The 56,145-nt window shown below is 56.2% G+C and carries 56 protein-coding genes (1 of these 56 only partly in view); 20 read left to right on the top strand and 36 right to left on the bottom strand.

What is annotated here, in order from left to right; all coding sequences use genetic code 11:
* The 11 genes from bfr to fkpA form a co-directional block, all read right to left on the bottom strand.
* On the bottom strand, window positions 1–284 hold the 5' portion of the coding sequence (gene bfr / locus HCH49_RS18355; protein ID WP_008503492.1) for a bacterioferritin. It extends 193 nt beyond the left edge of the window; 284 of the gene's 477 nt are visible here — the first part of the coding sequence; its start codon is at window positions 282–284; its stop codon lies beyond the left edge, outside the window.
* 72 nt (window positions 285–356) lie between these two features.
* Complete coding sequence (gene bfd / locus HCH49_RS18350; RefSeq protein ID WP_008503493.1) at window positions 357–551, bottom strand: bacterioferritin-associated ferredoxin; 195 nt, start codon at window positions 549–551, stop codon at window positions 357–359.
* A 178-nt stretch (window positions 552–729) separates the two neighbouring features.
* A complete protein-coding gene (gene tuf, locus HCH49_RS18345; RefSeq protein WP_014068448.1) occupies window positions 730–1,914 on the bottom strand; it encodes an elongation factor Tu in 1,185 nt (394 codons plus the stop codon).
* A 69-nt stretch (window positions 1,915–1,983) separates the two neighbouring features.
* Window positions 1,984–4,098, bottom strand: coding sequence for an elongation factor G (fusA, locus tag HCH49_RS18340; protein ID WP_032662329.1), 2,115 nt, complete (start codon window positions 4,096–4,098; stop codon window positions 1,984–1,986).
* 96 nt (window positions 4,099–4,194) lie between these two features.
* Window positions 4,195–4,665, bottom strand: a complete 471-nt coding sequence (rpsG, locus tag HCH49_RS18335; protein WP_004106370.1) for a 30S ribosomal protein S7 — start codon at window positions 4,663–4,665, stop codon at window positions 4,195–4,197.
* Window positions 4,666–4,761: 96 nt separating this feature from the next.
* A complete protein-coding gene (gene rpsL, locus HCH49_RS18330; protein WP_000246815.1) occupies window positions 4,762–5,136 on the bottom strand; it encodes a 30S ribosomal protein S12 in 375 nt (124 codons plus the stop codon).
* A 124-nt stretch (window positions 5,137–5,260) separates the two neighbouring features.
* The gene (gene tusB, locus HCH49_RS18325) at window positions 5,261–5,548 is read right to left on the bottom strand and encodes a sulfurtransferase complex subunit TusB (protein WP_033146790.1); all 288 of its coding nucleotides are present in this window, start codon (window positions 5,546–5,548) and stop codon (window positions 5,261–5,263) included.
* A 7-nt stretch (window positions 5,549–5,555) separates the two neighbouring features.
* Window positions 5,556–5,915 carry a sulfurtransferase complex subunit TusC gene (gene tusC, locus HCH49_RS18320; protein WP_033146791.1) on the bottom strand — a complete coding sequence of 120 codons (360 nt, stop codon included), beginning with the start codon at window positions 5,913–5,915 and terminating at the stop codon, window positions 5,556–5,558.
* On the bottom strand, window positions 5,915–6,301 hold the full coding sequence (gene tusD / locus HCH49_RS18315; RefSeq protein WP_069303360.1) for a sulfurtransferase complex subunit TusD: 387 nt from the start codon (window positions 6,299–6,301) through the stop codon (window positions 5,915–5,917). Before tusD ends, tusC begins: the two co-directional genes overlap by 1 nt.
* Window positions 6,301–7,023, bottom strand: a complete 723-nt coding sequence (locus HCH49_RS18310; RefSeq protein ID WP_014171909.1) for a transcriptional regulator — start codon at window positions 7,021–7,023, stop codon at window positions 6,301–6,303. Before HCH49_RS18310 ends, tusD begins: the two co-directional genes overlap by 1 nt.
* A 166-nt stretch (window positions 7,024–7,189) precedes the next feature.
* Window positions 7,190–8,008: an FKBP-type peptidyl-prolyl cis-trans isomerase gene (gene fkpA, locus HCH49_RS18305; protein WP_023309460.1), complete on the bottom strand. Its 819-nt coding sequence runs from the start codon at window positions 8,006–8,008 to the stop codon at window positions 7,190–7,192.
* 238 nt (window positions 8,009–8,246) lie between these two features.
* On the opposite strand from fkpA, the gene HCH49_RS18300 reads away from it, so the two are divergent.
* Window positions 8,247–8,465: a protein SlyX gene (locus tag HCH49_RS18300; protein WP_023309461.1), complete on the top strand. Its 219-nt coding sequence runs from the start codon at window positions 8,247–8,249 to the stop codon at window positions 8,463–8,465.
* 190 nt (window positions 8,466–8,655) lie between these two features.
* Here HCH49_RS18300 and slyD read toward each other — a convergent pair whose 3' ends face one another.
* The 4 genes from slyD to kefG form a co-directional block, all read right to left on the bottom strand.
* A complete protein-coding gene (gene slyD / locus HCH49_RS18295) occupies window positions 8,656–9,246 on the bottom strand; it encodes a peptidylprolyl isomerase (RefSeq protein ID WP_014833521.1) in 591 nt (196 codons plus the stop codon).
* Window positions 9,247–9,340: 94 nt separating this feature from the next.
* Window positions 9,341–9,541 carry a YheV family putative zinc ribbon protein gene (locus HCH49_RS18290; RefSeq protein WP_033146793.1) on the bottom strand — a complete coding sequence of 67 codons (201 nt, stop codon included), beginning with the start codon at window positions 9,539–9,541 and terminating at the stop codon, window positions 9,341–9,343.
* 13 nt (window positions 9,542–9,554) lie between these two features.
* Window positions 9,555–11,360 (bottom strand): glutathione-regulated potassium-efflux system protein KefB, encoded by a 1,806-nt coding sequence (gene kefB / locus HCH49_RS18285; RefSeq protein WP_211438722.1) that lies wholly within the window; start codon window positions 11,358–11,360, stop codon window positions 9,555–9,557.
* Window positions 11,360–11,914 (bottom strand): glutathione-regulated potassium-efflux system ancillary protein KefG, encoded by a 555-nt coding sequence (kefG, locus tag HCH49_RS18280; protein ID WP_021242220.1) that lies wholly within the window; start codon window positions 11,912–11,914, stop codon window positions 11,360–11,362. Before kefG ends, kefB begins: the two co-directional genes overlap by 1 nt.
* A 135-nt stretch (window positions 11,915–12,049) precedes the next feature.
* Between kefG and HCH49_RS18275 the strand changes: the two genes are divergently transcribed.
* The 4 genes from HCH49_RS18275 to HCH49_RS18260 all read left to right on the top strand — a co-directional run bounded on the left by HCH49_RS18275 (window position 12,050) and on the right by HCH49_RS18260 (window position 16,204).
* Complete coding sequence (locus tag HCH49_RS18275) at window positions 12,050–13,954, top strand: ABC transporter ATP-binding protein (protein ID WP_167818780.1); 1,905 nt, start codon at window positions 12,050–12,052, stop codon at window positions 13,952–13,954.
* A gap of 112 nt (window positions 13,955–14,066) precedes the next feature.
* Window positions 14,067–15,089 carry a hydrolase gene (locus HCH49_RS18270; protein ID WP_221703173.1) on the top strand — a complete coding sequence of 341 codons (1,023 nt, stop codon included), beginning with the start codon at window positions 14,067–14,069 and terminating at the stop codon, window positions 15,087–15,089.
* Window positions 15,086–15,304 (top strand): YheU family protein, encoded by a 219-nt coding sequence (locus HCH49_RS18265; RefSeq protein ID WP_008503016.1) that lies wholly within the window; start codon window positions 15,086–15,088, stop codon window positions 15,302–15,304. The genes HCH49_RS18270 and HCH49_RS18265 overlap by 4 nt, the downstream gene beginning before the upstream one ends.
* A gap of 30 nt (window positions 15,305–15,334) precedes the next feature.
* A complete protein-coding gene (locus tag HCH49_RS18260; protein WP_023309465.1) occupies window positions 15,335–16,204 on the top strand; it encodes a phosphoribulokinase in 870 nt (289 codons plus the stop codon).
* Between the two features lie 66 nt (window positions 16,205–16,270).
* On the opposite strand, the gene HCH49_RS18255 is transcribed toward HCH49_RS18260, so the two are convergent.
* Window positions 16,271–16,675, bottom strand: coding sequence for an OsmC family protein (locus tag HCH49_RS18255; RefSeq protein WP_045409157.1), 405 nt, complete (start codon window positions 16,673–16,675; stop codon window positions 16,271–16,273).
* 311 nt (window positions 16,676–16,986) lie between these two features.
* Between HCH49_RS18255 and crp the strand changes: the two genes are divergently transcribed.
* Both crp and HCH49_RS18245 read left to right on the top strand, forming a co-directional pair.
* Window positions 16,987–17,619: a cAMP-activated global transcriptional regulator CRP gene (gene crp, locus HCH49_RS18250; protein WP_000242758.1), complete on the top strand. Its 633-nt coding sequence runs from the start codon at window positions 16,987–16,989 to the stop codon at window positions 17,617–17,619.
* A 57-nt stretch (window positions 17,620–17,676) separates the two neighbouring features.
* A complete protein-coding gene (locus tag HCH49_RS18245; protein WP_221703183.1) occupies window positions 17,677–19,764 on the top strand; it encodes a YccS/YhfK family putative transporter in 2,088 nt (695 codons plus the stop codon).
* Here HCH49_RS18245 and HCH49_RS18240 read toward each other — a convergent pair.
* The 4 genes from HCH49_RS18240 to ppiA form a co-directional block, all read right to left on the bottom strand.
* Window positions 19,761–20,981 (bottom strand): aspartate aminotransferase family protein, encoded by a 1,221-nt coding sequence (locus HCH49_RS18240; RefSeq protein WP_221703172.1) that lies wholly within the window; start codon window positions 20,979–20,981, stop codon window positions 19,761–19,763. The two genes, HCH49_RS18245 and HCH49_RS18240, sit on opposite strands and share 4 nt — an antisense overlap.
* An 87-nt stretch (window positions 20,982–21,068) precedes the next feature.
* Complete coding sequence (pabA, locus tag HCH49_RS18235) at window positions 21,069–21,632, bottom strand: aminodeoxychorismate synthase component 2 (RefSeq protein ID WP_087823619.1); 564 nt, start codon at window positions 21,630–21,632, stop codon at window positions 21,069–21,071.
* A gap of 30 nt (window positions 21,633–21,662) precedes the next feature.
* On the bottom strand, window positions 21,663–22,247 hold the full coding sequence (locus HCH49_RS18230) for a putative adenosine monophosphate-protein transferase Fic (protein ID WP_069303363.1): 585 nt from the start codon (window positions 22,245–22,247) through the stop codon (window positions 21,663–21,665).
* 106 nt (window positions 22,248–22,353) lie between these two features.
* Window positions 22,354–22,926 (bottom strand): peptidylprolyl isomerase A, encoded by a 573-nt coding sequence (gene ppiA, locus HCH49_RS18225; protein ID WP_023309471.1) that lies wholly within the window; start codon window positions 22,924–22,926, stop codon window positions 22,354–22,356.
* Window positions 22,927–23,204: 278 nt separating this feature from the next.
* Between ppiA and tsgA the strand changes: the two genes are divergently transcribed.
* Complete coding sequence (tsgA, locus tag HCH49_RS18220) at window positions 23,205–24,389, top strand: MFS transporter TsgA (RefSeq protein WP_033146801.1); 1,185 nt, start codon at window positions 23,205–23,207, stop codon at window positions 24,387–24,389.
* A 3-nt stretch (window positions 24,390–24,392) separates the two neighbouring features.
* Here the strand turns inward: tsgA and HCH49_RS18215 are convergent, their stop codons facing one another.
* Window positions 24,393–25,709 carry a cytosine deaminase gene (locus HCH49_RS18215; RefSeq protein ID WP_221703170.1) on the bottom strand — a complete coding sequence of 439 codons (1,317 nt, stop codon included), beginning with the start codon at window positions 25,707–25,709 and terminating at the stop codon, window positions 24,393–24,395.
* Window positions 25,710–25,948: 239 nt separating this feature from the next.
* Here HCH49_RS18215 and nirB point away from each other — a divergent pair, with 239 nt between their 5' ends.
* From nirB to HCH49_RS18195, 4 genes are all read left to right on the top strand, one after another.
* On the top strand, window positions 25,949–28,492 hold the full coding sequence (nirB, locus tag HCH49_RS18210; protein ID WP_221703168.1) for a nitrite reductase large subunit NirB: 2,544 nt from the start codon (window positions 25,949–25,951) through the stop codon (window positions 28,490–28,492).
* Window positions 28,489–28,815 carry a nitrite reductase small subunit NirD gene (gene nirD / locus HCH49_RS18205; protein WP_023309475.1) on the top strand — a complete coding sequence of 109 codons (327 nt, stop codon included), beginning with the start codon at window positions 28,489–28,491 and terminating at the stop codon, window positions 28,813–28,815. The genes nirB and nirD overlap by 4 nt, the downstream gene beginning before the upstream one ends.
* A 135-nt stretch (window positions 28,816–28,950) precedes the next feature.
* A complete protein-coding gene (cysG, locus tag HCH49_RS18200) occupies window positions 28,951–30,324 on the top strand; it encodes a siroheme synthase CysG (RefSeq protein ID WP_039263087.1) in 1,374 nt (457 codons plus the stop codon).
* Between the two features lie 143 nt (window positions 30,325–30,467).
* Complete coding sequence (locus tag HCH49_RS18195) at window positions 30,468–30,638, top strand: YhfL family protein (RefSeq protein WP_033146806.1); 171 nt, start codon at window positions 30,468–30,470, stop codon at window positions 30,636–30,638.
* 142 nt (window positions 30,639–30,780) lie between these two features.
* On the opposite strand, the gene trpS is transcribed toward HCH49_RS18195, so the two are convergent.
* The 12 genes from trpS to pilM form a co-directional block, all read right to left on the bottom strand.
* Entirely contained in the window at window positions 30,781–31,785 is a 1,005-nt protein-coding gene (gene trpS, locus HCH49_RS18190; RefSeq protein ID WP_023309477.1) for a tryptophan--tRNA ligase, read from the bottom strand.
* On the bottom strand, window positions 31,778–32,539 hold the full coding sequence (gene gph, locus HCH49_RS18185) for a phosphoglycolate phosphatase (RefSeq protein WP_024907924.1): 762 nt from the start codon (window positions 32,537–32,539) through the stop codon (window positions 31,778–31,780). The genes trpS and gph overlap by 8 nt, the downstream gene beginning before the upstream one ends.
* Window positions 32,532–33,209, bottom strand: coding sequence for a ribulose-phosphate 3-epimerase (gene rpe, locus HCH49_RS18180; RefSeq protein WP_024907923.1), 678 nt, complete (start codon window positions 33,207–33,209; stop codon window positions 32,532–32,534). Before rpe ends, gph begins: the two co-directional genes overlap by 8 nt.
* 41 nt (window positions 33,210–33,250) lie before the next feature.
* Window positions 33,251–34,063: an adenine-specific DNA-methyltransferase gene (gene dam / locus HCH49_RS18175; RefSeq protein WP_221703167.1), complete on the bottom strand. Its 813-nt coding sequence runs from the start codon at window positions 34,061–34,063 to the stop codon at window positions 33,251–33,253.
* Between the two features lie 67 nt (window positions 34,064–34,130).
* Window positions 34,131–35,429 carry a cell division protein DamX gene (gene damX, locus HCH49_RS18170; RefSeq protein WP_221703165.1) on the bottom strand — a complete coding sequence of 433 codons (1,299 nt, stop codon included), beginning with the start codon at window positions 35,427–35,429 and terminating at the stop codon, window positions 34,131–34,133.
* A gap of 92 nt (window positions 35,430–35,521) precedes the next feature.
* The gene (aroB, locus tag HCH49_RS18165; RefSeq protein ID WP_033146810.1) at window positions 35,522–36,610 is read right to left on the bottom strand and encodes a 3-dehydroquinate synthase; all 1,089 of its coding nucleotides are present in this window, start codon (window positions 36,608–36,610) and stop codon (window positions 35,522–35,524) included.
* A 57-nt stretch (window positions 36,611–36,667) separates the two neighbouring features.
* Window positions 36,668–37,189: a shikimate kinase AroK gene (gene aroK / locus HCH49_RS18160; RefSeq protein WP_003861630.1), complete on the bottom strand. Its 522-nt coding sequence runs from the start codon at window positions 37,187–37,189 to the stop codon at window positions 36,668–36,670.
* A 286-nt stretch (window positions 37,190–37,475) separates the two neighbouring features.
* The gene (hofQ, locus tag HCH49_RS18155; protein ID WP_223862645.1) at window positions 37,476–38,699 is read right to left on the bottom strand and encodes a DNA uptake porin HofQ; all 1,224 of its coding nucleotides are present in this window, start codon (window positions 38,697–38,699) and stop codon (window positions 37,476–37,478) included.
* Window positions 38,626–39,030, bottom strand: coding sequence for a HofP DNA utilization family protein (locus HCH49_RS18150; protein ID WP_087823625.1), 405 nt, complete (start codon window positions 39,028–39,030; stop codon window positions 38,626–38,628). Before HCH49_RS18150 ends, hofQ begins: the two co-directional genes overlap by 74 nt.
* Window positions 39,020–39,475, bottom strand: a complete 456-nt coding sequence (locus HCH49_RS18145; protein ID WP_087823626.1) for a HofO — start codon at window positions 39,473–39,475, stop codon at window positions 39,020–39,022. The genes HCH49_RS18150 and HCH49_RS18145 overlap by 11 nt, the downstream gene beginning before the upstream one ends.
* Before the next feature lie 3 nt (window positions 39,476–39,478).
* Window positions 39,479–39,973, bottom strand: coding sequence for a PilN domain-containing protein (locus tag HCH49_RS18140; protein WP_221703164.1), 495 nt, complete (start codon window positions 39,971–39,973; stop codon window positions 39,479–39,481).
* Window positions 39,970–40,746, bottom strand: coding sequence for a pilus assembly protein PilM (gene pilM, locus HCH49_RS18135; RefSeq protein WP_221703162.1), 777 nt, complete (start codon window positions 40,744–40,746; stop codon window positions 39,970–39,972). Before pilM ends, HCH49_RS18140 begins: the two co-directional genes overlap by 4 nt.
* A gap of 120 nt (window positions 40,747–40,866) precedes the next feature.
* Between pilM and mrcA the strand changes: the two genes are divergently transcribed.
* Window positions 40,867–43,419 (top strand): peptidoglycan glycosyltransferase/peptidoglycan DD-transpeptidase MrcA, encoded by a 2,553-nt coding sequence (gene mrcA / locus HCH49_RS18130; RefSeq protein WP_221703158.1) that lies wholly within the window; start codon window positions 40,867–40,869, stop codon window positions 43,417–43,419.
* An 88-nt stretch (window positions 43,420–43,507) separates the two neighbouring features.
* On the opposite strand, the gene nudE is transcribed toward mrcA, so the two are convergent.
* A complete protein-coding gene (nudE, locus tag HCH49_RS18125; RefSeq protein WP_008503041.1) occupies window positions 43,508–44,068 on the bottom strand; it encodes an ADP compounds hydrolase NudE in 561 nt (186 codons plus the stop codon).
* Window positions 44,069–44,392: 324 nt separating this feature from the next.
* On the opposite strand from nudE, the gene HCH49_RS18120 reads away from it, so the two are divergent.
* The 5 genes from HCH49_RS18120 (at window position 44,393) to pckA (ending at window position 50,593) form a co-directional block, all read left to right on the top strand.
* Window positions 44,393–46,528 (top strand): intracellular growth attenuator family protein, encoded by a 2,136-nt coding sequence (locus HCH49_RS18120; protein ID WP_033146817.1) that lies wholly within the window; start codon window positions 44,393–44,395, stop codon window positions 46,526–46,528.
* 68 nt (window positions 46,529–46,596) lie between these two features.
* Entirely contained in the window at window positions 46,597–47,280 is a 684-nt protein-coding gene (gene yrfG, locus HCH49_RS18115) for a GMP/IMP nucleotidase (RefSeq protein ID WP_217071896.1), read from the top strand.
* The gene (gene hslR, locus HCH49_RS18110) at window positions 47,277–47,678 is read left to right on the top strand and encodes a ribosome-associated heat shock protein Hsp15 (RefSeq protein ID WP_029740483.1); all 402 of its coding nucleotides are present in this window, start codon (window positions 47,277–47,279) and stop codon (window positions 47,676–47,678) included. The genes yrfG and hslR overlap by 4 nt, the downstream gene beginning before the upstream one ends.
* 17 nt (window positions 47,679–47,695) lie before the next feature.
* Window positions 47,696–48,580: an Hsp33 family molecular chaperone HslO gene (gene hslO, locus HCH49_RS18105; RefSeq protein WP_161495995.1), complete on the top strand. Its 885-nt coding sequence runs from the start codon at window positions 47,696–47,698 to the stop codon at window positions 48,578–48,580.
* A gap of 393 nt (window positions 48,581–48,973) precedes the next feature.
* On the top strand, window positions 48,974–50,593 hold the full coding sequence (pckA, locus tag HCH49_RS18100) for a phosphoenolpyruvate carboxykinase (ATP) (protein WP_023309493.1): 1,620 nt from the start codon (window positions 48,974–48,976) through the stop codon (window positions 50,591–50,593).
* Between the two features lie 126 nt (window positions 50,594–50,719).
* Here the strand turns inward: pckA and envZ are convergent, their stop codons facing one another.
* Window positions 50,720–52,066, bottom strand: coding sequence for a two-component system sensor histidine kinase EnvZ (envZ, locus tag HCH49_RS18095; protein WP_010436407.1), 1,347 nt, complete (start codon window positions 52,064–52,066; stop codon window positions 50,720–50,722).
* Complete coding sequence (ompR, locus tag HCH49_RS18090) at window positions 52,063–52,782, bottom strand: two-component system response regulator OmpR (RefSeq protein ID WP_001157751.1); 720 nt, start codon at window positions 52,780–52,782, stop codon at window positions 52,063–52,065. The genes envZ and ompR overlap by 4 nt, the downstream gene beginning before the upstream one ends.
* 232 nt (window positions 52,783–53,014) lie before the next feature.
* Here ompR and greB point away from each other — a divergent pair, with 232 nt between their 5' ends.
* Complete coding sequence (gene greB / locus HCH49_RS18085) at window positions 53,015–53,488, top strand: transcription elongation factor GreB (RefSeq protein WP_033146820.1); 474 nt, start codon at window positions 53,015–53,017, stop codon at window positions 53,486–53,488.
* Between the two features lie 87 nt (window positions 53,489–53,575).
* A complete protein-coding gene (locus tag HCH49_RS18080; protein WP_045403361.1) occupies window positions 53,576–55,906 on the top strand; it encodes a Tex family protein in 2,331 nt (776 codons plus the stop codon).
* The last annotated feature ends 239 nt before the right edge of the window (window positions 55,907–56,145 follow it).

The following is a 56,145-nucleotide window of genomic DNA, read 5'->3' as shown; positions in this document are numbered from 1 at the left end:
AGTTCCAGCCTGAGGTCGGAACGCAGCATCTCTTCGACATCTTCTCCGATGCCCAGCTTTCCGAGATCCTGCAGGTTTGGAATACCTTCAAGGAATAAAATACGCTCGATATATTTATCAGCGTGCTTCATTTCATCGATCGATTCGTGGTACTCAACGTCGTTCAGACGTTTAAGCCCCCAGTTTTTGAACATTCTCGCGTGAAGAAAGTACTGGTTAATTGCGACAAGCTCATTTCCCAATAATTTATTGAGATAACTTATGATTTTAACATCACCTTTCATTATATAGTCCCTCCGCTTCCACTCATTGAAGCGTAGATCGGGCTACAGGGATGTCAAAAAAAAGATGGGCGCTTACGCGATCTCTTTGTATTCCGGGATCTGCATCAATTCGTCCTGCATGATCTCTCGCGCAGCACGTACACATTTACCGCATTGATTTCCCACCGGAACAAATTTGCGTAGCTGCTGAAATGACTGAGGCTGAAACTGGCGAACGGCCTGACGTATTTTTTTGTCGCTTACACCATTACATAAACAAACGTACATAGAGACTCCCGTTCAAATTATGCGCAAAGTGTAAGTGAGAATGGTTATGATTACAATAGCACAAGCGCCACAATACGGGGCGGGAGCAGGCAAAAAATGCGAAATTTTGTGACAGTGCCTGAACGGCAGAAAACAAAAAAGGACGCCGAAGCGTCCTTTTTTTTTCGGGGATAATTAATTAGCCCAGAACTTTAGCAACAACGCCCGCGCCAACGGTACGGCCGCCTTCACGGATTGCGAAACGCAGACCGTCGTCCATCGCGATTGGGTGGATCAGAGTCACAACCATCTTGATGTTGTCGCCTGGCATTACCATCTCAACGCCTTCTGGCAGTTCGATGGTACCGGTCACGTCAGTTGTACGGAAGTAGAACTGTGGACGGTAGCCTTTGAAGAACGGAGTATGACGGCCGCCTTCGTCTTTGGACAGAATGTACACTTCAGATTCGAACTTGGTGTGTGGCTTGATTGAGCCTGGCTTCGCCAGAACCTGACCACGTTCGATTTCTTCACGTTTGATACCACGCAGCAGAACACCAACGTTCTCACCAGCACGGCCTTCGTCCAGCAGTTTGCGGAACATTTCAACGCCAGTACAGGTAGACTTCGCAGTCTCTTTGATACCAACGATTTCAACTTCTTCACCAACTTTGATGATACCGCGCTCTACACGACCGGTAACAACGGTACCACGACCGGAGATGGAGAATACGTCTTCGATTGGCAGCAGGAATGGCTTGTCAATCGCACGCTCTGGTTCTGGGATGTAAGAATCCAGGAAGCCAGCCAGTTCGATGATTTTCGCTTCCCACTCAGCTTCGCCTTCCAGCGCTTTCAGAGCAGAACCACGAACGATTGGGGTATCGTCGCCTGGGAAATCGTACTGAGACAGCAGTTCACGAACTTCCATCTCTACCAGTTCCAGCAGCTCTTCGTCATCAACCATGTCGCATTTGTTCAGGAACACGATGATGAAAGGAACGCCTACCTGACGACCCAGCAGGATGTGCTCACGAGTCTGAGGCATTGGGCCGTCAGTCGCAGCAACAACCAGGATCGCGCCGTCCATCTGCGCAGCACCGGTGATCATGTTTTTAACATAGTCGGCGTGGCCTGGGCAGTCTACGTGTGCGTAGTGGCGAGTCGGGGTGTCATATTCAACGTGGGAAGTGTTGATGGTGATACCACGTGCTTTTTCTTCTGGTGCGTTATCGATCTGGTCGAATGCACGAGCAGAACCACCGTAGGTTTTAGCCAGAACGGTAGTGATTGCAGCAGTCAGGGTAGTTTTACCATGGTCAACGTGGCCGATAGTACCAACGTTGACGTGCGGTTTTGTACGTTCAAATTTTTCTTTAGACACGGCTATATTCCTTACTATAGTGCTCTCCCCTGTGGAGAGAGCACGGGACTTAGGTTTTAATCCTGTGGATTACTTACCACGGGCTTCAATAACGGCCTGAGCAACGTTGTTAGGCGCATCATCATACTTCAGGAATTCCATGGTGTATGATGCACGACCTTTGGTCAGAGAACGCAGCTGAGTTGCATATCCGAACATTTCAGACAGCGGAACTTCAGCGTGGATCTTAACGCCAGTTACTTCGGATTCCTGACCACGCAGCATACCGCGACGACGGCTCAAGTCACCGATAACGTCACCGGTGTTCTCTTCAGGAGTTTCTACTTCAACCTTCATGATTGGCTCAAGCAGAACTGGTTTTGCTTTCTTAAAGCCTTCTTTAAAGGCAATAGACGCAGCCAGTTTAAACGCCAGTTCAGAGGAGTCAACGTCGTGGTAAGAACCGAAGTGCAGACGAACACCCATGTCAACAACCGGATAGCCAGCCAGAGGGCCCGCTTTCAGCTGTTCCTGAATGCCTTTATCAACGGCTGGGATGTATTCGCCAGGAATTACACCACCTTTGATGTCGTTGATGAACTCGTAACCTTTCGGGTTAGAGCCCGGCTCCAGTGGGTACATGTCGATCACAACGTGACCGTACTGACCGCGACCACCAGACTGCTTAGCGTGTTTACCTTCAACATCGGTAACTTTCGCGCGAATCGCTTCGCGGTAAGCAACCTGAGGTTTGCCCACGTTCGCTTCAACGTTGAATTCACGCTTCATACGGTCAACGATGATGTCCAGGTGCAGTTCACCCATACCAGCGATGATGGTCTGGTTAGATTCTTCATCAGTCCATACGCGGAATGATGGGTCTTCTTTCGCCAGACGGCCCAGAGCCAGACCCATTTTTTCCTGGTCAGCTTTGGTTTTTGGTTCAACTGCGATGGAGATTACCGGCTCAGGGAATTCCATACGCTCCAGAATGATCGGGTGATCCGGGTCACACAGGGTGTCACCAGTGGTCACGTCTTTCAGACCGATAGCTGCAGCGATGTCGCCCGCACGAACTTCTTTGATCTCTTCACGTTTGTTAGCGTGCATCTGTACGATACGGCCAAAACGTTCACGCGCCGCTTTCACGGAGTTCAGGATGGTGTCACCGGAGTTAACCACACCAGAGTAAACGCGGAAGAAGGTCAGGTTACCCACGAATGGGTCGGTAGCAATTTTGAACGCCAGTGCAGAGAATGGCTCTTCGTCGCTTGCGTGACGCTCAGCCGGAGTATCTTTACCGTCGTCCAGGATGCCGTTGATCGCAGGAACGTCAACCGGGGATGGCAGGTAGTCAACTACCGCATCCAGCATCGCCTGAACACCTTTGTTCTTGAACGCAGAACCACAGGTTACCAGGATGATTTCGTTGTTCAGAACGCGCTGACGCAGAGCTTTTTTGATCTCTTCTTCAGTCAGTTCTTCACCACCCAGGTATTTCTCCATCAGCTCTTCAGAAGCTTCAGCAGCGGATTCGATCAGGTTCTGGTGCCATTCGTCAGCCAGGTCCTGCATTTCAGCCGGGATATCTTCGTATTCGAAGGTAACGCCCTGGTCTGCGTCGTTCCAGTTGATGGCTTTCATTTTCACCAGGTCGATAACGCCGGTGAAGCCTTCTTCAGCACCAATTGCCAGCTGCAGCGGAACAGGGTTCGCGCCCAGACGGGTTTTGATCTGGCCAACAACTTTCAGGAAGTTAGCACCCATACGGTCCATTTTGTTAACGAACGCGATGCGTGGAACTTTATATTTGTTCGCCTGACGCCATACGGTTTCAGACTGTGGCTGAACACCACCAACTGCGCAATAAACCATTACCGCGCCGTCAAGAACACGCATGGAACGTTCTACTTCGATGGTGAAGTCAACGTGGCCCGGGGTGTCGATGATGTTTACGCGATGCGGTTCGTACTGCTTAGCCATACCTGACCAGAATGCAGTAGTCGCTGCGGAGGTGATAGTGATACCACGCTCCTGCTCCTGTTCCATCCAGTCCATGGTGGCTGCGCCGTCATGAACTTCACCGATTTTGTGGTTTACACCGGTGTAGAACAGAATACGTTCGGTAGTAGTGGTTTTACCGGCGTCGATGTGCGCACTGATACCGATGTTACGGTAGCGTGCGATGGGTGTTGTACGAGCCATTTGATTCCTCGTTTATATCTTTAGGCGTTCAGTTAAGTTACCCAGAGCGGGCGGCTTCTCTGAAGCGCCCGCCTGGTGACTAATACTCCGAAGGGATTACCAACGGTAGTGTGCGAACGCCTTGTTGGCTTCTGCCATACGGTGAACGTCTTCACGTTTCTTAACTGCAGTACCTTTGTTGTCTGCAGCATCAGAAAGTTCGTTCGCCAGACGCAGAGCCATGGATTTATCACCGCGTTTACGAGCAGCTTCAACGATCCAACGCATTGCCAGAGCATTACGACGAACCGGACGAACTTCAACTGGAACCTGATAAGTAGAACCACCAACGCGGCGGGACTTAACTTCTACGGTTGGGCGAACGTTGTCGAGAGCGACTTCGAAAGCTTCCAGTTCATTTTTACCAGAACGCTGAGCCAGGGTCTCAAGCGCGCTGTATACGATTGCTTCTGCAGTAGATTTTTTACCATCTACCATCAGGATATTTACAAATTTTGCCAGCAGTTCTGATCCGAATTTCGGATCTGGAAGAATTTTACGCTGACCAATAACGCGACGACGTGGCATGGGAATACTCCGTTGTTAATTCAGGATTGTCCAAAACTCAAAGAGTTTAGTTTGACATTAAGATAAATCAGTTTGGCCTTACTTAACGGAGAACCATTAAGCCTTAGGACGCTTCACGCCGTACTTGGAGCGAGCCTGCTTACGGTCTTTAACACCTGAGCAGTCGAGCGCACCACGAACGGTGTGGTAACGAACACCCGGAAGGTCTTTAACACGACCGCCACGGATCAGGATCACGGAGTGCTCCTGCAGGTTGTGACCTTCACCACCGATGTAGGAAGTCACTTCGAAACCGTTAGTCAAACGCACACGGCATACTTTACGCAGTGCGGAGTTTGGTTTTTTAGGAGTGGTGGTATATACACGAGTACATACACCACGTTTCTGCGGGCAGGCTTCCAGCGCAGGCACGTTGCTCTTTGCAACTTTGCGTGCGCGTGGTTTGCGTACCAGCTGGTTAACTGTTGCCATTAAATAGCTCCTGGTTTTAGCTTTTGCTTCGTAAACACGTAATAAAACGACCTCATACAATATGAGGACGCGAAATTTTAGGGCTACGTCGAAAAGGTGTCAAGAAATATACAGCGATCTCAAATCACCAGTTCATTTGACTGGCGTGCGTCACAGTAAGATTGACGAAATCAGTATAGCCAACCACGTCAATTTTGGCTGAAATTTGACCAGAAAGACCCCGCGCATCCAGATCGTCCTTCAGCGCAGAGACTGTTATGGGGGCATTCGTGAGAATTTCAACGAAACGACTGCCGTCCAGTGCGGCAAGCACGCCATCCTGAATCAGCAGCAGATCATCACCTTCGCGCAGCATACTCAGTAACGCGTCGATATCACATTGCCACGGTGAATGGCTCAGAGTATGGAGCATGTCAGCCTCAGAAAGTCAGAACGGTGTCGTAGTGGGAAAGGTGTTCGCGCAATGCAGCAGAAGACAGGACTGTCACATCCAGCACGAAAGGCGTTGCCTCGTTTAGGCCGCGCGCAGCCAGGGAGTCGGCACAGACATAGAAGGTTTCGATATCGTAAAGCGGTAACACTTTGAACGTCGCGATGTAATCACGCGCCAGAATGGCCTGAGGCTGCTGCCCCGCCAGAAGCTGAAATACGCCGTCGCCCAAAAAGAAGACACCGATATCTTCGGTCAATGCTGAGGTCGCGAGCAGCGCATCCAGCCCTTCTCTGCCGGACGCATTGCCGTGCGGTGCGGAGGAAAAAACAAACGCGACACGCTTCATCAGAATTGCACCACTCTGTCGCAGGTTAATGCCGCCTGTGCCAGTGCACCCAGGCCACTCAACGAAAAGCCGGGCTGCAGGTTAGAACCCGATAAACCAAGACGTGCGGCTTCGGTTGCATCGGTTACCCCGCGGCGCAGTGCCGCCGCCACGCAGATGTGCAATTCTACGCCCTGCTTTTCGTTTAATGCCTGCCAGGCGCGCACCAGATCGAATTCGTCGCTCGCCGGTGACGTAAACTGATTCGCGTTATACACCCCTTCCCGATAGAAGAAGACGCTCGACAGCTCATGTCCGGCCGCCAGTAGCGCATGCGCAAACTGCAGCGCGCTGCTGGCCTGCTGAGTGCCGTACGCCGGGCCTGTCACCATTAACGCAAAACGCATTACTTGTCTTGTCCCTGGAAATCGCCGCTTTTGAACTGGCGAATATAGAGGTAGACCGTGTGCTTGGAGATGTTCAGACGATCGGCCACCTGGTTGATGGCGTCTTTAATATCAAAAATCCCTTTTTCGTAGAGATTGAGCACGATCTGGCGATTCTTGGCGTTGTTCGAGACGTTGCGATCGGCATTCACCTCTTCAATCGTAAACTCAAGCGTCTGGGTCACCAGATCTTCAACGGAGGAGGCAAAGTTAACAGAAGAGCCAACGTCCGGCGTTTCTGGTGGAATAAAGGTGCTCATGATTTGCGAGAATGGCACATCAAGGTTCATGTTGATGCACAGCAGCCCAATAACACGATGCTCGCGGTTTCGAATCGCGATGGTTTCTGATTTCATCAGCACGCCGCTTTTGGCGCGGGTGAAATAGCATTTTGAGACGCTGCTGTCCGCGCCGGTCATGTCATGCAGCATACGCAATGCAAGGTCGGTAATTGGCGAACCAATTTTACGGCCAGTATGCTCACCATTCGCAATGCGGATGGCGGAACACTTCAGATCTTGCAGGGAGTGCAATACGATTTCGCAGTGGGAGCCAATGAGCATCGCTAACCCGTCCACTACCGCTTCGTAGGATTTCAGAATATCGAAGTCGGTCTGATCGAAAGGACGTTGATCCAGCAAATCAAGTTCACTGGTTTCGTTGGTTAAAAGCGACCTGGACATGAAAAAAACACTCCTTTTCAGGAGCCTGTCGTTAGGTTTTCAGGGCAGGCTCATTATCTACACGGACAACTAAATTAATACAGCGTGCGTAGCGCTTTCCAGTGTTAATTATATCTGCCCCACAATAAAAAAACCGCCGCCTGAAAGGCGGCGGTTTTTTTCAACATTACTTCTTAGCAGCAGCGGCTTTATCGTCAGCCGGTGCGTCTGCTTTCGCATCCGCTTTCGGTGCCGGTTTGATATCCAGCAGCTCTACGTCAAAGACCAGCGTAGAGTTAGCAGGGATACCCGGAACGCCGGTTTTGCCATAGGCCAGATCCGGTGGGATAACCATCTTGATCTTGCCGCCTTTCTTGATGTTTTTCAGGCCTTCAGTCCAGCCAGGGATCACACCATCCAGACGGAAGGAGAGCGGCTCACCGCGGGTGTAAGAGTTATCGAACTCTTTACCGTCGATCAGCGTACCTTTGTAGTTCACAACCACGGTGTCGCTGTCTTTAGGCGCATCGCCGGTGCCTTCTTTCTCAACTTTGTACACCAGGCCAGTAGAAGAGGTTTTCACACCTTTCTCTTTAGCAAAGGTGTCGCGGTAGGCTTTGCCTTTCGCTTCGTTGTCTTTAGCGTCCGCGTCCATCTTGGTCTGCGCGGCACCCTTCACGCGCGCTTCGAACGCCTGCAGAGTCTGTTCAATTTCCTGGTCAGACAGCTTGCTCTTATCTGCAAATGCGTCCTGAACGCCCGCGATCAGCTGAGCTTTATCCAGTTTGATGCCCAGTTTCTCTTGTTCTTTCAGAGAGTTTTCCATGTAGCGACCCAGAGATGCGCCCAGTGCGTAGGCGGATTTCTGGTCGTCATTTTTGAACGCCGCTTTGCTGTCTGCAGTGGCAGCAGGCTTCGCAGCAGTATCAGCAGCGAATGACAGCGGCGCGTTCAGCGCAACAGCCATCGTCGTCGCCAGCAGCGTTACTTTAAACAGTGATTTCATCCATATCTCCAGGGCCTGGGGACTCTCACCCCAGCGTTAAACGTAAATGAGTTACGTACTATAAAACGTTGCGGAAGAAATCTACAGACAGACACTTCCAATTCTCGCCACTTTTCAGACTATTTTTGTTTAAATAAGTTTCCTGCCAAAGGGATGCAGACTGTACTTAAGGATAAACTCAGTTAAACTGCGCCGCCGCAGGGCCATTATGGCGAATCTGAAATAAACGAGGTGAATGATGAAGGATACAGCAATAGAAGCGAGAATGGCTGAGCTGGAAAGCCGCCTGGCTTTTCAGGACATCACCATCGAAGAGCTAAACCAGACCGTGACCGCACATGAGCTCGAAATGGCAAAACTGCGGGATCATATGCGCCTGCTGACGGAAAAGCTGAAGGCTACACAGCCGTCAAACATTGCCTCTCAGTCAGAAGAGACGCCACCTCCTCATTATTGAGGCGTAAAAAAAGCGGGATAATCCCGCTTTTTTTGTGCCCGGTGGCGCGAAGCTTACCGGGCCTACATACCCTATGGATTTCGAGTCGCAGGAAGGCGGCAAGCTTGAAAATCCCCGGGAGCATAGATAACTATGTGACCGGGGTTTGAAAGCGCAGCCAACGCACCTGCGGCTTGAAAGACGACGGGTATTAGTGGCAACCGCAGCCGCCGTTACCGCAACCACCTTTACCGTGGTCGTGACCATGGTCGTGATCGTGGCCGTGACCACCGCAGCAGCCGTCGTGGCCGTGATCGTGGTCATGGTCGTGACCATGCGCACCGTGAACGTGGCCATGAGCCAGTTCTTCTTCGGTCGCTTCACGGATCGCAACAACTTCTACGTTGAACTTCAGGTTCTGGCCAGCCAGCATGTGGTTACCGTCAACCACGACGTGGTCATCTTCCACTTCGGTGATTTCAACAGGAACCGGGCCCTGGTCAGTTTCAGCCAGGAAGCGCATGCCAACCTGCAGTTCGTCAACGCCCATGAACACGTCTTTAGGAACGCGCTGAACCAGGTTGTCGTCATACTGACCGTAAGCGTCGTTCGCGCCTACAGCAACGTCAAATTTGTCGCCAACTTCATGACCTTCCAGCGCGTTTTCCAGGCCGGAAATCAGGGAACCGTGACCATGCAGATAGTCAAGCGGCGCACTCACCGGAGACTCATCAACCAACACACCGTCTTCTGTACGTACCTGATAGGCCAGGCTGACCACCAGGTCTTTTGCTACTTTCATGATATCTCCTGAGCGTGGGAAAATTGCTGGCGCAGATTGTAGCGGAAATCTGCACCCGTGTACCCTTTAGCTTAAAAAAACTCAGGGCATATCGCTAGTCCGGATGAAAAATCCCGATAACTTGCTCTTCTTTGCGAACGTGATCGCGGGCCTCTTTATCGGCCTCACGCATCTGGTGACCGCACTTAACACACTCAACAACATCAACATTATTTTCCCGCCACATCGCCAGGGTATCTTGTGCCTGACAGGTCGGGCATTTTGCACCCGCGATAAAGCGTTTACGTACAGCCATCTTTCGTTACCCTTTATTCAAATTCATCCCAGCCATCAAGCTGGCGTCGTTCCTGTTGCATCTCTCGCTGGAAGATCTCCTCCAGCTCGCGACGCGCTTCCCGCACGCGGGAGATCTGCGCCGTATCGGTATGTACCGGCATAAGCTCGCGCAGCATCCGCATATCCAGCCGGCGGAAGTGCATCTGGGCGCGCTGCGCCTGATGCGGATGCATGCCGAGCGAGATCAGCGCCTTACGGCCCAGCTCCAGCGCACTGGAGAACGTCTCACGGGAGAAGTGTTTCACACCCGCCTGCAACAATTCGTGAGCTTCAACACGTCCCCGCGCACGCGCCAGAATATGCAGATGCGGGAAATGCTGCTGGCACAGATCCACCAGCTTCATTGTGTCTTCCGGATCGTTACAGGTAATCACGATGGACTCTGCCGCTTCCGCCCCCGCCGAGCGCAGCAGCTCGAGCTGGGTCGCATCGCCGTAGTAAACCTTGTAGCCATATTTACGCATCAGGTTGACCGCGCTGATATCCCGCTCCAGTACCGTAATGCGCATTTTGTTCGCCATCAGCAGGCGTCCAATCACCTGTCCAAAACGGCCAAAGCCCACCACAATCACCTGCGGCTTGTCGTCTTCCACCCACGGCGCTTCGTCTTCATCGTCATTTGGGTTCAGGCGGCGCGACAGCAGTTTATCCACCAGCTTCATCAGCAGCGGCGTGGTCATCATAGACAGCGTGACCGTCACCAGCAAAAGCGCCATCTGATCGTCTTTAAACAGCTTCTGGGAGGATGCGGTCGAGAACAGCACAAACGCGAACTCGCCTCCCTGGCTTAACACGCTGGCAAACTGCATGCGTTCCGAACTGCGCAGCCCGTAGATACGTGACATCACGTACAGCACCAGCATCTTCACCGCGACCAGAATGGCGACGCTCACTATCACCCACAGCAGATGGGTATAGAGGACGCCAAGGTTAAGCGCCATCCCCACCGAAATAAAGAACAGGCCTAGCAGCAGCCCTTTGAAGGGATCGATGGCAATTTCCAGTTCGTGCCGATACTCGCTCTCCGCCAGCAGCACCCCGGCGATAAAGGTCCCGAGCGCCATCGACAGCCCCAGCGCGTCCATAAACAACGCCGATCCCAGCACCAGCAGCAGCGTCGCGGCGGTAAACACCTCGCGAACGCCCGACGCGGCAATAAAGCGGAACACGGGACGTAACAGGAAACGACCACCAATCAGCATGCCCGCGAAGGCCAGCACCTTCATGGCGATTTTAGCCCAGTCGAAGTGATCGTCCCCGGACCCCGCCAGCAGCGGCACCAGCGCCAGCGCCGGGATCACCGCCAAATCCTGGAACAGCAGCACCGAAAAGCCCAGCTGACCGGCTTCGTTACGGTTCATCCCTTTGTCGCGCATCAGCTGTAGCGCCATCGCCGTCGACGACATCGCAAGGCCTATCCCGCCAATCACCGCCGCCTGCCATGAAAAGTGGGTCAGCATTAACAGTCCACCCAGGATCGCGGCGCTGAATAACACCTGCGCGGCGCCCACGCCAAAGATAGAGCGTCGGAGCTGCCACAATTTCGAAGGATTCAGCTCCAGGCCGATGATGAACATCAGGAACACCACGCCCAGCTCGGAGAAATGGAGGATCTCATCGACATCGCTGATGAATCCCAGCCCCCAGGGGCCAATCGCGATCCCCGCCAGCAGATACCCCAGCACCGCACCGATACCAATACGGGCTGCAAGCGGCACCGCGACGACGGCCGCAAATAAAAACAGCACCCCGGCAAGGAGTAAATTCGATCCTTCCATTAACGACCTCCTGCCGGGATAGGTGACGCCAGCCATTCACCGTAGGCTCTGGCGTGGCTTGCCAGCTCTTTCGGATCCTGACGCCGCGCCCAGTAGACAATAATCGGGCTCATCCAGTGCATACGGCACATGGCCGCCGTCAGCTCGAATGGCCTGAGGATATCGCTCATCGGATAGCGGTTCAGCCCGTCGTGGCGGTAAGCGCTTTCGGGTTCACCGGTCGTAATCACACTACGCCAGTACTTTCCCGCCAGCTGGTTGCCCCCCACCCCGCTGGAAAAACCCCGGCTCAGCACGCGGTCCAGCCACTCTTTGAGCAGCGCCGGACAGCTATAGGTATAAAGCGGATGCTGGAACACAATCACGTCATGCTGACGCAGCAGCTCCTGCTCGTAAGGGATATCAATAAAGAAATCAGGATAGTGCGCGTAGAGATCGTGCACCGTTACGTTACTAAGCTGTGTGGCCGGCTTAAGCAGCACCCGGTTTGCCACCGAGTCCTGAGATTCCGGATGGGCATACAGCAGCAGCACTTTTGCTGTCTGAGACATCATTCCCCTCCCGGTCTTGTTTCTGTTTTTGTGTATCGTCGCTGTTTTGGGCTACCATGGCGGCCCGGTGCGGAAAATGGCCCACACCTTACATTATCATAATGGCAAATTAACATAGTCGGAACATACGGCGCTTCTATGATTGTTTTCTCCTCGTTACAAATTCGTCGCGGCGTGCGCGTCCTGCTGGATAACGCCACTGCTACCATCAACCCGGGCCAAAAAGTGGGTCTGGTCGGCAAAAACGGCTGCGGCAAATCCACCCTGCTGGCGCTGCTGAAAAACGAGATTAGCGCGGATGGCGGTAACTTTACCTTCCCGGGGAACTGGCAGCTCGCCTGGGTAAACCAGGAGACGCCTGCGCTGAGCGAACCGGCACTCGACTATGTTATCGACGGCGACCGTGAATACCGCAAGCTCGAAGCGGAACTTCATTCTGCTAACGAGCGCAACGACGGTCACGCCATCGCCACCGTTCACGGCAAGCTGGACGCCATCGACGCGTGGACCATTCGCTCCCGCGCCTCCAGCCTGCTGCACGGCCTGGGCTTCAGCAACGAACAGCTGGAACGTCCGGTCAGCGACTTCTCCGGCGGCTGGCGTATGCGCCTCAACCTGGCGCAGGCGCTGATCTGCCGCTCTGACCTGCTGTTGCTCGACGAACCGACCAACCACCTCGATCTCGATGCGGTTATTTGGCTGGAGAAGTGGCTCAAGAGCTATCAGGGCACTCTGATTCTGATCTCCCACGACCGCGACTTCCTTGACCCGGTAGTGGATAAAATTATTCATATCGAACAGCAAACGATGTTCGAGTACACCGGCAACTACAGCTCCTTCGAGCGCCAGCGCGCGACGCGTCTCGCCCAGCAGCAGTCCATGTACGAAAGCCAGCAGCAGCGTGTGGCGCACCTGCAGAGCTTTGTGGATCGCTTTAAGGCCAAAGCCTCAAAAGCCAAGCAGGCCCAGAGCCGCATCAAGATGCTGGAACGCATGGAGATGATTGCCCCGGCGCACGTGGATAACCCGTTCCACTTCAGCTTCCGCGAGCCGGAAAGCCTGCCGAACCCGCTGCTTAAGATGGAGAAGGTCAGCGCGGGCTATGCCGACCGCATTATTCTCGATTCCATCAAGCTCAACCTGGTGCCGGGTTCGCGCATTGGCCTGCTGGGGCGTAACGGCGCCGGTAAATCGACGCTGATCAAACTGCTGGCGGGCGAGCTTAACCCGGTCAGCGGCGAAATCGGCCTGGCGAAGGGCATCAAACTGGGTTACTTCGCCCAGCATCAGCTGGAATTTTTACGCGCGGATGAATCGCCGATTCAGCACCTCGCGCGTCTTGCGCCGCAGGAGATGGAGCAGAAGCTGCGCGACTATCTCGGCGGCTTCGGCTTCCAGGGCGATAAGGTGACTGAAAACACCGAGCGCTTCTCCGGCGGCGAAAAGGCCCGTCTGGTGCTGGCGCTGATCGTCTGGCAGCGCCCGAACCTGCTGCTGCTCGATGAACCGACCAACCACCTGGATCTCGACATGCGTCAGGCGCTGACCGAAGCGCTGATTGAGTTCGAAGGCGCGCTGGTGGTGGTTTCGCACGACCGTCACCTGATCCGCTCCACCACGGACGATCTCTATTTAGTGCACGGCGGCAAAGTCGAACCGTTCGACGGCGATCTGGAAGACTATCAGCAGTGGCTGACGGACGTGCAGAAGCAGGAAAACCAGCCGGAAGAGTCAGCGAAAGACAACGCCAACAGCGCGCAGGCGCGTAAAGATCAGAAGCGCCGTGAGGCGGAGCTGCGCGCCCAGACGCAGCCCCTGCGTAAAGAGATTACCCGTCTCGAAAAAGAGATGGAAAAACTCAACGCCACGCTGGCTATCGTTGAAGAGAAGCTCGGCGATAGCGGCCTGTATGACCAGAGCCGCAAGGCTGAGCTGACCGACTGCCTGCAAACCCAGGCGAAGACCAAATCCAGTCTCGAAGAGTGCGAGATGGCGTGGCTCGACGCGCAGGAACAGCTGGAAGCGATGCTGCAGGCTGACTGACTTATTTACCCCGTTTGAAGAGCAGAATCCGTACCGGGTTCGGAAATCCAGCTTAAACGGGGTACAATTCGGAAAGTTTCGTAAATTTCCGACAAGAATCAGCATCGCGCTTATGACCCAAATCATTCCATCAGACTTCGACATTGCGGCCGAAGACAGCACTGAGTTCGTGCCTATGCGCGGCGTGGCCAATCCGCATTTGCAGACCATGCTGCCGCGACTGATCCGCCGCAAGGTTCAGTTCACCCCGCACTGGCAACGGCTTGACCTGCCAGACGGTGATTTTCTGGATCTCGCCTGGAGCGAAGCGCCTGAACAGGCTCGCCATAAGCCGCGTCTGGTGGTTTTCCACGGTCTGGAAGGCAGCCTGCACAGCCCGTATGCGCATGGGCTAATTGAGGCGGCAAAAGCGCGCGGCTGGCTCGGCGTGGTGATGCATTTTCGCGGCTGCAGCGGTGAACCGAATCGTCAGAAACGCATTTATCACTCGGGTGAAACCGAAGACGGGACGTGGTTTTTACACTGGCTGCGGGAAAATTATGGCACCGTGCCAACGGCCGCCGTGGGCTACTCGCTGGGCGGCAATATGCTGGCCTGTCTGCTGGCCAAAGAGGGCGAAAGCGTACCGCTGGATGCCGCCGTCATTGTCTCCGCGCCGTTTATGCTCGAGCAGTGCAGCTACCACATGGATAAAGGCTTTTCCCGCGTCTACCAGCGCTACCTGCTCAACCTGCTGAAGGCCAACGCGGCGCGTAAGCTGAAGGCCTACCCGGATACCCTGCCGGTAAGCCTGCGCCAGCTGAAAAAGGTGCGTCGTATCCGCGAGTTCGACGACCTGATCACCGCGAAAATCCACGGCTTCGCCGATGCGATTGACTATTATCGTCAGTGCAGCGCCATGCCGCTGCTCAGCAAGATCACGCAGCCAACGCTGATTATTCATGCCAAAGATGACCCATTTATGGATCATCACTCGATCCCCGCTCAGGAATTCCTGCCCGACAACGTTCACTATCAGTTGACCGAGCACGGCGGCCACGTCGGCTTTATCGGCGGCACGCTGCGCCGCCCGAAAATGTGGCTTGAGGCGCGTATTCCTGACTGGCTGACCACTTATCTGGACGGTGCAAAATGATTATTCCCTGGCAGGATCTGGCTCCCGAAACGCTCGATAATCTGATTGAAAGCTTTGTATTACGCGAAGGCACCGATTATGGTGAACAGGAACGCTCGCTTGAGCAAAAGGTCAACGATGTTAAGCGCCAGCTGAAAAGCGGCGACGTGGTGCTGGTGTGGTCAGAACTGCATGAGACGGTCAATATCATGCCCCGCAACGCGTTTCACGGCTGATCTTCCACCCTTTTCAGTCAGGGAGTTGCTATGTCTGCCAGACATCCGGTTATTGCCGTTACGGGGTCGAGTGGTGCGGGAACCACCACCACCAGCCTCGCATTTCGCAAGATTTTCGCCCAGCTGAATCTCCGTGCGGCGGAGGTCGAAGGCGACAGCTTTCACCGCTACACGCGTCCGGAGATGGACATGGCCATTCGTAAGGCGCGCGATTCGGGTAAACACATCAGCTACTTCGGCCCGGAGGCCAATGACTTCGGCCTGCTGGAACAAACCTTTATAGAGTACGGTAAGAGCGGCAAAGGGCAGTCCCGCAAGTATCTGCACACCTATGATGAAGCCGTACCCTGGAATCAGGTGCCGGGAACCTTTACCCCGTGGCAGCCGCTGCCGGAACCCACCGACGTCCTGTTTTACGAAGGATTGCACGGCGGCGTGGTCACCCCTCAACACGACGTGGCGCGCCACGTGGATCTGCTGGTCGGCGTGGTCCCTATCGTTAACCTGGAGTGGATCCAGAAGCTGACGCGCGACATGAGCGAGCGCGGCCATTCGCGAGAGGCGGTGATGGACTCCGTGGTGCGCTCCATGGAGGATTACATTAACTTCCTGACGCCGCAGTTCTCCCGCACCCATATCAACTTCCAGCGCGTGCCGACGGTGGACACCTCGAACCCGTTTGCCGCTAAAAGCATCCCGTCGCTGGACGAGAGCTTTGTGGTGATCCATTTCCGCAATCTCGAAGGCATTGATTACCCCTGGCTGCTGGCAATGCTGCAGGGCTCGTTTATTTCGCACATGAATACGTTAGTCGTGCCGGGCGGAAAAATGGGGCTGGCGATGGAGCTCATCATGACGCCGCTGGTGGAGCGACTGATGGAAGGGAAGCAGATCGCGTGAGCATGTTCCCTCTCCCTGTGGGGGAGGGTTAGGGTGAGGGCATCAACACGCACGATGCCCCATCAATCACGCCTCGATCACTTCATACGAATGCGTGATTTTTACCGCTTTCTCCAGCATTAACGCCACAGAGCAGTACTTCTCCGCAGACAGGTCCACCGCACGCGAGACCGCCGCGTCTTTCAGCTCTTTACCGGTGACCATAAAGTGCAGGTTAATATGGGTGAACAGGCGTGGCGCCTCTTCGCGACGCTCTGACGTGAGTTTAACCTCACAATCCGTCACGTCATGACGTCCTTTTTGCAGAATCGACACCACATCAATTGCGCTGCATCCGCCTGCCGCCATCAGCACCATTTCCATTGGGCTGGGTGCTTTATCGCCGGAGTTACCGTCCATCAAAATCTGGTGTCCTGACGCGGACTCGCCCAGGAACGTTAAACCTTCAACCCATTTCACGCGCGCTTGCATATTCATTAACTCCAACGTTGCATTTTTGGTGACAGATTACGTGTGCGTTACATTTATCGCAATGGAAGGCGACCTGCATCATGCTGAAGCGAGACACCAGGAGACACGCGGCGAAAGCTATGCTAAAACACTCAGGATGCTACAGTAATACATTGACGTTACACGTGTATGCAGAGGACATCAAACTTTACTGGCTGCGAAACGTTACGGTAGCCGACTTCCCAGGGTATGGGTAAGAATTCGATTGCAACCCCAGAGTCCGGATGCATCTGATGACTCTGGTGACAGCTTATAACAGAGGATAACAGCGCATGGTGCTTGGCAAACCGCAAACAGACCCGACTCTCGAATGGTTCTTGTCTCATTGCCACATTCATAAGTACCCATCGAAGAGCACGCTGATTCACCAGGGTGAAAAAGCGGAAACGTTGTATTACATCGTTAAAGGCTCGGTGGCAGTGCTGATCAAAGATGAAGAAGGGAAAGAGATGATCCTTTCTTATCTGAACCAGGGCGATTTCATCGGTGAACTGGGCCTGTTTGAAGAGGGCCAGGAACGTAGCGCCTGGGTTCGAGCAAAGACAGCATGTGAAGTGGCTGAAATTTCTTACAAGAAGTTCCGTCAGCTGATTCAGGTTAACCCTGACATCCTGATGCGTCTTTCTTCCCAGATGGCGCGCCGTCTGCAGGTCACGTCAGAGAAAGTGGGTAACCTCGCCTTCCTGGACGTTACCGGCCGTATCGCACAAACCCTGTTGAACCTGGCGAAACAGCCAGACGCCATGACCCACCCGGACGGCATGCAAATTAAAATTACCCGTCAGGAAATTGGTCAGATCGTCGGTTGCTCCCGTGAAACAGTAGGCCGTATCCTGAAAATGCTGGAAGATCAAAACCTGATCTCCGCCCACGGTAAAACCATCGTGGTCTACGGAACGCGTTAATTCCGCTTAAACGGCGTGCCATCGCAAGGTGTCACGCCGTTTTTGTCTCTACTCCCCATGTGGCGCAGGCTGATCTATCACCCGGAAGTTAACTACGCACTGCGGCAAACGCTGGTGTTGTGTCTTCCTGTGGCCATAGGCCTGATCCTCGGACATCTTCAGCAAGGCCTGCTGTTTTCCCTCGTGCCCGCCTGCTGCAACATTGCCGGTTTGGACACGCCGCATAAGCGCTTTTTCAAACGCCTGATCGTTGGTGGCTGCCTGTTTGCTGGCTGTAGCCTCGCCGTACAGCTCCTGCTTGCCCGGGATATCCCGCTGCCGCTGATCCTGACCGTACTGGCGATGACCCTTGGCGTCACGGCGGAAATCAGTTCGCTGCACGCCCGCCTGCTTCCCGCCTCGCTGATTGCGGCCATTTTCACGCTGAGCCTCGCCGGGAACATGCCGGTGTGGGAGCCGCTGCTGATCTACGCCCTGGGGACATTATGGTACGGGCTGTTTAACTGGTTTTGGTTCTGGCTGTGGCGGGAGCAGCCGCTGCGTGAATCCCTGAGCCTGCTCTATGTACAGCTTGCGGATTACTGCGAAGCCAAATACACCCTGCTCACCCAGCATACCGACCCGGAAAAATCCTTACCGCCGCTGCTGACGCGCCAGCAGAAGGTGGTGGATCTCATAAGCCAGTGCTATCAGCAGCTGCATATGCTCGCCGCCAACAAGAACCACGAGTACAAGCGGCTGCTGCGCACCTTCCAGGTCGGGCTGGATCTACAGGAGCATATCTCCGTAAGCCTTCACCACCCGCAGGAGGTGCAAAAGCTGGTCGAGCGCAGCCACGCCGAAGCGGTGATCCGCTGGAACGCGCAGACCGTCTCGGCACGCCTGCGGGTGCTGGCCGACGATATTCTCTACCACCGCTACCCCACGCGCTTTAACATGGAAAAACAGCTGGGCGCGCTGGAGAAAATCGCCCGTCAGCATCCCGATAACCCGGTCGGCCAGTTTGCCGCCTGGCACTTCAGCCGCATCGCCCGCGTGTTGCGCACCCAGCGCCCGCTTTATCCCCGCGACCTGATGGCGGATAAGCAAAAACGGCTTCCGCTATTGCCCGCGCTCAAAAGCTATCTTTCTCTTAAATCGTCCGCCCTGCGCAACGCCGCAAGGATCAGCGTGATGCTCAGTACCGCCAGCCTGATGGGCATGGCGCTGCACCTGCCGAAACCCTACTGGATCTTAATGACCGTGCTGTTTGTCACCCAGAACGGCTACGGCGCCACGCGGGTGCGTATTCTGCATCGGGCTGGCGGAACGCTGGCCGGGCTGATCATTGCGGGCGTGACGCTGCACTTCCACGTGCCGGAAGGCTATACCCTGGCAGGGATGCTGGCGATTACGCTGGTGAGCTACCTGATTATCCGCAAAAACTACGGCTGGGCGATGGTGGGCTTTACGGTGACGGCGGTATATACGCTGCAGTTGCTCACGCTCAATGGCGAACAGTTTATTGTCGCCAGACTGATTGATACCCTGATCGGCTGCCTGATTGCCTTTGGCGGCATGGTCTGGCTGTGGCCGCAGTGGCAGAGCGGGCTGCTGAGGCAGAACGCCCACGACGCGCTGGAAGCCGACCAGCAGGCTATTCGCCTGATCCTGAGCGACGACCCGCAGCCCTCCCCGCTGGCCTATCAGCGGATGAAGGTCAACCAGGCGCACAACGCCCTGTTTAACTCGCTCAACCAGGCGATGCAGGAGCCGGGCTTTAACTCGCACTATCTGGCAGACATGAAGCTCTGGGTGACGCACAGCCAGTTTATCGTCGAGCATATTAACGCCATGACCACGCTGGCGCGCGAGCACACGATGCTGACGCCGGATCTGGCGCAGCGCTATTTGCAGTCGTGTGAAATTGCGTTGCAGAGGTGCCAGCAGCGTCTGGAGTATGACGCGCCGGGCGAGTCGGGCGACTCAAACATTCTGGAAGCGCCGGAGACGTTGACCCACGGGCCAATGAGCACCCTGGAGCAGCATTTACAGCGCGTTCTGGGGCATCTGAACACCATGCACACCATTTCGTCGGTGGCATGGCGTCAGCGTCCGCATCACGGCATTTGGTTAACGCGCCGGCTAAAGCGAACCGAGTATTAGCCTTTTACGATCTTCTCGACCGCCGCGGCAAAGCGGGTTAAACCGTCTTCGATGTCTTTGTCTTCTACCACCAGCGACGGCGCAAAGCGCATCACGTCAGGCCCGGCATTAAGCACCATCACCCCTTCGTGGGCGGCGGCGTGCAGGAAGTCGCGCGCCCGGCCTTTGTACTGCGGCTTCAGCTCGGCGCCAATCAACAGCCCCATCCCGCGAATTTCGCTGAACACATCGTACTGTTCATCAATCTTTTGCAGGTGTTTTACGAACAGCTCGCGCTTCGCGCTCACGGCGTTCAACACCTCCGACGTGTTGATAATGTCGAATGCGGCACCCGCCACGGCACTCGCCAGCGGGTTACCGCCGTAGGTGGAACCGTGAGAACCGACGTGGAACGCGGAGGCGATCTCCTGCGTCGTCAGTACCGCACTCACCGGGAAACCGCCGCCGAGCGCTTTGGCGCTGGTCAGGATGTCCGGCGTCACGCCGTAGTGCATATAAGCGAACAGATCGCCGGTACGCCCCATCCCGCACTGCACTTCATCAAAGACCAGCAGCGCCTGATGCTCGTCGCACAGCGCGCGCAGCCCTTTCAGGAATTCCGGAGTTGCCGCCGTCACGCCGCCTTCCCCCTGGATCGGCTCGACAACAACGGCGCAGGTATGGTCGTCCATGACCGCTTTCACCGCGTGCAGATCGTTAAACGGCACGTGGACAATGTCGGCCGGTTTCGGGCCAAACCCGTCGGAATACTTCGGCTGGCCGCCAACGGAGACGGTAAAGAAGGAGCGTCCGTGGAAGGCATTGTGGAAGGCGATGATTTTGGTTTTGTACGGGCTGTGGCGCGTTGTCGCGTAGTAGCGCGCCAGCTTAAACGCAGTTTCGTTGGCTTCAGTGCCGGAGTTCATAAACAGCACGCGCTCGGCAAAGGTCGCATCGATGATCTTGCGGCCCAGGCGCAGCGCTGGTTCGTTGGTGAACACATTGCTGGTATGCCACAGGGTTTCGCCCTGGGTTTTCAGCGCCTCAACCAGCGCGGGATGGCAATGACCCAGCGCAGTGACCGCAATACCGCCCGCGAAATCCACATACTCTTTACCCTGCTGATCCCAGACGCGGCTGCCTTTTCCCTTCACCGGGATAAACTCAGCCGGTGCATAAATCGGCAGGATCACTTCATCAAATGTCGCGCGGGTAATTGCTGGTTGTTCAGTTGCCATGTCATGACCATCCATTTTTATGTCACAGTGATTGTGAAAATATAATCACAAAATATGCATAAAAAATCACAGCAAGGCAACAGATATTCAGCGATTGAGGAAATTTGCCAGCAGCGCGTGCCCCTGCTCGCTGAGGATGCTTTCCGGGTGGAACTGCACGCCTTCGAGGTCCCATTCGCGGTGGCGAATCCCCATGATCTCCTGCGTATCGCTCCAGGCGGTCACCTCAAAGCAGTCGGGCAGCGTAGACGGGTCAATCACCAGGGAATGGTAGCGCGTCACGGTTAACGGGTTATTGAGCCCCGTGAATACCCCGGTGCCGGCGTGGGTGACCGGAGAGGTTTTACCATGCATCACTTTCGCGGCGCGCACGATGGTGGCACCAAACGCCTGAGCAATCGCCTGATGGCCCAGGCAGACACCCAGTATCGGCAGCTTGCCGGCAAAGTGCTGGATCACATCCAGAGAAATACCCGATTCCGACGGCGTACACGGCCCCGGAGAAATCACGATTTTCTGCGGAGCCAGCGTCCCGATATCGGCCAGTCCGATCTCGTCGTTGCGGCGGACAACCACCTCTGCACCTAGTTCACAAAAATACTGGTAAAGGTTCCAGGTGAAGGAATCGTAGTTATCAATCAGCAGAATCATGGCGGCTCCCGAAAAAAATGCCGCCCTATTCTACTCAGATTCCCGCGCTTCGCTCACTACTTTGGCAAAGATAGCGTTGAGCGCGGTTAAATCTCCCGTTGCGCCGCTTCGGTTAGCCGTCACCCACTGGTCGGGATCGATATCGCGCCAGTCCAGCGAGTAGCCCGCGTGGAGCGCCAGCTGCTCGAAGAAAACGCGCTGGGCAATACCGTTGCCGCGCATAAACGGATGCAGCATGTTGATTTCGCAGTAATAGTGGCTAACCCGGTCAACAAACGCCGCTTTCTCAAGACCCACGAGATACTTTTCGCTTTCCAGCGCCGCCATCAGCTCGTTGCCCATCTTCTCGATGTATTCGAAATGGCAGAACGGAATGTCACCCTTAAAAATATCGTCGGTACGTAACTCGCCTGCCCGCTTCATCTCGCTGCGGTACAGATGACGATGAATAAGGCACAGATGGGGCAACCCGGGCGCGGATGGCCCAAGCTCCAGCGTCTCAATATGGGGTTCTGAGGGACCATTACCTTTTTCAAGGAGACAACTGGCCTGTAAATTGACGTTACGCTGCTGCTCCCAGAGACGGGATTTTTGCTTGTCGGTGAGTTTTTTCACTTAACGCCTCCCTGAATAGTCCGTTTGCCACAAGTATAAGCAGCAAAACGCGCTTTCGCAGGGAGGGCGACATAACGCGGGCAGAAGAAGCCCGCGTTCAGGAGAATTACGGCAGAACTTTTGCGGAGAGGATAACCACCGGTTTTGACGGCACATTCTGGTACGGACCGACGTCGTGAGTAGGCACTTGAGAAATCTTATCGGCCACGTCCATGCCTTTCACAATCTTACCGAAAACGGCATAGCCAAAGTCGCGCTGACCGTGGTCGAGGAAGGCGTTATCCGCCACGTTCAGGAAGAATTGGCTGGTCGCGCTGTCTTTGTCTGCGGTACGCGCCATGGAGATGGTGCCGCGTTTGTTCAGCAGGCCGTTGTCCGCTTCGTTTTTAATAGGCGGGTTTGGCTGCTTCTGCTGCATTTGCTCGTTGAAGCCGCCGCCCTGCACCATAAAGCCTGGGATCACGCGGTGGAAAGTGGTGTTGTTATAGAAACCACTGTTCACATAGTCGAGGAAGTTTTTCACGGAAACAGGGGCTTTCTGGCTATTCAGTTCCAGCTCAATATTCCCGGCAGAGGTGGTCAGCAGAACGTGAGGGTCCCCTTTGGCTGCCAGCGCAGCAGGGGAAACGGCAGAAAGAGCAAACACAGCTGCGACAGCCGCCAGTGTTGATTTGAGCATGAGAATTCCTTAACAAAGCGCAGTATAAAAAGCGAATGGCTTGATTCTAAAGAGCAGTATGAACGGAGACCAGCCTTTTACCTAATTTTACGAAGTTGAAACAATTATTACCGCGCAAACGATTGGTTACGCCGTCAATTAATGTGACTTAGATCACACTAAAACCTGCAATGACGTAATCATTGCCCTTAAAAGATAGGAATAGATCACTTTAGCGACTAAAATCTGCCCGCTCTCAGCGCCCCCCGGGCGTTTTTCTTTTTCTGAACAGGCCAGACATGACTAACAGCAATCGCATCAAGCTCACATGGATCAGCTTCTTCTCCTACGCCCTGACCGGCGCGTTGGTGATCGTCACCGGGATGGTGATGGGGAATATCGCAGACTACTTCCAGCTGCCCGTTTCCAGCATGAGTAACACCTTCACCTTCCTCAACGCGGGGATCCTGATCTCTATCTTCCTGAATGCCTGGCTAATGGAAATCGTCCCGCTGAAAACCCAGCTGCGCTTTGGCTTTGTGCTGATGGTTGCCGCCGTGGCGGGCCTGATGCTGAGCCACAGCATCGCGCTGTTCTCCGCCGCCATGTTCGTGCTCGGTCTGGTGAGCGGGATCACCATGTCGATCGGTACGTTCCTCATTACCCATATGTATGAAGGCCGCCAGCGCGGCGCGCGCCTGCTGTTTACCGACTCCTTCTTCAGCATGGCCGGAATGATTTTTCCGATGCTCGCGGCGGTTCTGCTGGCGCGCAGCATTGAGTGGTACTGGGTCTATGCCTGCATCGGCCTGGTCTACGTGGCGATCTTTATTCTGACCTTCGGCTGCAAGTTCCCGGTGCTGGGCAAGAAAGCGCAAACCACCGCAGAGCCTGTTGCGAAAGAAAAGTGGGGCATCGGCGTGCTGTTCCTCTCCATCGCCGCGCTGTGCTACATCCTGGGCCAGCTGGGCTTTATCTCCTGGGTACCGGAGTATGCCAAAGGTCTGGGCATGAGCCTGAACGACGCGGGTAAACTGGTGAGCGATTTCTGGATGTCTTACATGTTCGGCATGTGGGCGTTTAGCTTCATCCTGCGCTTCTTCGACCTGCAGCGCATTCTGACCGTGCTGGCGGGGCTGGCGACCGTGCTGATGTACCTGTTCATCAACGGTTCACCGGAGCACATGCCGTGGTTCATTCTGACCCTGGGCTTCTTCTCCAGCGCCATTTATACCTCGATCATCACCCTGGGCTCCCTGCAGACCAAAGTGGCCTCGCCGAAGCTGGTTAACTTCGTCCTGACCTGCGGCACCATCGGCACCATGCTGACCTTCGTGGTCACCGGCCCGATCGTCGCCCACAGCGGCCCGCTGGCGGCGCTGCACACCGCGAACGGTCTGTATGCCGTGGTGTTCATCATGTGCTTCGTTCTGGGCTTCGTGACCCGCCACCGCCAGCACAACGCGGCGGCAGCGTCTCACTAACCCCTACGCCCCTTTGCGCTCGGCAGAGGGGCTGTTTCTGGCAAAGCTTACCTCTTCTCCTCCGATATCCATCTGGATCCACGTCTGCGCCAGCTGCGTCGTGGCGATCACCCGTCCCTGACGAATCGACCAGCGCACCGGCACCTGACAGCGCACCGCTTCAAACCCGCTCTCGGCAGGCAGAATAATCAGGTTCGCCGGGTTCCCCGTGGCAATACCGTAATCGCTCAGGCCGAAGGTACGGGCGCTGTTATGGGTGATGAGATTCAGGCCGCTGTCGATTTGCGGATAGCCCATCATCTGGCAGACGTGCAGCCCCATGTGCAGCACCTGCAGCATGTTGCCGGTGCCGAGCGGGTACCACGGGTCGAAGACGTCGTCATGACCGAAGCAGACGTTAATGCCCGCTTCCTGTAGCTCTCTCACCCGGGTGATGCCGCGGCGCTTCGGATAGTCATCAAAGCGCCCCTGAAGATGAATATTGACCAGCGGGTTAGCGACGAAGTTAATCCCCGACATTTTCAGCAGACGGAAGAGCCGCGAGGTGTAAGCGCCGTTGTAGGAATGCATGGCGGTGGTGTGGCTGGCCGTCACGCGCGGGCCGATGCCTGCCTCATACGCCAGCGTTGCCACCGTCTCGACAAACCGCGACTGCTCGTCGTCGATTTCATCGCAGTGGATATCCAGCGGACGGTCATATTTCTTCGCCAGTTCAAAAGCGATATGCAGCGACTGTACGCCATACTCGCGGGTGAACTCGAAGTGCGGAATCGCCCCCACCACGTCGGCCCCCAGCCTTAACGCCTCTTCCAGCAGCGCCGCGCCGTTCGGGTAAGAGAGAATACCTTCCTGCGGGAACGCGACGATTTGCAGCGTCACCCACGGGGCCACCTCCTGCTTCACCTCCAGCATCGCCTTCAGGGCGGTAAGCGTCGGGTCGGAGACATCCACATGGGTACGGACAAACTGGATGCCGTTGGCAATTTGCCACTTCAGCGTTTTCCAGGCGCGCGCTTTAACATCCTCATGGCTGAGCAACGCCTTGCGCTCCGCCCAGCGCTCAATGCCTTCGAATAGCGTGCCGGACTGGTTCCAGTTCGGCTCACCCGCGGTCTGGGTCGTATCAAGATGGATATGCGGCTCAATGAACGGCGGGATCGCAAGCCCGCCGCGCGCGTTCAATACTTCATAACTTTCGGCGTGGGTGTCGTCCATCGGGGTGATGTCACCAAATCGCCCGTTCTCAATGGCGAGTTGCCACAGCCCTTCCCGACCCGGTAAATGAACATTCTGAACAAGCCATAACGGTGTTGTAGACATACCCTTCCCCTAAAAAACGCCGCTGATATTCAGGCGTATCGATTTTGGCAAAACCGCCCCTGATTTGTACACAAATTCAACGAGCACGAAAAGCCTGCGATTTCCGCCACTTATAAAAATCCTGACAAATCAGTTATATACCACCTAAGGAGTAGGCGAAGACGTATTTGATTTGCATCAATAAGCGCCCCTGCTGAATCGTTAAGGTAGGCAATAATAGAAAAGAAATCGAGGCAATAATGAGCAAAGTCAGACTCGCTATCATCGGTAACGGCATGGTCGGCCACCGCTTTATTGAGGATCTTCTCGATAAGGCCGATGCTGAGCAGTTCGATATTACCGTGTTCTGTGAAGAACCCCGCAAGGCGTACGACCGTGTGCACCTGTCTTCCTACTTCTCCCATCATACCGCCGAAGAGCTCTCTCTGGTGCGCGAAGGTTTCTACGAGAAGCATGGCGTAAAAGTGCTGGTGGGCGAACGCGCTATCACCATCAACCGTCAGGAAAAAGTGATCCACTCCAGCGCCGGGCGTACGGTTTTTTACGACAAGCTGATCATGGCGACGGGCTCCTATCCGTGGATCCCGCCGATCAAAGGCTCGGAAACTCAGGATTGCTTCGTCTACCGTACCATTGAAGACCTCAACGCCATCGAGTCCTGCGCCCGTCGCAGCCGTCGCGGCGCGGTCGTCGGCGGCGGCCTGCTGGGTCTGGAAGCGGCAGGCGCGCTGAAAAACCTCGGCGTTGAAACCCACGTCATCGAATTTGCCCCGATGCTGATGGCCGAACAGCTCGACCACATGGGCGGTGACCAGCTGCGTCGTAAAATCGAAAGCATGGGCGTAAAGGTTCACACCAGCAAGAACACCAAAGAGATCGTTCAGGAAGGGACTGAAGCGCGCAAAACCATGCGCTTTGCCGACGGCAGCGAGCTGGAAGTGGACTTCATCGTCTTCTCCACCGGTATTCGTCCGCGCGACAAGCTGGCGACCCAGTGCGGGCTGGCCGTGGCGCAGCGCGGCGGGATCATGATCAACGACGCCTGCCAGACCTCCGATCCGGATATCTACGCGATTGGCGAATGCGCCAGCTGGAATAACCGCGTATACGGTCTGGTGGCACCGGGCTACAAAATGGCGCAGGTCGCCGTGGACCATATCCTCGGCAGCGAAAACGCGTTTACCGGTGCAGACATGAGCGCCAAGCTGAAGCTGCTGGGCGTGGACGTGGGCGGTATTGGCGATGCGCATGGCCGCACGCCCGGCGCTCGCAGCTATGTCTATCTCGACGAAAGCAAAGAAGTCTACAAACGTCTTATCGTCAGCCAGGACAACAAAAACCTGCTCGGCGCGGTGCTGGTGGGCGACACCAGCGACTTCGGCAACCTGCTCCAGCTGGTGCTGAACGCCATCGAACTGCCGGAAAACCCGGACGCGCTGATCCTCCCGGCGCACGCGTCCAGCGGCAAGCCGTCTATCGGCGTGGATAAACTGCCGGACAGCGCGCAAATTTGCTCCTGCTTCGACGTCACCAAAGGCATGCTGATCTCCGCCATCAACAAAGGCTGCCACACCGTGGCGGCACTGAAAGCGGAAACCAAAGCCGGTACCGGCTGCGGCGGCTGTATTCCGCTGGTCACTCAGGTGCTGAACGCCGAACTGGCGAAACAGGGCATCGAAGTGAACAACAACCTGTGCGAGCACTTCGCGTATTCTCGCCAGGAGCTGTATCACCTGATCCGCGTGGAAGGCATCAAGTCCTTCGACGAACTGCTGGCGAAACACGGCCAGGGCTACGGCTGCGAAGTGTGTAAACCGACCGTCGGCTCCCTGCTGGCCTCCTGCTGGAACGAGTACGTACTCAAGCCGGAACATACGCCGCTGCAGGACACCAACGACAACTTTCTGGCGAACATCCAGAAAGACGGCACCTACTCCGTTATTCCACGCTCAGCCGGTGGCGAAATCACGCCGGAAGGGCTGGTCGCCGTGGGTCGTATTGCGCGTGAATTTAACCTCTACACCAAAATTACCGGTTCCCAGCGTATCGGCCTGTTCGGCGCGCAGAAAGACGATCTGCCGGAAATCTGGCGTCAGCTGATTGAAGCCGGCTTCGAAACCGGTCACGCGTATGCCAAAGCGCTGCGCATGGCGAAAACCTGCGTGGGGAGCACCTGGTGCCGCTACGGCGTCGGCGACAGCGTGGGCTTCGGCGTGGAGCTGGAAAACCGCTACAAAGGCATCCGTACCCCGCACAAAATGAAGTTTGGCGTCTCCGGCTGTACCCGCGAATGTGCGGAAGCGCAGGGTAAAGACGTGGGGATCATCGCCACCGAGAAGGGCTGGAACCTGTACGTCTGCGGCAACGGCGGGATGAAGCCACGCCACGCGGACCTGCTGGCGGCGGATCTCGATCGCGACACGCTGATTCAGTATCTCGACCGCTTCATGATGTTCTACATCCGAACCGCCGATAAGCTGACCCGTACCGCCTCCTGGCTCGATAACCTGGAAGGCGGTATCGACTACCTGAAATCGGTGATCATCGACGACAAGCTGGGCCTGAACGAACATCTGGAAGCCGAGATGGCACGCCTTCGCGAGGCGGTGATCTGCGAGTGGACGGAAACCGTCAACACCCCGGCGGCGCAGACGCGCTTCAAACACTTTATCAACAGCACCCAGCGCGACCCGAACGTACAGGTTGTGCCGGAGCGTGAACAGCATCGTCCGGCGACACCGTATGAACGAATTCCGGTCACGCTGGTGGAGGAAAACGCATGAGCCAGTGGATAAACATTTGCGATATTAACGACATCATCCCGGCCACCGGCGTATGCGCGCTGCTGGGCAGCGAGCAGGTTGCGATTTTCCGCCCTCGCCACGATGAACAGGTTTTTGCCATCAGCAATATCGACCCGTTCTTCGAGGCCAGCGTGCTCTCCCGCGGACTGATTGCCGAGCATCAGGGCGAACTGTGGGTCGCCAGCCCGCTGAAAAAGCAGCGTTTCCGCTTAAGCGACGGCTACTGCATGGAAGATGAGAGTCATTCAGTGAAGCACTATGACGTTCGCGTGAAGGACGGCAAGGTGCAGTTGAAAGGCTAATCCCCCGCCTTTTCAATACGAAAAGCTTATGACCCCTTATGGGTAACGGCAGGAAAAACCGTATGTTTTGTACGATTCCTGCTGTTATCCTGACGTCAATTCTTACCCCCTCCATGAAAGCTGCGAGGTAACGTCGTGGATCACCTGCCGATTTTTTGTCAATTACGCAACCGCGACTGCCTGCTCGTGGGCGGCGGCGACGTGGCTGAACGCAAAGCGCGCCTGCTGTTAGAGGCTGGCGCCCGGCTCACCGTCAACGCCCTCACCTTCGCCCCACAGTTTGAGGTCTGGGCTCAGGAAGGGATGCTCACGCTGGAACAGGGTGAGTTTGATGAATCCCTGCTCGATACCTGCTGGCTGACGATTGCCGCAACGGACGACGATGAAGTGAACCAGCGCGTCAGCGACGCCTGCGAAGCGCGCCGAATCTTCTGCAACGTGGTGGATGCGCCGAAAGAGGCCAGCTTTATCATGCCCTCGATTATCGACCGCTCGCCGCTGATGATTGCGGTGTCGTCCGGTGGACGCTCGCCGGTTCTCGCCCGCCTGCTGCGGGAAAAGCTGGAAGCCGTGCTGCCGCAGCACCTTGGTCAGATTGCGCATTACGCCGGGCAGCTCCGCTCCCGCGTGAAGCAAACCTTCTCGACCGTGGGTGAGCGCCGTCGCTTCTGGGAAAAATTCTTTGTGAACGACAGGCTGGCGCAGTCGCTGGCGAATCAGGACACCAAAGCCGTTGAAGAGACGACCGAACAGCTGCTCAGCGAGCCGCTGGACCATCGCGGTGAAGTGGTGCTGGTGGGCGCAGGCCCCGGCGATGCGGGCTTGCTGACGCTGAAAGGGCTACAGCAGATCCAGCAGGCCGATACCGTGGTTTACGATCGCCTGGTCTCCGATGACATCATGAACCTGGTACGCCGCGATGCCGACCGCGTATTCGTTGGAAAACGGGCGGGCTATCACTGCGTGCCGCAGGAGGAGATTAACCAGATCCTGCTGCGCGAGGCGCAGAAAGGTAAGCGCGTGGTGCGCCTTAAGGGTGGCGATCCGTTTATCTTTGGTCGCGGCGGCGAGGAGCTGGAAACCCTGTGTGACGCGGGTATTCCCTTCTCCGTCGTGCCGGGCATTACGGCGGCATCCGGCTGCTCAGCTTACTCTGGCATTCCGCTGACCCACCGCGACTATGCCCAGAGCGTGCGTCTGGTGACGGGCCATCTGAAAACCGGCAGCGAGCTGGACTGGCATAACCTGGCCGCTGAAAAGCAGACGCTGGTGTTCTACATGGGGCTGAACCAGGCCGCGACGATTCAGGCGAAGCTGCTGGAGCACGGCATGGAGGCTGATATGCCGGTTGCGCTGGTGGAAAACGGTACGTCCATCAAGCAACGCGTGGTGAATGGTGTACTGACGCAGCTCGGTGAGCTGGCGCAGCAGGTCGAAAGCCCGGCGCTGATTGTGGTGGGTCGCGTGGTTGAGCTGCGCGATAAGCTGAACTGGTTCTCGAATCACTAACGCATATTCTTCCTTTGCGGAGTAGTCCTTATGCGGACTACTCCCCTCTTACTGCTGTCGATAACATACCGCCCCGAAGTGGAATTTCTCCCTTTATTCCCCTGAGTTACATCCAACTTTCGTTTTTAAGACAAGGAATGCGTATGTTCAAACTGGCAAAAGCCGCCGTTCTGGTTGGCCTGTTATCGACTCTGACTGCCTGTACCGGTCATGTACAGAACACCAAAAATAACTGCAGCTACGATTACCTGCTGCACCCGGCGATCTCCATTTCGAAGATCATCGGCGGTTGCGGCCCGGCGGCGGATCAGTAAGCGTTTTTCAGGCGTAAAAAAACCGGGATATCCCGGTTTTTTTGTGTAGGGAAGTGCGGCCTGATGCCCTCACCCTGACCCTCTCCCACAGTGAGAGGGTACAACCCTAAAAACGGTAACGTGGTTACCGTTTTGCTTTTACCTACGGTTTACCCACAAACCCAATCGCTTCGTACACCGCTTTCAGGGTTTCGGACGCGCGCGCGCTGGCTTTTTCCGCGCCGTCTTTCATCACCTTCTGCAGGAAAGCTTCATCGTTACGGTAGCGGTGATAACGCTCCTGCAGCTCGGTAAGCATGCCGGAAACGGCGTCTGCCACTTCACCTTTCAGGTGGCCGTACATCTTGCCTTCGAAGTGTTTTTCCAGTTCAGGAATGCTCTGGCCGGTCACGCCGGAGAGGATATCCAGCAGGTTGGAAACGCCCGCTTTGTTCTGCACGTCGTAGCGCACTACAGGCGGCTCGTCGGAGTCGGTGACTGCGCGCTTGAGCTTTTTGACGACGGATTTCGGATCTTCCAGCAGGCCGATAACGTTGTTGCGGTTATCGTCAGACTTGGACATCTTCTTGGTCGGCTCCAGCAGCGACATCACGCGCGCACCGGACTTCGGAATGAATGGCTCTGGCACTTTAAACACATCGCCGTAAATCGCGTTAAAGCGCTGGGCGATATCGCGGCTCAGCTCCAGATGCTGCTTCTGGTCTTCACCTACCGGTACCTGGTTGGTTTGATACAGCAGGATGTCCGCCGCCATCAGCACCGGATAGTCGAACAGACCGGCGTTGATGTTTTCAGAGTAGCGCGCGGATTTATCCTTGAACTGGGTCATACGGCTCAGCTCGCCGAAATAGGTGTAGCAGTTCAGCGCCCAGCCCAGCTGCGCGTGCTCCGGCACGTGAGACTGAACGAAAATGGTGCTCTTCTCAGGATCGATGCCGCAGGCCAGATACAGCGCCAGGGTGTCCAGGGTGGCTTTACGCAGCTTCTCAGGATCCTGACGCGCGGTAATCGCATGGAGATCGACGATGCAGTAAATGCAATGGTACTCATCCTGCATGCTGACCCACTGACGTAACGCACCCATGTAGTTACCAATGGTCAATTCACCTGAAGGCTGTGCGCCACTAAAAACGATGGGCTTAGTCATTATTCAATTCCTGATGTTCACTGTGCGAAAGCCCGAGTGCGGGCAACAAATCTTTGAAGTGGTCGAAGACCACATCCGGCTCACTTAGCGTGATGGCTTCACCGTAGTTGTAGCCATAGGTTAATCCGACGGAAGGACACCCAGCCGCTCGGGCAGCCAGAATATCATTGCGCGAATCCCCGACAAAGAGCAGCTCCGCAGGCGTTAAGGATAATTTTCCTGCCACCAGCAACAGCGGTTCCGGATGCGGCTTTTTGTTCTGCACGTCGTCACCGCCCACAATCACGGAGAAATACTTCGCGATATCGAGCGCTTCCAGCAGCGGTGCAACAAACGGCGTCGGTTTGTTGGTCACCAGCCCCAGCGGAATGCCCTTCGCGTGCAGCGCGCTCAGCGTTTCCTGAACGTCCGGGAACAGGAAACTGCCCTCCTCGACGGTCTCTTCGTAGAAACGATCGAACAGTTTGCGCAGAATCCGCAGCTGTTCATCCTTAGGGATGTCAGCGTGGTCAACGCTCGGTTTGCCCTGCGCGGAACGCTGCGACGCGCGCTCCTGCCGCGCCCACGTCAACGCGCGCTCCATCAGAACATCGGCGCCGTTGCCAATCCACGTTACCACGCGCTCTTCACCCGCAACGGGGAGTTCAAGTGCATACAGCGCCTGGTCTACGGCGCTCGTTAAGCCCGGCGCGCTGTCGACCAGCGTGCCGTCGAGGTCGAATGCCACACCCCGAATTGCCTGCAATTTATCCATGACTTACCTTCGCCAGCTCACGGCGCATTTCATCAATGACTTTTTTGTAATCCGGTTGGTCGAAAATTGCCGAACCTGCAACGAACATATCCGCGCCGGCTGCCGCAATTTCACCAATGTTATTCACTTTCACACCGCCGTCCACTTCCAGGCGAATATCGTAACCTGACTCATCAATACGACGGCGCACTTCACGCAGCTTATCCAGCGTGTGGGGAATGAACGACTGACCGCCAAAGCCCGGGTTAACGGACATCAGCAGAATCACGTCCAGCTTGTCCATGACATAGTCGAGATAGCTCAGCGGCGTGGCCGGGTTAAACACCAGGCCCGCCTTACAGCCGTTCTCTTTGATCAGCTGCAGCGTGCGGTCCACGTGTTCAGAGGCTTCAGGATGGAAAGTGATGATACTGGCACCCGCTGCGGCGAAGTCAGGCACGATGCGATCAACAGGCTTAACCATCAGGTGAACGTCGATCGGCGCGGTAATGCCATAGTTACGTAATGCCTTGAGCACCATTGGGCCAATGGTCAGGTTAGGGACGTAGTGGTTGTCCATAACGTCGAAATGGACGACATCTGCGCCAGCCGCGAGAGCTTTGGCGGTGTCTTCACCCAGGCGGGCAAAATCGGCCGACAGAATTGAGGGAGCAATCAAAAACTGTTTCATCCGCTTCTCCTTGAAATGTGTTTACCGGCGGGCAAAACGGCTCAGGGGCGATAAAGAGCCAGAAGTTCGTCCACCTTTTTACGTGTGCCGCCGTTGCTGCTAATGCTACGCCGCACTTTGACCTGAAAATGCTTCGCGGCTTTGTACCATTCGCGCGTATCAGGCGTGTCGTGATTCGAAATTAACACCGGAATTCTTTTGCTGACCAGCTTTTCTGCCATCTCCGCCAGACGGACCTGTTCGGCCGGGCTGAAGCTGTTGGTGTGATAAGCGGTGAAATTCGCCGTTGCAGACAGTGGTGCGTAAGGCGGGTCACAGTAAACCACCGAGTTTACGCCTGCCAGCTCCATACACTCTTCATAGGAGAGGCAATGAAACTCTGCGTTCTGCGCTTTTTCGGCAAAGTGGTACAGCTCGTCCTGCGGGAAATACGGGCGCTTATAGCGACCAAACGGTACGTTAAATTCCCCGCGCAGGTTATAGCGGCACAGGCCGTTGTAACCATGACGGTTGAGATAGAGGAACAGCAGCGCCCGACGGAACGGATCCTGACTCTGATTAAACTCAGTGCGGAACTGGTAGTAAACGTCCGGCTGATTATTCTCCGGCGTAAACAGTTTGCGCGCCTCTGCGACATACTCTTCGGTACGCAGCTTAACGATGTTATAGAGGCTGATGAGGTCGTTGTTGATATCCGCCAGGATATAACGAGAAAAATCGGTGTTCAGGAACACCGATCCTGCGCCCACGAAAGGCTCGATTAGACACTCGCCTTTTGGCAGGTGCTTTTTAATATCATCGAGCAGGGGGTATTTCCCCCCTGCCCATTTCAGAAAAGCGCGATTTTTTTTCATGCTGACTAACTGATTACACCTTCTCCGGCTGTGGAGAAAGCTCCGACAGCATCCTGCGCTTTAAACATTACTTCAGATCGGCCTGAACCTGATGAATCGGCTTCGCCCAGGGATTTTTTGCCTGAACATCCGCTGGCAGTGCCGCTACGGCACGTTTCGCTTCATCTTTGGACGAATAAACGCCGCTGACCAGCACATACCACGGTTGACCGTTACGGGTCGTCTGATAAACAACATAGTCTTTCAGATTTGATTTCTTCGCCCAGCTGTTGAGGTTGTCATAGTTAGACGAACTGCTCAGCTGCAGCGTGTAGTTGCTGGATGGCGCAGACTTCATCGAGCCAACGTTACCTGCCGTTTTGCCTGCGGCGCTACTGGAGGCTATTGCCGTGGCTGCCGGAGCCGTTGCTGCAGGTGCAGCTGTGGTTGCCGTTGCTTTCGGCGCAGTCTGCGTGACTGGCGCTTTAGCAGGCTCGCTCACCGCAGCCGTTTCGGTGCGTTTCGGCTGTGCCGGTACCGCTTTCACTTCAGGCGCTTTTACGACTGCCTGAGGTTTGGTTTCACGCTTAGGCTCAATCACCGCCTGCTTACGTTCAGGACGCGTCGCAGTTTGCGTCTGGCGCGGTTTGGTTTCCGTCGCAGCCGTTTGTGGCTGAGCGTTACCGCCGCGAATTGGGGCAACGGTTGCCGGCTCAGTTGGTAGCGTAGAGTTAACCACGACGTTATCAACCTGCTGCTGGTTCTGCGGCTGCGTCAGCGCATTGTTCAGATCTCCCTGAACTTCTACGCGCTGCTGGCCTTCAGGCGTGGCAGGTGCCTGACCCTGAGCAGGGGTTGAAGAAACGGGCGGCAGAGAAACATCCTGCGGCGCTGTGGTGTTACCTGCGGTCTGCTCTGCGGAAGTCGTACCCGGTGCAGGCTGTGCGCCATTCGCCTGATTGGTCGCATCGTTACCGGACAGGTTGATGCTCTTCTCAGCGGAAGCAGTTTGCTCGGTTGAGTTCGTTGACGGTGCTTTAAGCGCGGAGCCAATGCCGACAATCAGCAGCACAAGCACCAGAACGCCCAGGCCCATCATGATGTACTGGCGGGAAGCCGGTTTCGGCGCAGCGGCTTTTTTACGTTTACGCGGGCGACGCTCTACAGGCTGTTCGTCCATTGAATCTTCTTCGGACTCATAATCCTCTTCTGCTCGCTCTTCGTGCGCGTTGCGGCTGCGCGAAGGGCGACGATCGTCTGCATCCAGATCAACATCGTCAAAGTTGATCTGCGGCTCGTTATCACGTTCTGAAGATTGACGAGAACGACCAGTACGACGATCGCTGGGATCGGGTTTCAGCTCGTCTTCTGGTTTGAATTCATCCATTTAACACCCCACTCAAAGGCTTATGCTAACGACTTTGCATTTCACCTGAAGCTAAACGACCACCTGCGACAGTGGCCTGACCTTTCTAGTTGTTACGCCTGCTGACAATCAGCGATAGCGCCAAGAACGACATCGTGCGGCACTCCGCCGCGCACTTCACTCTTCCCTATTGCAAGCGGGAGTACAAGACGCATCTCACCTGCCAATACTTTTTTATCGCGCATCATGTGGGGTAAATACGCTTGCGCCGACATCTCCTGCGGCCCGGTTACCGGCAAACCTGCACGCTCAAGCAGCGCAATGATGCGTGCCGTCTCTTCAGGTTTAAACTGCCCCAGACGTTCAGAGGTGCGCGCTGCCATGACCATACCGGCCGCGACGGCTTCACCGTGCAGCCAGTTGCCGTAACCCATCTCGGCTTCAATGGCGTGGCCAAACGTATGCCCAAGATTCAGTAAAGCACGTAAGCCCGTTTCACGCTCGTCTGCTGCAACAACTTCTGCTTTCAGTTCACAACAACGACGAATGCAGTATGCCAGTGTAGCCTCATCCAGGCACAGCAGCGCATCCATATTCTCTTCAAGCCAGCTAAAGAACTCGCCATCCAGAATAATGCCGTATTTGATCACTTCCGCCAGACCCGAAGCCAGTTCGCGCTTCGGCAGGGTTTTCAGACAGTCGAGATCCACCACCACCGATGCGGGCTGGTAAAACGCGCCAATCATGTTTTTGCCGAGCGGATGGTTAACTGCCGTTTTGCCACCCACAGAGGAGTCGACCTGGGACAGCAACGTGGTCGGGATTTGAATAAAACGGACGCCACGTTGATAGCTTGCGGCCGCAAAGCCGGTCAGATCGCCCACAACACCGCCGCCCAGGGCAAGCAGTGTTGTATCGCGACCGTGCGGTTTTTGCAGCAATGCGGTAAAGACGGTATCCAGTACCGTCAGGCTTTTATACTGCTCGCCATCGGGGAGAATCACACTGTCGACTTTTACGCCCGCCTGCTCAAGCAGGTGGCGTACGCGGTCGAGATAAAGCGGAGCCAGCGTCTCATTGGTGACCAGCATCGCCTGATCACCCGCTTTCAGTGGTAAAAAGGAAGCTGGGTCGTTAAACAAACCAGCCGCGATGGTGATAGGGTAACTACGTTCCCCGAGAGTAACTGTAATCCTCTCCATGACGCGACATCCACCTTTAATGCTTTTACCCGCAGGCGAGTGTATATAAAGCCAGAATCAGTTGCTTTCCAGCATATGAATAATCTGGTTTGCAACCACTTTAGCGCTCTGGTCGTCAGTACGAATGGTCACGTCGGCAATCTCTTCATACAGCGGATTGCGTTCATCGGCCAACGCTTCCAGAACTTCGCGTGGTGGCGTTTCAACCTGCAGCAGCGGGCGCTTTTTATCGCGCTGCGTACGTGCCAGCTGTTTCTCGATGGTCGTCTCAAGATAGACCACTACGCCACGGGCGGAGAGACGGTTACGGGTTTCGCGAGATTTCACAGAACCGCCGCCTGTTGCCAGAACGATGCCCTGTTTTTCCGTGAGTTCGTTGATCACTTTTTCTTCTCGGTCACGGAAACCTTCTTCGCCTTCTACATCGAAAACCCAGCCCACATCAGCTCCGGTTCGTTTCTCAATCTCTTGATCAGAATCGTAAAATTCCATATTGAGTTGTTGAGCTAACTGACGCCCAATAGTGCTTTTGCCGGCACCCATAGGCCCAACCAGAAAGATATTGCGTTTCTCTGCCATTTTATCGGTACTACTAAGACTATTCGTTAATGGTAATTCCCGCTTCGCAGACACCCAGCGTAGCAGGACATGAACTGAAACCTCATATGCAATAGAGCGAGAGTCAGACTAAAAATTATCTCAATACTCCGGCTTGTTTGGCAACTGATTAAATCACCGCGTCGGGCGCATAAGGTAATAAGACGTAAGTCCAACTCAAATCGGTACTCCTTGTATGCTAATTCATGCCCCACGTCAAACATCTGCAACAAACTGAATGCAAAATCATTGCGGGGATCGTTACCCGTCAGCGAATACCGACCAGACGTGGTGTAATAAACACCACTAGCTCGCGCCGTTCATTATCCTTACCATCGTGGCGAAAAAGCTGTCCAAGCCAGGGGATTTTTCCCAGCCCAGGCACGCTGTCGCTGCCGGTTTTGTTCTTCTGCGAAAAAATTCCGCCCAACGCCAGCGTTTCTCCACTTTTTACCTCCACCTGAGTTTCTATCTCCTGTTTGTCGATCGCCAGCGTTTCGCCGTCAGCCTGCTGCAGAACCTGTCCCGGCATATTTTCGCTGATGTGCAATTTCAGGCGCACGCGCCCACCCGGTAAGACCACCGGTGTGACCTCCATCCCTAATACCGCCTCTTTAAACTCAACGGAGGTTGCCCCGCTTTCACCGCTTGAGACCTGATACGGAATTTCACTCCCCTGCTTGATGCTGGCCGGTTGCATATGCGAGGCCAGCAGCCGCGGGCTGGCGATGATATCGACCTGCTGTTTTTGCTCCAGCGCAGAGAGCTCCAGATCCAGCAGCCGACCATTGATCCGTCCGATGTTAAAACCCACGTGGCTGGTGGCGCTGGCGACGGAAAGATCGCTGCCAAGCGTGGTGAGCTGGCCAACCTTTCCCGCGTCGGCGGCGTCGGCGAGATTCCATTTCACTCCCAGCTCACGCAGGCTTTTTTCATTAATGGTCACAATATGCGCCGCCAGCTCGACCTGTTCGACAGGAATATCCATCTGAGCGGCCCAGCGCTGCAGCGTCTCCACCACCGTCTGGTTATCGCGAATCAGCAGCCGGTTGGTGCGTTTGTCGAGAGACAAACTTCCCTTTGGGCTCAGGAGTTTTTCAGCGTCTTTTTGCAGCTCTCCGGCATCGGCATAGGAGAAAGCGAGGCTGTGAGAAACCAGCGGCGCCTCAAGCTGTCGACGCGTTCGCTCCTGTTCTGAGCGCTCCTGCTGTTCACGCTGCCAAGCCGCGGTATGAACATAAAAAATGCCGCCCTCCTCTCGCAAAACGAGGCCAGCGCTGGTGACAACCGTCTGTAACGCTTGCCGCCAGGGGACGCGCGTCAGGTTGAGCGAAAGCGAGCCGCCGACGTCAGGCGATATCACCAGATTTCGGTTCTCCTGTGCGACCAGGCTCTGCAGCACCTGGACTACAGGCACGTCATCCACCACCAGCGTGACCGGTTTTGGCGCGGCGGCCCACAGCGGATGGCTGAACGCCAGCAGCCACAGCATTATCCGTAAATTCATTCTTATTCGTTCCTTCTCGTTGCCACGTCCATGTTCCTGGTTCACATGTGTCACCCACATTAACAACCAGTTCCGTTTCATTTATGGCTGTTATCGTCCAGCCCGCCGGGAAGCGCTCATGCGTTTGCAGCCGGTACCAGCGCTTTTGCCCATCCTGTAAAATGCCGATAGCCTGCTCTCCTACCACCATGCCGCGATAGCGCCACTGCGCCAGCTCGCCAATGGCGCAGGGATCGTCCGGCGGGCGAAACGGATCGCGCATGCCGGTCAATAGCAGCGCTGAGCAAACCAGCAAATATCGCGCGCTATTTCGCATGTTCCAGCTCCAGCCGCAGGCGCAACGCTGTACCTAGTGGGGCAATCGCGAAAGCGGCGATCTGCACATCCCGCTGCGCCAGCCGGGAAAAAAGCGCCGGGAGAGCCTGCCACTCCACCTCCAGCATCAGTTCCCCTCCGTTCTGCAGCGGCTTCCAGTGAACCAGCGTCGCGTTATCGCCCTGAAAATCGAGCGGGGAAAACGGCGTCAGCTCGCGTACTTCCGTTGTTTCCGTAAGAAACGGCACCTTTCTGACGACAGGCCATAACGCCGCGTTCGTCCTCGCGTCCTGAATCAGCTGTCGCTGTCGTTCAGCACACTGCCTGTCTAGCGGTCTGAGCAAGGTGCCCCACGCGGCCAGTCCTGCCAGGAGGCTCCCCAGACACCAGAAAAGCACCCGATACCAGGGACGGCTTTCGCACCAGCGTTCTAACAAGGTATCCATGCGTTACCCCTCGCTTTTAAGATGGAGGGTGAACATCCAGCGCCCCTGGCTGTCCTGTCGAAGCCCACCCGCCGTTCCGGGCGTAAAACCCGCTATTTGGCCCAGCGCATCGCGCAGAGCAGACAGGGCTGGCAGGGTTATGGCATACCCGGTCAACATCAGAGCAGGAGGCTGATAGCGAAGCTCTGTCAGCCAGACCTGTGAAGGAGTGGCGCGGGAAAGGGATTCCAGCACCGGTTGCCATGCGCGTTGTTGACGTGTCTGCGCTGGCTTCTGCGCCTGTGAGGCGAGTTTCTGCCGGGAGGCAAGCGCGTGCTGCACGGTCTGCATTCCCGTCAGCTCCGTTTGCAGCGCGTGCAGCCTCATAACAGGGTTTATCCGCAGGCAGAAAATGACCGCGAACATCAACAGCACGGTGCCGACACACATTGCCCACCAGAAACGCAGGCATCGTGCGCGCCGCTGCTGTCGCCAGGGCAGAAAGTTCATGAGGCTCATCCGGGCACCTCGCTCATGGCCAGCGCCAGCGCAACGGTATAATCAGCGCCGCAGTCCGGTAGCGGGGCATGGCAGCGCTCCAGGATTTCCCACGGGTCACGTCGGCTATCAAACAGCGCGATGTCATCCGGACCAAGCGCCAGCAGAGCCGCCAGCTCGGCCACGCTTTCGGCTTCTGTGGTAAAGCGGCGTCCCCACTGGTGGCGCATCGCCCACAGCCACTGCCGATCGTCGCGCCAGGCGACGCACGTCGCTGGCGCCACCGCAGGAAGAAGATTTGCCAGCGCGCTGGCATCCGGCGTAATGGCCACCAGCCGCAAACGCAGCGTTTTCGCCAGCGCCAGTAGGGTATCAACCTCGTTGTTTTGCGCGGCGGTCACGTGAAAGGTATTGCTGAAGGTATCCTGCGCGTAATCGAAACAGAGCGTATCGGCAGACATCTCCAGTTCGCGCGCGAGCGCCGCGCCAAGCCATGAGAGCTGCTCGCTGTCGCGCAGCGCAACGGTCGGACGGGGGAGCGACCGTTGCAGGGTGCGTGCTGCCGGGAAAGAGAGGAACACCCGGTGGTAGTGCGGCAGCGTTTTCCGCCAGTCGCGTAACGCATCAACCAGCTGTTCTGGCTGACAAATTTTGCCGTCACGAATGATGCCTTCGGCCAGAGGAATCGCCCACCAGCGGCGCAAGCACCAGCCCGACTTCTCCCGGGCCAGGGCGACGATCTGCACCCTATCCTGTTGAATATGAACGCCCGTTTGCCATGTTTTGAAAGCCATGCTTCACGATCTCCTTATCGCCCGTCGTCTTGACGGCTATATCAATGAATCAGGCTTGCCTTTATACTACCGCGCGATTGTTTAGAAACTGCCCAAGTGAAACCAAATGGGAAATCTCCGGTGAAGTTCGTAAAGTATTTATTCATCCTTGCAGTCTGTTGCATTCTGCTGGGAGCAGGCTCGGTTTACGGTTTATACAAATATATTGAGCCACAGCTACCTGATGTCGCCACGCTTCGCGATGTGCGCCTCCAGATCCCGATGCAAGTCTATAGCGCCGATGGCGAGCTGATGGCGCAGTATGGCGAGAAGCGTCGTATTCCGCTGACCTTAAACCAAATCCCCCCCGTGATGGTGAAAGCCTTTATCGCCACGGAGGACAGCCGTTTTTACGAGCACCACGGTGTCGATCCGGTGGGGATTTTCCGTGCCGCGAGCATTGCGTTGTTCTCTGGTCACGCCTCTCAGGGGGCGAGTACCATTACGCAGCAGCTGGCGCGTAACTTCTTCCTCAGCCCTGAAAAGACGCTGATACGCAAGATCAAAGAGGTGTTCCTCGCGATCCGTATTGAGCAGCTGCTGAGCAAAGACGAAATCCTTGAGCTGTACCTCAACAAAATCTACCTGGGTTACCGCGCCTATGGCGTGGGGGCTGCCGCACAGGTGTACTTCGGTAAGCCCGTTGAGCAGCTCACCTTAAGCGAAATGGCAACCATCGCCGGTCTGCCGAAAGCGCCGTCCACGTTTAACCCGCTCTACTCGCTCGATCGCGCCACCGCGCGCCGTAACGTCGTTTTGTCACGTATGCTGAGCGAAGGCTACATCAGCCAGAGCGAGTACGACCAGGCGCGTAACGATGTCATTGACGCTAACTACCACGCCCCTGAGATCGCCTTCGCGTCCCCTTACCTGACCGAAATGGTTCGCCAGGAGATGGTGAATCGCTATGGTGACAAGGCCTACGAAGATGGCTATCGCGTGTACACCACCGTCACCCGTAAGGTCCAGCAGGCGGCTCAGGAAGCGGTGCGGAACAACGTGATGGACTACGATATGCGTCACGGCTATCGCGGCCCGTCAAACGTGCTCTGGAAAGTGGGCGAAAGCGCGTGGGACAGCAAAAAAATCACCAGTACGCTGAAGGCGCTGCCAACCTATGGTCCGCTCCTTCCTGCCGTGGTAACGCAGGCCGATCCTCAGGAAGCCGTTGCGACGCTCGCGGACGGTACGTCCGTCTCCCTGCGTATGGACGGTATCCGCTGGGCGCGTCCTTACCGCTCGGATACCCTGCAGGGCGCAACGCCGCGTAAAGTGACCGATGCAGTCCAGACCGGGCAGCAAATCTGGGTGCGCAAGGTAGGCGAATCCTGGTGGCTGGCGCAGGTGCCGGACGTCAACTCGGCCCTGGTCTCTATCAATCCACAGAACGGTGCCATCCTGGCCCTGGTCGGCGGGTTTGATTTCAACCAGAGCAAATTTAACCGCGCCACTCAGGCGCTGCGTCAGGTCGGTTCCAATATCAAACCGTTCCTCTACACGGCGGCAATGGATAAAGGCTTGACCCTCGCCAGCATTCTTAACGACGTGCCAATCTCCCGCTGGGATGCCGGTGCCGGTTCCGACTGGCAGCCGAAGAACTCTCCTGCGGAGTATGCCGGCCCAATTCGTCTCCGTCAGGGCCTGGGACAGTCGAAAAACGTGGTGATGGTGCGCGCCATGCGCGCGATGGGCGTCGACTATGCCGCAGAGTATCTGCAGCGCTTCGGTTTCCCGGCGCAGAACATCGTTCGCACCGAGTCGCTGGCGTTAGGCTCCGCCTCGTTTACGCCGCTTCAGGTCGCACGCGGGTACTCGGTGATGGCCAACGGCGGCTTCCTGATTGACCCGTACTTCATCAGCAAGATCGAGAACGATCAGGGCGGCGTGCTGTTCGAAGCGAAGCCGAAAATTGCCTGCCCTGACTGCGATATTCCGGTGATTTATGGCAATACGCCAAAATCTGAGGTGCTTGAGAATAAGGACATGGAAGACCCTGCCGTGTCTCAGGAGCAGCAGAACGGCGTCGTGCCGCAGCCGCAGCTTGAGCAGGCTAACCAGTCGCTGGTGGCACAGACCGGCGCGCCGGAGTATGCCCCGCACGTGATCAATACGCCGCTGTCGTTCCTGATCAAAAGCGCGCTGAATACCAACATCTTCGGTGAACCGGGCTGGCAGGGCACAGGCTGGCGCGCAGGGCGCGATTTGCAGCGTCATGACATCGGCGGTAAAACGGGGACAACCAACAGCTCGAAAGACGCGTGGTTCTCCGGCTACGGTCCGGGCGTGGTGACGTCGGTCTGGATCGGTTTCGACGATCACCGCCGTGACTTAGGCCGTACAACGGCATCCGGCGCGATTAAGGATCAGATTTCCGGCTACGAAGGCGGAGCGAAGAGCGCGCAGCCGGCCTGGGACGCCTACATGAAGTCCGTTCTTGAAGGCGTGCCGGAGCAGCCGTTAACGCCACCGCCAGGCGTGGTGACGGTTAATATCGACCGCAGCACCGGTCAACTCGCCAACGGCGGTAATAGTCGCGAAGAGTATTTCATCGAGGGCACGCAGCCAACCACGCAGGCGGTGCACGAGGTGGGGACAGAGATTATTGATAACGGCGAGACGCACGAGCTGTTCTGACAACAAAGCAAAACGGCAACCTCTGGTTGCCGTTTTTGTGTTTGCTCCCTCTTCCCGTGGGAGAGGGTTGGAGTAGGGCATCAGGCCACTACAGTCGCCCCTGCCCCTTCAACCACTCCCGTACCAGGAACAGCGCGCTCACGTTGCGAGCCTCATTAAAGTCAGGGTCTTCCAGCAGATCCATCAGGTGCGCTAGCGGCCAGCGAACCTGCGGCAGCGGCTCCGGTTCATCCCCTTCCAGCGATTCAGGATAGAGGTCTTCAGCCACCACGATATTCATTTTGCTGGAAAAATAGGACGGCGCCATGCTCAGCTTTTTCAGGAATGAAAGCTCATTCGCACCGAAGCCGACCTCTTCTTTCAGCTCGCGGTTTGCCGCTTCAAAGACGGTTTCACCCGGGTCGATAAGCCCTTTCGAGAACCCAAGCTCGTAAGATTCCGTTCCCACAGCGTATTCGCGGATCAAAATCAGATGATCGTCGACAATGGGAACAATCATCACCGCTTCGCGCGAAGAGGGGCGCATACGTTCATAAACGCGACGCACACCGTTGCTGAACTCCAGGTCCACACTTTCGACATTAAACAGGCGCGATTTGGCGACAGTTTCAACATTCAGAATGGTGGGTTTTTGTAATGGTTTGCTCATCTTGATGGGTCTTAGCAGTGAGAACTGGCGTTATTGTGCGATATGCCGCACGGTTTCGGCAATGTCAATCGTTCTTTATTTACATTTGTGCAACGTATCAGGGATCAATCCTCAATTCAAAACAAATGTCAAGAGGTTGAAATGTTTCCAGGAATTTGCTGATATCGCGCCATAACAGGCTTTGCTATCATCACTGGTCACTGGGATGCGCTTCAGAATGCTCAAGTTCGACTCCATACTTGCCGATAGCCAGCCACAGACTCTCATTCAATGTAAAGGTGCTACTGACTACACCTGTAAGAAGATAAGTAAGATGGGGAAAGCATGAGCACCATTTTGATTGTTCTCGCTGCTATGCTGGCCGGCGCGTTGGTTGCAGGGTGGTTGTACAGGCGCCGCGTACAGCGCCGTTATCGTCTGCCCTTTTTAAACGCATTTGCGGGTGCGAGCACGCGTAAACTCACGCAGGACGAGCGCGATGCGGTTGAAAACTATCTCGAAATCCTGAACCGTACTCAGTTAACGCCTGGGCCAACGGGAGCCACCGCTGCGCCCGTCGCGCTAAAGCTTAATGCGCAAAGTGATACCGTGCTCTGCGTGACGCGCTCCATCACGCGCTATGGCATCACCACTGATGACCCCAACAAATGGCGCTATTACCTTGATTCCGTCGAAGTGCATCTGCCCCCGTCCTGGGAGCAATACATTAATGACGAAAACAGCGTTGAGCTGATTCACACCGATTCGTTGCCTCTGGTAATCACGCTTAACGGCCATACGCTGAATGAATACCTTCAGGAAGCCCCGCGTTTTGCGCTGGAACGCGCGAGTTCAACGCAGGCGTCCATTCGTGGCGAAGAGACAGAGCAGATCGAACTGCTGAACATTCGCCAGGAGACGCATGAAGAGTACGCCCTGAGCCGCCCGGACGGCATCCGTGAAGCCATTCTGATCGTTGCTGCCTTCCTGCTCTTTTTCATCTGCCTGCTGACGCCGGATGTGTTTGTCCCCTGGCTGGCTGGCGGCGCGGTGCTGCTGCTGGCCGGCGGGCTTTGGGGTCTCTTTGCTCCACCGGCTAAAACCTCGTTGCGCGAGATCCACTGCCTGCGCGGTACCCCAAAGCGCTGGGGCCTGTTCGGTGAAAACGATCAGGAGCATCTCAACAATATTTCGCTCGGTATTATCGACCTGATCTACCCGCGCCACTGGCAGCCGTGGATCGCACAGGATTTAGGGCAGAAAACCGATATTGATATCTACCTTGACCGCCACGTTGTGCGTCAGGGGCGCTTCCTGTCTCTGCATGATGAAGTGAAAAATTTCCCGCTTCAGCACTGGCTACGCAGTACGGTCATTGCCGGCGGCGCCGCGCTGGTCTTAGCCATGCTGCTGCTTTTCGTGCCGCTGGATATGCCCATTAAATTCACCCTGTCATGGATCAAAGGGGCGCAAACCATTGAAGCGACAAGCGTCAACAAACTGGATGAAGCCGGTGTACGCGTGGGGGACACGCTGCGCCTGAAGGGAACCGGGATGTGTAATATTCACACCCCGGGGGCGTGGAACACGCGTCAGAGCTCGCCGTTCATGCCGTTCGACTGTTCGCAAATTATCTGGAACGACGCGCCGCCGCTGCCGCTGCCGGAATCCGAAGTGGTGAATAAGGCCACGGCTCTCACCCAGACGGTTAACCGCCAGCTGCACCCGAAACCGGACGATGATTCGCGCGTCAGCCCCGCGCTGCGCTCGGCCATTCAGAAATCAGGCATGGTTCTGCTGGATGATTTTGGTGACATCGTCCTGAAAACGCAGGATTTATGCTCCTCTCAGGATGAGTGCATACGCCTTAAAAACGCCCTGGTAAACCTGGGGAACAGCAAAGACTGGGACTCGCTGGTAAAACGCGCCGAAGCGGGACGACTGGATGGCGTTAACGTGCTGCTGCGTCCGGTGAGCGCGGAATCGCTGGATAACCTGGTCGCCACCTCGACGTCGCCGTTCATGATGCGCGAGACCACCCGTGCGGCTCAGGCGCTGAACAGCCCGGCGCCGGGTGGCTTTGTGATTGCAAGCGATGAAGGCAGCGACCTTGTCGATCAACCCTACCCGCAGGTTGCGCTTTATGACTACCCGGCACAGGAGCAGTGGAGCCAGTTCCAGCGCCTGGCGCAGATGCTGATGCAAACGCCGTTCAGCGCCGAAGGGATTGTCACGAGTATTTATACCGACGCCAACGGCACTCGCCATATCGGCCTGCACCGGATGCCGGATAGCGCAGGCTTGTGGCGTTACATCGGCACCTCTTTGCTGATGACCGCGATGCTGATCGCCATTTTCTGGAACGGCTTTATGGCCCTGCGCCGCTACCAGCGCTCGCGCACCCGGCTTGCAGACATTCAGCAGTATTATGAAAACTGCCTCAATCCAAAGCTGATCCCCTCGTCTGAGAGCCTGATCTGATAACGTCGTTGCGCGGCAAGTTGTGCTACCCTGTCGCGCACGTTTCTTCTGGCTGGAGTTCCCCCCTAATGCATCTTGATATCGCCTGGCAGGAGGTAGATACCGTTCTGCTGGATATGGACGGCACGCTGCTCGATCTCGCCTTTGATAACTATTTCTGGCAAACGCTGGTTCCTGAAACCTATGGCGAGCAGCAGGGGATCTCCCCGGCAGAAGCGCAGGCATTCATTCGTTCGCAATATAGTGCGGTGCAACATACGCTAAACTGGTACTGTCTTGACTACTGGAGCGAGCGCCTCGGTCTGGATATTTGTGCCATGACCACCGCCCAGGGCCCGCGCGCCGTTCTGCGCGAGGATACCGTGCCCTTTCTGGATGCGCTGAAAGCGAGCGGAAAGCGCCGTATTTTGTTGACCAACGCGCATCCACATAATCTGGCGGTGAAGCTGGAGCATACCGGTCTGGCGTCGCACCTTGATTTATTACTTTCCACCCACACATTTGGTTATCCGAAAGAGGATCAGCGGTTGTGGCATGCGGTAAGGGAAGAGACGGGTTTGCAGCCAGAACGTACGTTGTTCATTGATGACAGCGAGCCCATTCTGGATTCCGCGGCAAGGTTTGGCATTCGCTACTGTCTGGGCGTGACCAATCCTGACTCTGGCCTGGCTGAAAAAAGCTATATGCGCCACCCTGGACTGAACGACTATCGCCAGATGATCCCCTCACTGACCCTGAAGGAGACGCCATGAAAGAAAAACCCTCTGACGGGGTAAGACTGGATAAATGGCTGTGGGCAGCGCGTTTTTATAAAACTCGCGCCCTCGCCCGCGAGATGGTTGACGGCGGAAAAGTGCATTACAACGGCCAGCGCAGCAAACCAAGCAAGCTGGTTGAGCTGAATGCCACCTTAACGCTGCGGCAGGGCAACGATGAACGTACGGTGGTGATTAAAGCCATTACCGAACAGCGTCGACCTGCAGCGGAAGCCGTACTGCTTTATGAAGAGACGGCGGAGAGCATTGAAAAGCGCGAGAAGACCGCGCTGGCGCGCAAAATGAACGCGCTGACGATGCCCCACCCGGACCGGCGACCGGATAAAAAAGAGCGTCGCGATCTGATGAAATTTAAACACGGTGAGACTGATTAACCTCACCCGCACGAGAGATGAAAATGGCCCAACACGACCAATTACACCGCTATCTGTTTGAACAATTCGCCGTGCGCGGCGAGCTGGTCACCGTATCCGAAACCTGGAAACAGATTCTGGAAAACCACAACTACCCGCTGCCGGTGAAGACCCTGTTGGGCGAACTGCTGGTTGCCACCAGCCTGCTGACGGCGACGCTGAAGTTTGCCGGTGATATCACCGTGCAGCTGCAGGGTGACGGCCCGATGACGCTGGCGGTGATCAACGGCAATAACCAGCAGCAGATGCGCGGCGTGGCGCGCGTTCAGGGCGACGTGCCTGAAAATGCAGACCTCAAAACGCTGGTGGGTAATGGCTACCTGGTGATCACCATCTCCCCTGAGGAAGGCGAGCGCTATCAGGGCGTGGTGGGTCTGGAAGGCGATACCCTGGCAGCCTGCCTGGAAGATTACTTCATGCGTTCTGAACAGCTGCCGACGCGTCTCTTCATCCGCACCGGTGAAGTGGACGGTCAGCCTGCTGCGGGCGGTATGCTGCTGCAGGTTCTGCCTGCGCAGGACGCACAAACCAATGACTTTGAGCACCTGGCGACGCTGACCGAAACCATCAAAGCGGAAGAGCTGTTCAACCTGTCGGCGACAGACGTGCTGTGGCGTCTGTACCACGAAGAAGAAGTGACGGTTTACGATCCGCAGTCCGTGGAATTTAAGTGCACCTGCTCACGCGAGCGCTGTGCTGGCGCGCTGAAAACCCTGCCGGATGAAGAGATCGACAGCATCATGGCGGAAGACGGCGAAATCGATATGCACTGTGACTACTGCGGTACGCACTACGTGTTCAATTCGATGGATATCGCTGAGATCCGCAATAACGCCTCCCCGGCGGATCCGCAGGTTCACTAAACCTCTTTCCCCTCACCCTAACCCTCTCCCCAAAGGGGAGAGGGAACTTGAACCCCCTCTCCCCTTTGGGGAGAGGGCTGGGGTGAGGGGTAAAAAAACTCCCCCCAAGCTGAATCGTTTTCCTTATGTAACTCTTACGTAATTTTCTTACGTGTATGCGATTACATTCACATTCTTTCCGATAAAATCACCACTCTTTAACCTTTTCGGAACATTTTCCCCAACCAAAAAGCGATTCCTGCGATAATCCGCCTGCGCTGTGACTGGAGTCGCAGCGTTTTCCGTTAGTAAGGGTTTTGTCCAGATGCGTAAATCTATGAGCCCCGTCGCGGTTAACAACCTCAGAAAAACCCTACAATTTCAGGCAGTACATATTGGCTAAGGAGCAGTGATATGCGTGTTACTGGTTTAACCCCGCAAGATCTCAAGGCTTATGGTATTCACGACGTCCAGGAAATCGTCTACAACCCCGACTACGATACGCTGTATCAGGAAGAGCTCAATCCAGCACTGGAAGGATACGAGCGTGGTGTGTTGACGAATCTTGGTGCTATCGCCGTCGATACCGGTATTTTTACCGGTCGTTCGCCGAAAGATAAGTATATCGTCCGAGACGAAACCACCCGCGATACGCTGTGGTGGGCTGACAAGGGCAAAGGGAAGAACGACAACAAACCGCTCTCCCCGGAAACCTGGCAGCACCTGAAAGGGCTCGTCACCCATCAACTTTCCGGCAAGCGTCTGTTCATTGTCGACGCTTTCTGCGGCGCAAACGCCGATACCCGTCTCTCCGTGCGTTTTATCACTGAAGTGGCCTGGCAGGCACATTTCGTGAAAAACATGTTTATTCGTCCAACCGACGAAGAGCTGCAGGATTTCACCCCGGATTTCATCGTGATGAACGGTGCGAAATGCACGAACCCACAGTGGAAAGAGCAGGGTCTGAACTCCGAAAACTTTGTGGCCTTCAACCTGACCGAGCGTATCCAGCTGATAGGCGGTACCTGGTACGGCGGCGAAATGAAGAAAGGGATGTTCTCGGTCATGAACTACCTGCTGCCGCTGCGGGGCATCGCCTCCATGCACTGCTCGGCTAACGTCGGTGAAAAAGGCGACGTGGCGGTATTCTTCGGCCTGTCCGGTACCGGGAAAACCACCCTGTCCACCGATCCAAAACGTCGCCTGATTGGCGATGACGAACACGGCTGGGATGACGACGGCGTATTCAACTTTGAAGGCGGCTGCTACGCGAAGACCATTCGCCTGTCTGAAGAGGCCGAGCCGGATATCTTCCACGCGATCCGTCGCGATGCGCTGCTGGAAAACGTCACCGTGCGTGCCGACGGCTCCATCGACTTCGACGATGCGTCGAAAACGGAAAACACCCGCGTCTCTTACCCGATCTACCACATCGACAATATCGTGAAGCCGGTGTCAAAAGCGGGTCATGCCACGAAGGTCATTTTCCTGACCGCGGATGCGTTCGGCGTGCTGCCTCCGGTGTCTCGCCTGACGGCCAGCCAGACGCAGTATCACTTCCTCTCCGGCTTTACCGCCAAGCTGGCAGGTACCGAGCGCGGCGTGACGGAGCCAACCCCAACCTTCTCCGCCTGCTTCGGCGCGGCCTTCCTGTCGCTGCACCCGACGCAGTACGCTGAAGTGCTGGTGAAACGCATGCAGGCATCCGGCGCGCAGGCATACCTGGTGAACACCGGCTGGAACGGTACCGGCAAACGTATCTCTATCAAAGATACCCGCGCGATTATCGACGCCATTCTGGATGGTTCTCTGGACGACGCCGAAACCTTCACGCTGCCGATGTTTGACCTGGCGATCCCTACGTCGCTGCCGGGTGTGGATACGCATATCCTCGACCCGCGCAACACGTACGGTTCTCCGGAGCAGTGGCGCGAGAAAGCAGAATCGCTGGCGAAGCTGTTTATCGAGAACTTCGAGAAGTACACCGATACCCCGGCGGGTGCTGCGCTGGTGAGCGCGGGTCCGAAGCTGTAGTCCTTCTCCCTCTCCCCGTGGGAGAGGGCCGGGGTGAGGGCATCAGACCGCAGAGACCGCATTTTGTCGGGTGGCGGCTTCACCTTACCCGACCTACAAAAAAGGGTGGCAATTGCCACCCTTTTTTTAACCCTCTTTCACCTGCCCCCGCGTCACCGGTACCGGCAGCCAGGCGCGAATGCTCAGTCCACCACGCTCGCTGGTGCCAATCTCCAGCAGTCCGTTGTGGTTATCGATAATACGCTGAACAATCGCCAGGCCTAAGCCCGTGCCGCTGGTGCTGCGCGCGCTGTCGCCGCGCACAAACGGCTGGAACAGATGCTTACGCTGCTCGGGCTTGATGCCCGGACCGTCGTCTTCCACCTGGAACCAGGCGCGGTTGAGTTCAGACCCGCTGCTGACTTTAATCCAGCCATTGCCGTAGCGCGCCGCGTTGACCACCATATTCGCCACTGCACGTTTGATGGAGAGCGGGTGCATGCGTACCTGAATTTCACCCGCCTGCAGGTCGGTATCAATCTCGCGCTCGTAGCCGCTTTCCGCCGCCACCACTTCGCCCAGCACCGCGTTCAGATCCGCCATCTCCATCGGCATCTCCTGCCCGGTGCGCAGGTAGTCGATGAACTGCTCGATGATGGCGTTACACTCTTCGATGTCCTTGTTAATGGACTCGGCGAGATAACCGTCCTCTTCCCCCATCATCTCCGTCGCCAGACGAATACGCGTTAGCGGCGTGCGCAGGTCATGGCTTACGCCCGCCATCAGCAGCGTACGGTCATCCGCCAGCTGCTTCACGCCTGCCGCCATATGGTTAAACGCGCGCGTCACCGAACGGACTTCCGAGGCGCCATACTCGCGCAGCGGAGGTGGAATAATCCCTTTACCGACCTGCAGCGCAGCGTGCTCCAGGTCGACCAGCGGTCGGTTCTGTATACGGATAAATAGCCACGCGCCGCCTATCGCCAGCAGCATAATCGCCAGGGTGTAGCGGAACAGCGGCGAGAAGTCGCCCTGATGGATTTCGGTCAGCGGAACGCGCACCCAGATATTGGGTGACAGCCAGGTTTTCAGCCAGACGACGGGCGAGCTTTTGTTGACCTCAACGCGCACTTCCGTTGGGCCGCCCAGCTGCTGCGCCATCTGCTGGCTGAGGAATTCGTAGTGCTGCGCCCAGCGCAGGCCAGCGTCTTCCGCCGCTTCGTTGGAGTAGAGCGAAATGCCCAGCTCACGGTAGATTTCACGGCGAAACGCCGGGGGAACGACGAGCTGCGTGCCGTCCTCCAGCTGCAGTTTGTCGGTCATCAGCATACGGACTTCGTAGGCCAGGACCTTATTAAACTGCTGGAGGCTCGGCAGGATCGCAAAGTTCAGCACCACCAGATAGGTCGTCACCAGGCTGACGAACAGCAGGGTGACGATCAGCAACAGGGTGCGGGCAAACGAGCTACGCGGCGAGAAGCGCATTCGCCTCATGCTTTAGAGCCGTCCGGGACGAACACGTAGCCCAGACCCCATACGGTCTGAATATAACGAGGATGCGCAGGATCTTCTTCCACCATGCGGCGCAGGCGGGAGATCTGCACGTCAATGGAGCGTTCCATTGCGGAGTATTCGCGACCGCGTGCCAGGTTCATCAGCTTGTCACGGGAAAGCGGTTCACGCGGGTGGCTGACCAGCGCTTTCAGAACCGCAAACTCGCCGCTGGTGAGCGGCATTGGCTCATCTTCACGGAACATCTCGCGCGTGCCGAGGTTCAGCTTGAACTTGCCGAAGGCAATGACGGCTTCTTCCTGCGACGGTGCGCCAGGCAGTTCGTTCGCCTGACGGCGCAGCACAGCGCGAATACGCGCCAGCAGTTCACGCGGGTTAAACGGTTTTGGAATGTAGTCATCCGCGCCAATTTCGAGGCCGACGATACGGTCAACTTCCTCACCCTTCGCCGTCACCATGATGATCGGCATCGGGTTGCTCTGGCTGCGCAGACGGCGGCAAATAGAAAGCCCGTCTTCGCCAGGCAGCATCAGGTCGAGAACCATCAGGTGGAAAGATTCACGGGTCAGCAGACGGTCCATCTGCTCAGCGTTCGCGACGCTACGAACCTGGAAGCCCTGCTCGGTCAGATAACGTTCCAGCAGCGCGCGCAGGCGCATGTCGTCATCCACGACCAGAATTTTGTAGTTCTCTTGCATTGTGTGTACTCCCAAAGGTTCGGATAGTCTTTGTAACAGCGTATTCTAAAAAAGTGCACGTATTCGACCAGTTAATTCTGGTATAAATTCTAGTCGAAATTGTTACAAAGCATATTTAACAGCAGCTTATCTGCTCATTTCATCACATAAATCATTTTTAATCCTGTCTGTTACACTGTGCGGTACGTATTGTGCGCAAGACAGTTAACCGGCAGGCAGCAAAGGCTTTACCATGAAAACGCCCCTGATCACCCGCGAAGGGTACGAAAAGCTCAAAAAAGAGATGGATTACCTCTGGCGCGAAGAGCGTCCTGAAGTAACCAAAAAGGTGACCTGGGCGGCAAGCCTGGGCGATCGCAGCGAAAACGCTGACTACCAGTACAACAAAAAGCGGCTGCGCGAAATTGACCGCCGGGTTCGCTACCTGACGAAGTGTCTCGAGAATCTCAAAATTGTCGATTACTCCCCGCAGCAGGAGGGCAAAGTGTTCTTCGGCGCGTGGGTGGAGATTGAAAACGACGATGGCGACATTCTGCGTTTTCGCATTGTCGGCTACGATGAAATTTTTGGTCGTAAGGACTACATCTCCATCGACTCCCCGATGGCTCGCGCGCTGCTCAAAAAGGAAGTGGGCGATCTGGCCGTCGTTCAGACTCCAGCCGGTGAAGCCAGCTGGTACGTCAATGAGATCGTCTACGTAAAATAGTCCGAGAGCGCCCTCCCCGGCTGGCATTTTGCCGTGTCAGCCCGTATAACTATCCCCTGATTTTTCGACTCAACAGATGATAAAGCCATGATGAAAGATTCGCTCTGCCGCATTATTGCGGGTGATATTCAGGCCAGAGCCGAACAGGTAGAAGCTGCCGTTCGCCTGCTTGATGAAGGGAACACCGTGCCGTTTATTGCACGCTATCGTAAGGAAGTCACCGGCGGTCTGGATGACACGCAGCTGCGTAACCTGGAGACCCGTCTGGGTTATCTGCGCGAGCTGGAAGAACGTCGTCAGGCGATCCTCAAATCCATCGGCGAACAGGGCAAGCTGACCAGCGAGCTTGAAAGCGCCATCAACGGCACCCTGAGCAAAACCGAACTCGAAGATCTCTATCTGCCGTATAAACCGAAGCGCCGCACGCGCGGGCAGATTGCGATTGAAGCGGGTCTTGAGCCGCTGGCCGACCTGCTGTGGAACGAGCCGTCCCACGATCCGGAAACCGAAGCCGCCAAATTCATCGACGCCGACAAAGGCGTAGCGGACACCAAGGCCGCCCTCGACGGCGCGCGCTACATTCTGATGGAGCGCTTCGCCGAAGACGCCGCCCTGCTCGCTAAAGTGCGTGATTACCTGTGGAAGAATGCCCACATCGTCTCTACCGTCGTCGCGGGTAAAGAGGAAGAAGGCGCGAAATTCCGCGACTACTTCGATCACCACGAACCGATTTCTACCGCCCCTTCACACCGCGCGCTGGCGATGTTCCGCGGCCGAAACGAAGGCGTACTCCAGCTCTCCCTGAACGCCGACCCGCAGTTTGACGAGCCGCCGAAAGAGAGCCACTGCGAGCAGATCATTATCGACCATCTCGGCCTGCGCCTGAACAACGCCCCGGCGGACAGCTGGCGCAAAGGCGTGGTGAGCTGGACCTGGCGCATCAAGGTGCTGATGCACCTCGAAACCGAGCTGATGGGCACCGTGCGCGAGCGCGCCGAAGATGAAGCGATTAACGTCTTCGCCCGTAACCTGCACGACCTGCTGATGGCCGCCCCTGCCGGCCTGCGCGCGACCATGGGTCTCGATCCGGGCCTGCGTACCGGCGTGAAGGTCGCTGTGGTTGACGGCACCGGTAAGCTGGTGGCGACCGATACCATCTATCCGCACACCGGCCAGGCAGCGAAAGCGGCCGTCGTGGTAGCGGCGCTGTGCGAAAAATACAACGTGGAGCTGGTTGCTATCGGCAACGGTACGGCCTCACGCGAAACCGAGCGTTTCTACCTCGACGTGCAGAAGCAGTTCCCGAAAGTGACGGCGCAGAAAGTGATCGTCAGCGAAGCGGGAGCATCCGTCTATTCCGCGTCCGAGCTGGCGGCCCAGGAGTTCCCGGACCTGGACGTTTCCCTGCGCGGTGCGGTCTCTATCGCACGCCGCCTGCAGGATCCGCTGGCGGAGCTGGTGAAGATCGACCCGAAATCCATCGGCGTGGGCCAGTATCAGCACGACGTGAGCCAGACTCAGCTGGCGCGCAAGCTGGATGCGGTGGTGGAAGACTGCGTAAACGCCGTCGGCGTTGACCTGAATACCGCTTCCGTTCCCCTGCTGACCCGCGTGGCGGGCTTAACCCGCATGATGGCGCAGAACATCGTCGCCTGGCGTGATGAGAACGGCCAGTTCCAGAACCGTCAGCAGCTGCTGAAGGTGAGCCGTCTGGGGCCAAAAGCCTTTGAGCAGTGTGCGGGCTTCCTGCGCATCAACCACGGCGATAACCCGCTGGATGCCTCCACCGTTCACCCGGAAGCGTACCCGGTTGTGGAGCGCATTCTGGCCGCCACCCAGCAGGCACTGAAAGATCTTATGGGTGACAGCAGCGCCCTGCGCAACCTGAAAGCCGTTGATTTCACCGATGACAAATTTGGTGTCCCCACCGTCACCGACATCATCAAAGAGCTGGAAAAGCCGGGCCGCGATCCGCGTCCTGAGTTCAAGACGGCGACCTTTGCTGACGGCGTGGAAACCATGAACGACCTGCTGCCCGGCATGGTGCTGGAAGGCGCGGTGACCAACGTCACTAACTTTGGCGCGTTTGTGGATATCGGCGTGCATCAGGACGGTCTGGTGCATATCTCTTCCCTTGCCGACAAGTTCGTTGAAGACCCGCACACCGTGGTCAAAGCGGGCGACATCGTGAAGGTGAAAGTGCTGGAAGTCGATCTGCAGCGCAAGCGTATCGCGCTGACCATGCGTCTGGACGAGCAGCCGGGCGACACCAGCGCGCGCCGCGGCGGCAATGGCGGTGGCCGCGAGCAGCAGCGCCCGGCCGCAAAAGCGGCAAAACCGCGCGGACGTGATGCTCAGCCTGCAGGCAACAGCGCGATGATGGATGCGCTGGCGGCAGCGATGGGTAAGAAACGCTAAGGTTACAATGCCCCTCACCCTAACCCTCTCCTCAAAGGGGAGAGGGGATCGCACGGTGCGGTCTTTCCCCCTCGTCCTCATGGGTGGGGGAATAAAATCATATCGAAATATATGAAACCGATTGCATAGCCATATTTAAACCACGAATTATCACCCCGTTAACAAATACTCCCCTTTTCGTTTTCCTGGCAATTCAGCAAATATTGAGCCAGGTCAAACAGGCCGTAAATTAATACCGT

This window comes from Enterobacter sp. Y17, assembly GCF_019730495.1.
Lineage (GTDB): Bacteria > Pseudomonadota > Gammaproteobacteria > Enterobacterales > Enterobacteriaceae > Enterobacter > Enterobacter asburiae_B.
The sequence above is the reverse complement of the archived record's forward strand: the minus strand, read 5'-3'. Positions and strand labels throughout refer to the sequence as shown.

Excerpts from the sequence above, each read along its gene's own strand:
- HCH49_RS18300 (WP_023309461.1), top strand. The coding sequence starts at position 8,247 with ATGAAGGATACAGCAATAGAAGCGAGAATGGCTGAGCTGGAAAGCCGC.
- pilM (WP_221703162.1), bottom strand. The coding sequence starts at position 40,746 with ATGGCTTTCAAAACATGGCAAACGGGCGTTCATATTCAACAGGATAGG.
- HCH49_RS18215 (WP_221703170.1), bottom strand. The coding sequence starts at position 25,709 with ATGTCTACAACACCGTTATGGCTTGTTCAGAATGTTCATTTACCGGGT.
- HCH49_RS18290 (WP_033146793.1), bottom strand. The coding sequence starts at position 9,541 with ATGGCTGTACGTAAACGCTTTATCGCGGGTGCAAAATGCCCGACCTGT.
- nirB (WP_221703168.1), top strand. The coding sequence starts at position 25,949 with ATGAGCAAAGTCAGACTCGCTATCATCGGTAACGGCATGGTCGGCCAC.
- tusD (WP_069303360.1), bottom strand. The coding sequence starts at position 6,301 with ATGCGTTTTGCGTTAATGGTGACAGGCCCGGCGTACGGCACTCAGCAG.
- HCH49_RS18310 (WP_014171909.1), bottom strand. The coding sequence starts at position 7,023 with ATGTCCAGGTCGCTTTTAACCAACGAAACCAGTGAACTTGATTTGCTG.
- ppiA (WP_023309471.1), bottom strand. The coding sequence starts at position 22,926 with ATGCTCAAATCAACACTGGCGGCTGTCGCAGCTGTGTTTGCTCTTTCT.
- HCH49_RS18275 (WP_167818780.1), top strand. The coding sequence starts at position 12,050 with ATGATTGTTTTCTCCTCGTTACAAATTCGTCGCGGCGTGCGCGTCCTG.
- rpsL (WP_000246815.1), bottom strand. The coding sequence starts at position 5,136 with ATGGCAACAGTTAACCAGCTGGTACGCAAACCACGCGCACGCAAAGTT.
- crp (WP_000242758.1), top strand. The coding sequence starts at position 16,987 with ATGGTGCTTGGCAAACCGCAAACAGACCCGACTCTCGAATGGTTCTTG.
- HCH49_RS18140 (WP_221703164.1), bottom strand. The coding sequence starts at position 39,973 with ATGAGCCTCATGAACTTTCTGCCCTGGCGACAGCAGCGGCGCGCACGA.
- fkpA (WP_023309460.1), bottom strand. The coding sequence starts at position 8,008 with ATGAAATCACTGTTTAAAGTAACGCTGCTGGCGACGACGATGGCTGTT.
- HCH49_RS18245 (WP_221703183.1), top strand. The coding sequence starts at position 17,677 with ATGTGGCGCAGGCTGATCTATCACCCGGAAGTTAACTACGCACTGCGG.
- HCH49_RS18145 (WP_087823626.1), bottom strand. The coding sequence starts at position 39,475 with ATGGATACCTTGTTAGAACGCTGGTGCGAAAGCCGTCCCTGGTATCGG.
- ompR (WP_001157751.1), bottom strand. The coding sequence starts at position 52,782 with ATGCAAGAGAACTACAAAATTCTGGTCGTGGATGACGACATGCGCCTG.
- hofQ (WP_223862645.1), bottom strand. The coding sequence starts at position 38,699 with ATGCTGTGGCTGCTGGCGTTCAGCCATCCGCTGTGGGCCGCCGCGCCA.
- rpsG (WP_004106370.1), bottom strand. The coding sequence starts at position 4,665 with ATGCCACGTCGTCGCGTTATTGGTCAGCGTAAAATTCTTCCAGATCCG.
- aroB (WP_033146810.1), bottom strand. The coding sequence starts at position 36,610 with ATGGAGAGGATTACAGTTACTCTCGGGGAACGTAGTTACCCTATCACC.
- pckA (WP_023309493.1), top strand. The coding sequence starts at position 48,974 with ATGCGTGTTACTGGTTTAACCCCGCAAGATCTCAAGGCTTATGGTATT.
- tusB (WP_033146790.1), bottom strand. The coding sequence starts at position 5,548 with ATGCTCCATACTCTGAGCCATTCACCGTGGCAATGTGATATCGACGCG.
- kefG (WP_021242220.1), bottom strand. The coding sequence starts at position 11,914 with ATGATGTCTCAGACAGCAAAAGTGCTGCTGCTGTATGCCCATCCGGAA.
- HCH49_RS18270 (WP_221703173.1), top strand. The coding sequence starts at position 14,067 with ATGACCCAAATCATTCCATCAGACTTCGACATTGCGGCCGAAGACAGC.
- HCH49_RS18120 (WP_033146817.1), top strand. The coding sequence starts at position 44,393 with ATGAGCACCATTTTGATTGTTCTCGCTGCTATGCTGGCCGGCGCGTTG.
- HCH49_RS18240 (WP_221703172.1), bottom strand. The coding sequence starts at position 20,981 with ATGGCAACTGAACAACCAGCAATTACCCGCGCGACATTTGATGAAGTG.
- HCH49_RS18195 (WP_033146806.1), top strand. The coding sequence starts at position 30,468 with ATGTTCAAACTGGCAAAAGCCGCCGTTCTGGTTGGCCTGTTATCGACT.
- fusA (WP_032662329.1), bottom strand. The coding sequence starts at position 4,098 with ATGGCTCGTACAACACCCATCGCACGCTACCGTAACATCGGTATCAGT.
- kefB (WP_211438722.1), bottom strand. The coding sequence starts at position 11,360 with ATGGAAGGATCGAATTTACTCCTTGCCGGGGTGCTGTTTTTATTTGCG.
- greB (WP_033146820.1), top strand. The coding sequence starts at position 53,015 with ATGAAAACGCCCCTGATCACCCGCGAAGGGTACGAAAAGCTCAAAAAA.
- gph (WP_024907924.1), bottom strand. The coding sequence starts at position 32,539 with ATGGATAAATTGCAGGCAATTCGGGGTGTGGCATTCGACCTCGACGGC.
- HCH49_RS18265 (WP_008503016.1), top strand. The coding sequence starts at position 15,086 with ATGATTATTCCCTGGCAGGATCTGGCTCCCGAAACGCTCGATAATCTG.
- damX (WP_221703165.1), bottom strand. The coding sequence starts at position 35,429 with ATGGATGAATTCAAACCAGAAGACGAGCTGAAACCCGATCCCAGCGAT.
- dam (WP_221703167.1), bottom strand. The coding sequence starts at position 34,063 with ATGAAAAAAAATCGCGCTTTTCTGAAATGGGCAGGGGGGAAATACCCC.
- tusC (WP_033146791.1), bottom strand. The coding sequence starts at position 5,915 with ATGAAGCGTGTCGCGTTTGTTTTTTCCTCCGCACCGCACGGCAATGCG.
- nirD (WP_023309475.1), top strand. The coding sequence starts at position 28,489 with ATGAGCCAGTGGATAAACATTTGCGATATTAACGACATCATCCCGGCC.
- pabA (WP_087823619.1), bottom strand. The coding sequence starts at position 21,632 with ATGATTCTGCTGATTGATAACTACGATTCCTTCACCTGGAACCTTTAC.
- hslR (WP_029740483.1), top strand. The coding sequence starts at position 47,277 with ATGAAAGAAAAACCCTCTGACGGGGTAAGACTGGATAAATGGCTGTGG.
- HCH49_RS18080 (WP_045403361.1), top strand. The coding sequence starts at position 53,576 with ATGATGAAAGATTCGCTCTGCCGCATTATTGCGGGTGATATTCAGGCC.
- yrfG (WP_217071896.1), top strand. The coding sequence starts at position 46,597 with ATGCATCTTGATATCGCCTGGCAGGAGGTAGATACCGTTCTGCTGGAT.
- slyD (WP_014833521.1), bottom strand. The coding sequence starts at position 9,246 with ATGAAAGTAGCAAAAGACCTGGTGGTCAGCCTGGCCTATCAGGTACGT.
- HCH49_RS18255 (WP_045409157.1), bottom strand. The coding sequence starts at position 16,675 with ATGCAAGCGCGCGTGAAATGGGTTGAAGGTTTAACGTTCCTGGGCGAG.
- bfd (WP_008503493.1), bottom strand. The coding sequence starts at position 551 with ATGTACGTTTGTTTATGTAATGGTGTAAGCGACAAAAAAATACGTCAG.
- HCH49_RS18260 (WP_023309465.1), top strand. The coding sequence starts at position 15,335 with ATGTCTGCCAGACATCCGGTTATTGCCGTTACGGGGTCGAGTGGTGCG.
- aroK (WP_003861630.1), bottom strand. The coding sequence starts at position 37,189 with ATGGCAGAGAAACGCAATATCTTTCTGGTTGGGCCTATGGGTGCCGGC.
- tsgA (WP_033146801.1), top strand. The coding sequence starts at position 23,205 with ATGACTAACAGCAATCGCATCAAGCTCACATGGATCAGCTTCTTCTCC.
- rpe (WP_024907923.1), bottom strand. The coding sequence starts at position 33,209 with ATGAAACAGTTTTTGATTGCTCCCTCAATTCTGTCGGCCGATTTTGCC.
- hslO (WP_161495995.1), top strand. The coding sequence starts at position 47,696 with ATGAAAATGGCCCAACACGACCAATTACACCGCTATCTGTTTGAACAA.
- envZ (WP_010436407.1), bottom strand. The coding sequence starts at position 52,066 with ATGAGGCGAATGCGCTTCTCGCCGCGTAGCTCGTTTGCCCGCACCCTG.
- nudE (WP_008503041.1), bottom strand. The coding sequence starts at position 44,068 with ATGAGCAAACCATTACAAAAACCCACCATTCTGAATGTTGAAACTGTC.
- HCH49_RS18150 (WP_087823625.1), bottom strand. The coding sequence starts at position 39,030 with ATGCGAAATAGCGCGCGATATTTGCTGGTTTGCTCAGCGCTGCTATTG.
- trpS (WP_023309477.1), bottom strand. The coding sequence starts at position 31,785 with ATGACTAAGCCCATCGTTTTTAGTGGCGCACAGCCTTCAGGTGAATTG.